Source organism: Serratia sp. TSA_7, assembly GCF_052692135.1.
Genome location: NZ_JBQZFU010000004.1, coordinates 55251 through 111183 on the forward strand (window position 1 = coordinate 55251; position 55933 = coordinate 111183).

General features: G+C 57.3%; 56 protein-coding genes and 1 pseudogene (2 of these 57 only partly in view). 26 read left to right on the forward strand and 31 right to left on the reverse strand.

The features are described from left to right. Positions 1–571: the final stretch of an NAD-dependent succinate-semialdehyde dehydrogenase gene (locus tag ACUTQW_RS15255; RefSeq protein WP_037432441.1), read on the forward strand. 803 nt of this gene lie to the left of the window's left edge; 571 of the gene's 1374 nt are visible here — the last part of the coding sequence; its start codon lies beyond the left edge, outside the window; it ends in the stop codon at positions 569–571. A 342-nt stretch (positions 572–913) separates the two neighbouring features. Next, positions 914–1765 carry a DMT family transporter gene (locus ACUTQW_RS15260; RefSeq protein WP_006324216.1) on the forward strand — a complete coding sequence of 284 codons (852 nt, stop codon included), beginning with the start codon at positions 914–916 and terminating at the stop codon, positions 1763–1765. A 55-nt stretch (positions 1766–1820) separates the two neighbouring features. On the opposite strand, the gene ACUTQW_RS15265 is transcribed toward ACUTQW_RS15260, so the two are convergent. After that, on the reverse strand, positions 1821–2411 hold the full coding sequence (locus ACUTQW_RS15265; RefSeq protein ID WP_004941995.1) for a Yip1 family protein: 591 nt from the start codon (positions 2409–2411) through the stop codon (positions 1821–1823). Between the two features lie 204 nt (positions 2412–2615). Here ACUTQW_RS15265 and ACUTQW_RS15270 point away from each other — a divergent pair, with 204 nt between their 5' ends. The 5 genes from ACUTQW_RS15270 to ACUTQW_RS15290 all read left to right on the forward strand — a co-directional run bounded on the left by ACUTQW_RS15270 (position 2616) and on the right by ACUTQW_RS15290 (position 6721). Beyond that, a complete protein-coding gene (locus tag ACUTQW_RS15270) occupies positions 2616–3086 on the forward strand; it encodes an acyltransferase (RefSeq protein ID WP_004941993.1) in 471 nt (156 codons plus the stop codon). After that, positions 3083–3625, forward strand: coding sequence for a GNAT family N-acetyltransferase (locus ACUTQW_RS15275; RefSeq protein WP_006324215.1), 543 nt, complete (start codon positions 3083–3085; stop codon positions 3623–3625). Before ACUTQW_RS15270 ends, ACUTQW_RS15275 begins: the two co-directional genes overlap by 4 nt. A 103-nt stretch (positions 3626–3728) precedes the next feature. Next, positions 3729–4571, forward strand: a complete 843-nt coding sequence (locus tag ACUTQW_RS15280) for a DUF1460 domain-containing protein (protein ID WP_020438682.1) — start codon at positions 3729–3731, stop codon at positions 4569–4571. 178 nt (positions 4572–4749) lie between these two features. Continuing rightward, the gene (locus tag ACUTQW_RS15285) at positions 4750–5562 is read left to right on the forward strand and encodes a MetQ/NlpA family lipoprotein (protein WP_013811999.1); all 813 of its coding nucleotides are present in this window, start codon (positions 4750–4752) and stop codon (positions 5560–5562) included. A gap of 133 nt (positions 5563–5695) precedes the next feature. Continuing rightward, positions 5696–6721, forward strand: a complete 1026-nt coding sequence (locus ACUTQW_RS15290; protein WP_006324212.1) for a MerR family transcriptional regulator — start codon at positions 5696–5698, stop codon at positions 6719–6721. Here ACUTQW_RS15290 and ACUTQW_RS15295 read toward each other — a convergent pair. Continuing rightward, the gene (locus ACUTQW_RS15295; RefSeq protein WP_006324211.1) at positions 6718–7596 is read right to left on the reverse strand and encodes a LysR family transcriptional regulator; all 879 of its coding nucleotides are present in this window, start codon (positions 7594–7596) and stop codon (positions 6718–6720) included. The two genes, ACUTQW_RS15290 and ACUTQW_RS15295, sit on opposite strands and share 4 nt — an antisense overlap. Positions 7597–7695: 99 nt before the next feature. Here ACUTQW_RS15295 and ACUTQW_RS15300 point away from each other — a divergent pair, with 99 nt between their 5' ends. Then, the gene (locus ACUTQW_RS15300; protein WP_020438681.1) at positions 7696–8622 is read left to right on the forward strand and encodes a DMT family transporter; all 927 of its coding nucleotides are present in this window, start codon (positions 7696–7698) and stop codon (positions 8620–8622) included. 102 nt (positions 8623–8724) lie between these two features. Then, positions 8725–9261: a GNAT family N-acetyltransferase gene (locus ACUTQW_RS15305; protein ID WP_037432440.1), complete on the forward strand. Its 537-nt coding sequence runs from the start codon at positions 8725–8727 to the stop codon at positions 9259–9261. 38 nt (positions 9262–9299) lie between these two features. On the opposite strand, the gene ACUTQW_RS15310 is transcribed toward ACUTQW_RS15305, so the two are convergent. Both ACUTQW_RS15310 and ACUTQW_RS15315 read right to left on the reverse strand, forming a co-directional pair. Beyond that, on the reverse strand, positions 9300–10217 hold the full coding sequence (locus tag ACUTQW_RS15310) for a DUF808 domain-containing protein (RefSeq protein ID WP_006324208.1): 918 nt from the start codon (positions 10215–10217) through the stop codon (positions 9300–9302). Between the two features lie 88 nt (positions 10218–10305). After that, the gene (locus tag ACUTQW_RS15315; protein WP_006324207.1) at positions 10306–10701 is read right to left on the reverse strand and encodes a VOC family protein; all 396 of its coding nucleotides are present in this window, start codon (positions 10699–10701) and stop codon (positions 10306–10308) included. Positions 10702–10781: 80 nt separating this feature from the next. Between ACUTQW_RS15315 and ACUTQW_RS15320 the strand changes: the two genes are divergently transcribed. After that, entirely contained in the window at positions 10782–11237 is a 456-nt protein-coding gene (locus tag ACUTQW_RS15320) for a GNAT family N-acetyltransferase (protein WP_004941974.1), read from the forward strand. 34 nt (positions 11238–11271) lie between these two features. On the opposite strand, the gene pbpG is transcribed toward ACUTQW_RS15320, so the two are convergent. The 3 genes from pbpG to ACUTQW_RS15335 all read right to left on the reverse strand — a co-directional run bounded on the left by pbpG (position 11272) and on the right by ACUTQW_RS15335 (position 14460). Then, positions 11272–12201 carry a D-alanyl-D-alanine endopeptidase gene (gene pbpG, locus ACUTQW_RS15325; RefSeq protein WP_006324206.1) on the reverse strand — a complete coding sequence of 310 codons (930 nt, stop codon included), beginning with the start codon at positions 12199–12201 and terminating at the stop codon, positions 11272–11274. A gap of 162 nt (positions 12202–12363) precedes the next feature. After that, positions 12364–13467 carry an adenosylhomocysteinase gene (locus tag ACUTQW_RS15330; protein ID WP_006324204.1) on the reverse strand — a complete coding sequence of 368 codons (1104 nt, stop codon included), beginning with the start codon at positions 13465–13467 and terminating at the stop codon, positions 12364–12366. Positions 13468–13515: 48 nt separating this feature from the next. Beyond that, the gene (locus ACUTQW_RS15335) at positions 13516–14460 is read right to left on the reverse strand and encodes a GlxA family transcriptional regulator (RefSeq protein WP_006324202.1); all 945 of its coding nucleotides are present in this window, start codon (positions 14458–14460) and stop codon (positions 13516–13518) included. 91 nt (positions 14461–14551) lie between these two features. On the opposite strand from ACUTQW_RS15335, the gene ACUTQW_RS15340 reads away from it, so the two are divergent. After that, a complete protein-coding gene (locus ACUTQW_RS15340) occupies positions 14552–15232 on the forward strand; it encodes a DJ-1/PfpI family protein (RefSeq protein WP_006324201.1) in 681 nt (226 codons plus the stop codon). Between the two features lie 50 nt (positions 15233–15282). Then, a complete protein-coding gene (locus ACUTQW_RS15345; protein WP_004941969.1) occupies positions 15283–15846 on the forward strand; it encodes a DedA family protein in 564 nt (187 codons plus the stop codon). Between the two features lie 2 nt (positions 15847–15848). On the opposite strand, the gene ACUTQW_RS15350 is transcribed toward ACUTQW_RS15345, so the two are convergent. Both ACUTQW_RS15350 and ACUTQW_RS15355 read right to left on the reverse strand, forming a co-directional pair. Further along, positions 15849–16472 carry a LysE family translocator gene (locus ACUTQW_RS15350; RefSeq protein ID WP_193378401.1) on the reverse strand — a complete coding sequence of 208 codons (624 nt, stop codon included), beginning with the start codon at positions 16470–16472 and terminating at the stop codon, positions 15849–15851. A 77-nt stretch (positions 16473–16549) separates the two neighbouring features. Beyond that, positions 16550–17443 (reverse strand): LysR family transcriptional regulator, encoded by an 894-nt coding sequence (locus tag ACUTQW_RS15355; protein ID WP_020438676.1) that lies wholly within the window; start codon positions 17441–17443, stop codon positions 16550–16552. Between the two features lie 112 nt (positions 17444–17555). On the opposite strand from ACUTQW_RS15355, the gene ACUTQW_RS15360 reads away from it, so the two are divergent. Continuing rightward, a complete protein-coding gene (locus ACUTQW_RS15360; protein WP_006324198.1) occupies positions 17556–17993 on the forward strand; it encodes a PACE efflux transporter in 438 nt (145 codons plus the stop codon). 436 nt (positions 17994–18429) lie between these two features. Further along, positions 18430–19893 carry an L-asparagine permease gene (gene ansP / locus ACUTQW_RS15365; protein WP_004941963.1) on the forward strand — a complete coding sequence of 488 codons (1464 nt, stop codon included), beginning with the start codon at positions 18430–18432 and terminating at the stop codon, positions 19891–19893. Between the two features lie 189 nt (positions 19894–20082). Here ansP and ACUTQW_RS15370 read toward each other — a convergent pair whose 3' ends face one another. Then, on the reverse strand, positions 20083–20862 hold the full coding sequence (locus tag ACUTQW_RS15370; RefSeq protein ID WP_004941960.1) for a HalD/BesD family halogenase: 780 nt from the start codon (positions 20860–20862) through the stop codon (positions 20083–20085). Positions 20863–20974: 112 nt separating this feature from the next. On the opposite strand from ACUTQW_RS15370, the gene ACUTQW_RS15375 reads away from it, so the two are divergent. Next, positions 20975–21886 (forward strand): LysR substrate-binding domain-containing protein, encoded by a 912-nt coding sequence (locus ACUTQW_RS15375; protein WP_020438674.1) that lies wholly within the window; start codon positions 20975–20977, stop codon positions 21884–21886. On the opposite strand, the gene ACUTQW_RS15380 is transcribed toward ACUTQW_RS15375, so the two are convergent. Next, on the reverse strand, positions 21883–22752 hold the full coding sequence (locus ACUTQW_RS15380; RefSeq protein ID WP_198640430.1) for an ATP-grasp fold amidoligase family protein: 870 nt from the start codon (positions 22750–22752) through the stop codon (positions 21883–21885). The two genes, ACUTQW_RS15375 and ACUTQW_RS15380, sit on opposite strands and share 4 nt — an antisense overlap. 155 nt (positions 22753–22907) lie before the next feature. On the opposite strand from ACUTQW_RS15380, the gene ACUTQW_RS15385 reads away from it, so the two are divergent. Together ACUTQW_RS15385 and ACUTQW_RS15390 are read left to right on the forward strand one after the other, a co-directional pair. Next, complete coding sequence (locus ACUTQW_RS15385) at positions 22908–24200, forward strand: oligosaccharide flippase family protein (RefSeq protein WP_020438672.1); 1293 nt, start codon at positions 22908–22910, stop codon at positions 24198–24200. Positions 24201–24420: 220 nt separating this feature from the next. Then, the gene (locus ACUTQW_RS15390; RefSeq protein WP_020438671.1) at positions 24421–26238 is read left to right on the forward strand and encodes a hypothetical protein; all 1818 of its coding nucleotides are present in this window, start codon (positions 24421–24423) and stop codon (positions 26236–26238) included. A 320-nt stretch (positions 26239–26558) separates the two neighbouring features. Here the strand turns inward: ACUTQW_RS15390 and ACUTQW_RS15395 are convergent, their stop codons facing one another. Both ACUTQW_RS15395 and ACUTQW_RS15400 read right to left on the reverse strand, forming a co-directional pair. Beyond that, a complete protein-coding gene (locus ACUTQW_RS15395) occupies positions 26559–27179 on the reverse strand; it encodes an HD domain-containing protein (protein WP_006324191.1) in 621 nt (206 codons plus the stop codon). A 72-nt stretch (positions 27180–27251) separates the two neighbouring features. After that, positions 27252–28100 carry a DMT family transporter gene (locus ACUTQW_RS15400; RefSeq protein ID WP_006324190.1) on the reverse strand — a complete coding sequence of 283 codons (849 nt, stop codon included), beginning with the start codon at positions 28098–28100 and terminating at the stop codon, positions 27252–27254. A gap of 93 nt (positions 28101–28193) precedes the next feature. Between ACUTQW_RS15400 and ACUTQW_RS15405 the strand changes: the two genes are divergently transcribed. Both ACUTQW_RS15405 and ACUTQW_RS15410 read left to right on the forward strand, forming a co-directional pair. Next, positions 28194–29129, forward strand: a complete 936-nt coding sequence (locus ACUTQW_RS15405) for a LysR substrate-binding domain-containing protein (RefSeq protein WP_006324189.1) — start codon at positions 28194–28196, stop codon at positions 29127–29129. A 75-nt stretch (positions 29130–29204) separates the two neighbouring features. Continuing rightward, positions 29205–29966 carry an arylamine N-acetyltransferase family protein gene (locus tag ACUTQW_RS15410; protein WP_004941944.1) on the forward strand — a complete coding sequence of 254 codons (762 nt, stop codon included), beginning with the start codon at positions 29205–29207 and terminating at the stop codon, positions 29964–29966. A gap of 180 nt (positions 29967–30146) precedes the next feature. On the opposite strand, the gene ACUTQW_RS15415 is transcribed toward ACUTQW_RS15410, so the two are convergent. The 14 genes and pseudogenes from ACUTQW_RS15415 to ACUTQW_RS15480 form a co-directional block, all read right to left on the reverse strand. Further along, on the reverse strand, positions 30147–30317 hold the full coding sequence (locus ACUTQW_RS15415; RefSeq protein ID WP_020438670.1) for a hypothetical protein: 171 nt from the start codon (positions 30315–30317) through the stop codon (positions 30147–30149). A 62-nt stretch (positions 30318–30379) separates the two neighbouring features. Further along, entirely contained in the window at positions 30380–30943 is a 564-nt protein-coding gene (locus ACUTQW_RS15420) for a transcriptional regulator (RefSeq protein ID WP_020438669.1), read from the reverse strand. A 59-nt stretch (positions 30944–31002) separates the two neighbouring features. Continuing rightward, complete coding sequence (locus ACUTQW_RS15425; RefSeq protein ID WP_020438668.1) at positions 31003–32709, reverse strand: PglL family O-oligosaccharyltransferase; 1707 nt, start codon at positions 32707–32709, stop codon at positions 31003–31005. Positions 32710–32788: 79 nt separating this feature from the next. After that, positions 32789–33742 carry a hypothetical protein gene (locus ACUTQW_RS15430; protein WP_020438667.1) on the reverse strand — a complete coding sequence of 318 codons (954 nt, stop codon included), beginning with the start codon at positions 33740–33742 and terminating at the stop codon, positions 32789–32791. Positions 33743–34269: 527 nt separating this feature from the next. After that, positions 34270–34858 (reverse strand): annotated as a pseudogene (locus ACUTQW_RS15435) (transposase); the annotation flags it as partial. 1065 nt (positions 34859–35923) lie between these two features. After that, entirely contained in the window at positions 35924–36889 is a 966-nt protein-coding gene (locus ACUTQW_RS15440) for a reverse transcriptase domain-containing protein (RefSeq protein WP_020438664.1), read from the reverse strand. Further along, positions 36882–37409 (reverse strand): fimbrial protein, encoded by a 528-nt coding sequence (locus ACUTQW_RS15445; RefSeq protein ID WP_006324182.1) that lies wholly within the window; start codon positions 37407–37409, stop codon positions 36882–36884. Before ACUTQW_RS15445 ends, ACUTQW_RS15440 begins: the two co-directional genes overlap by 8 nt. A gap of 14 nt (positions 37410–37423) precedes the next feature. After that, a complete protein-coding gene (locus ACUTQW_RS15450) occupies positions 37424–37900 on the reverse strand; it encodes a fimbrial protein (RefSeq protein WP_020438663.1) in 477 nt (158 codons plus the stop codon). Positions 37901–37914: 14 nt separating this feature from the next. Then, positions 37915–38412 (reverse strand): fimbrial protein, encoded by a 498-nt coding sequence (locus ACUTQW_RS15455; RefSeq protein ID WP_006324180.1) that lies wholly within the window; start codon positions 38410–38412, stop codon positions 37915–37917. 10 nt (positions 38413–38422) lie between these two features. Next, positions 38423–39079, reverse strand: a complete 657-nt coding sequence (locus ACUTQW_RS15460) for a fimbrial protein (RefSeq protein WP_041417548.1) — start codon at positions 39077–39079, stop codon at positions 38423–38425. A gap of 29 nt (positions 39080–39108) precedes the next feature. After that, complete coding sequence (locus ACUTQW_RS15465) at positions 39109–39858, reverse strand: fimbria/pilus periplasmic chaperone (RefSeq protein WP_006324178.1); 750 nt, start codon at positions 39856–39858, stop codon at positions 39109–39111. A 6-nt stretch (positions 39859–39864) separates the two neighbouring features. Continuing rightward, positions 39865–42411, reverse strand: a complete 2547-nt coding sequence (locus ACUTQW_RS15470; protein ID WP_037430415.1) for an outer membrane usher protein — start codon at positions 42409–42411, stop codon at positions 39865–39867. 54 nt (positions 42412–42465) lie between these two features. After that, a complete protein-coding gene (locus ACUTQW_RS15475) occupies positions 42466–43011 on the reverse strand; it encodes a fimbrial protein (protein WP_006324176.1) in 546 nt (181 codons plus the stop codon). Positions 43012–43094: 83 nt separating this feature from the next. Further along, complete coding sequence (locus ACUTQW_RS15480) at positions 43095–43619, reverse strand: fimbrial protein (RefSeq protein WP_004941923.1); 525 nt, start codon at positions 43617–43619, stop codon at positions 43095–43097. 403 nt (positions 43620–44022) lie between these two features. Here ACUTQW_RS15480 and ACUTQW_RS15485 point away from each other — a divergent pair, with 403 nt between their 5' ends. Next, positions 44023–44841 (forward strand): winged helix-turn-helix domain-containing protein, encoded by an 819-nt coding sequence (locus ACUTQW_RS15485; RefSeq protein WP_006324173.1) that lies wholly within the window; start codon positions 44023–44025, stop codon positions 44839–44841. After that, positions 44838–45302 (forward strand): hypothetical protein, encoded by a 465-nt coding sequence (locus tag ACUTQW_RS15490; protein ID WP_020438661.1) that lies wholly within the window; start codon positions 44838–44840, stop codon positions 45300–45302. Before ACUTQW_RS15485 ends, ACUTQW_RS15490 begins: the two co-directional genes overlap by 4 nt. A 65-nt stretch (positions 45303–45367) precedes the next feature. Here the strand turns inward: ACUTQW_RS15490 and dusC are convergent, their stop codons facing one another. The 3 genes from dusC to rhlE all read right to left on the reverse strand — a co-directional run bounded on the left by dusC (position 45368) and on the right by rhlE (position 48940). Beyond that, positions 45368–46297: a tRNA dihydrouridine(16) synthase DusC gene (dusC, locus tag ACUTQW_RS15495; RefSeq protein ID WP_020438660.1), complete on the reverse strand. Its 930-nt coding sequence runs from the start codon at positions 46295–46297 to the stop codon at positions 45368–45370. 206 nt (positions 46298–46503) lie between these two features. Beyond that, positions 46504–47463: a D-2-hydroxyacid dehydrogenase family protein gene (locus ACUTQW_RS15500; RefSeq protein WP_020438659.1), complete on the reverse strand. Its 960-nt coding sequence runs from the start codon at positions 47461–47463 to the stop codon at positions 46504–46506. A 118-nt stretch (positions 47464–47581) separates the two neighbouring features. Continuing rightward, complete coding sequence (rhlE, locus tag ACUTQW_RS15505; RefSeq protein ID WP_064798705.1) at positions 47582–48940, reverse strand: ATP-dependent RNA helicase RhlE; 1359 nt, start codon at positions 48938–48940, stop codon at positions 47582–47584. 302 nt (positions 48941–49242) lie between these two features. Here rhlE and cecR point away from each other — a divergent pair, with 302 nt between their 5' ends. The 5 genes from cecR to ACUTQW_RS15530 are packed head-to-tail and all read left to right on the forward strand — an operon-like array spanning position 49243 to position 54965. Next, the gene (gene cecR, locus ACUTQW_RS15510; protein WP_208904741.1) at positions 49243–49932 is read left to right on the forward strand and encodes a transcriptional regulator CecR; all 690 of its coding nucleotides are present in this window, start codon (positions 49243–49245) and stop codon (positions 49930–49932) included. Positions 49933–49950: 18 nt separating this feature from the next. Further along, a complete protein-coding gene (gene hlyD, locus ACUTQW_RS15515) occupies positions 49951–50937 on the forward strand; it encodes a secretion protein HlyD (protein ID WP_198640433.1) in 987 nt (328 codons plus the stop codon). A 10-nt stretch (positions 50938–50947) separates the two neighbouring features. Further along, complete coding sequence (locus tag ACUTQW_RS15520; protein ID WP_004941912.1) at positions 50948–52678, forward strand: ATP-binding cassette domain-containing protein; 1731 nt, start codon at positions 50948–50950, stop codon at positions 52676–52678. Further along, complete coding sequence (locus ACUTQW_RS15525; protein ID WP_241686388.1) at positions 52675–53847, forward strand: ABC transporter permease; 1173 nt, start codon at positions 52675–52677, stop codon at positions 53845–53847. Before ACUTQW_RS15520 ends, ACUTQW_RS15525 begins: the two co-directional genes overlap by 4 nt. An 11-nt stretch (positions 53848–53858) precedes the next feature. Further along, positions 53859–54965 carry an ABC transporter permease gene (locus ACUTQW_RS15530; RefSeq protein WP_004941909.1) on the forward strand — a complete coding sequence of 369 codons (1107 nt, stop codon included), beginning with the start codon at positions 53859–53861 and terminating at the stop codon, positions 54963–54965. Between the two features lie 306 nt (positions 54966–55271). Here ACUTQW_RS15530 and ACUTQW_RS15535 read toward each other — a convergent pair whose 3' ends face one another. Beyond that, positions 55272–55933, reverse strand: the 3' portion of a protein-coding gene (locus tag ACUTQW_RS15535) for a Bax inhibitor-1/YccA family protein (protein WP_004941907.1). The gene runs 49 nt beyond the window's last position; only the last 662 of its 711 coding nucleotides appear in the window; the start codon falls outside the window, past its right edge; the stop codon is at positions 55272–55274.

The window sequence follows — 55933 nt, forward strand, 5'->3', positions numbered from 1 at the left end:
TTTTATCGTGCAAGAGAAAGTGGCGGCGCCCTTCCTGCAAGCCTTTACCGAGCATTTCCGCGCGGTGAAAATCGGCGATCCGCTGGATGAAACCACCACGCTGGGGCCGCTGTCTTCCCGCGAAGCGCTGGAGGGGCTGGCCAAACAGGTCGACGCCGCGGTGCAAAACGGTGCCAAACTGCATTACGGCGGCAAGCCGATACCGCATGACGGCAATTTCTTCGAGCCGACGATCCTGACCCACATCAGCCGTGACAACCCGGCGTATTTCGAAGAGTTCTTCGGCCCGGTGGCGCAGATCTATGTGGTGAAGGATGACGACGAGATCGTCAAACTGGCCAATGACTCTCACTATGGCCTCGGTGGCGCTATTTTCAGCACGGATATCGAACGCGCCAAAAAGCTGGCCTCGCGCATCGAGACCGGCATGGTGTATATCAACTCGTTGACCGACACCGCACCCGAGCTGCCTTTTGGCGGCGTGAAGCGCTCCGGCTTCGGCCGTGAACTGTCGGATCTGGGGATCAAAGAGTTTGTGAACCAGAAACTGGTGGTGGTCAGCAAAAGCTAAACCGCCCCCTCGGCGGGAGGCGTTAATTTTATGTTGCGCCTCCCGCCGAACTTCACTATCTTTGATGCCGTAATCACTCCCTGCTTTCAGGAATATCAATGGCTCAGTTTGCGCACATCACAGACCCAACGAACACGCCGCTTCCGGCCGTCGTTCAACTGTGCGCATCTTCCGCCCCTCCAGCCGTTTTCTCTGTCGTCACTGCGGTTGCCGCTTACCCGCCACGCTCTGTGGTTGTGCGCTAAGCCAAACCGAATTTTACCTCCAGCTTTCTTTATTTGCGCTCAGGCGTAGACCGCCGCGCGTGCTGGAACTTGCCATTTTCACGACAGGTGAAACCGAATGCGATTTATCACTCAATGGGCCAATGCCGGCCTGGCTACGTTGTTCGTCCTGCTTTGGAGCAGCGGCGCAATTTTCTCCCGCTTGGGGCTGGAGCATGCCTCTGCCTTCGCCTTCCTTTTCTTCCGCTGCGCCATCGCTCTGGCGCTGCTGCTGGCAATCGGCCTGTGGCAACGGCAATGCCTGCCCGCCCGCGGCACCCGGTGGCGCGTGGCATTGATCGGGCTGCTGATGATCGGCAGTTACCAGATTAGCTATCTGCTGGCGTTGGAACAGGGTATCACGCCCGGCGTGCTGGCGACGCTGCTCGGCGTACAGCCGATACTGACCCAGTTCATTACCGAACGCCGCTGTACCGGGTTGCGCGGCCTCGGCCTGTTGCTGGCGATGGCCGGGCTGACGCTGGTGGTGTATCAAAGCCTGGCGATCGCCCACTTCTCCCTGCCCGGCATGCTGTGCGCTTTTATCGCGCTGGCCTGCATGACCGCCGGCACGCTGTTGCAAAAAGGCATGAGTCAGCCGCCGCTGGCGGTGTTGCCGTTGCAGTACGCCGTCGGGTTGCTGATGTGTGCACTGGTGTTACCCTTCGAGCCGCTGCGGGTCGAGTGGAGCATGGCGCTTGTCGTGCCGTTGCTGTGGATGGCGGTGGTGATTTCAGTGCTGGCCACCTTCTTGCTGTACCGGTTGATCCAACGCGGCAATCTGGTGCAGGTCACCAGCCTGTTTTACCTGATCCCGGCGGTCACGGCCCTGTTGGACTACCTGCTGCTCGGCCATGCGCTGGCGGCAATGAGCATGCTGGGCATGGCGGCCATCGTACTTGGCGTAATGCTGGTGTTCCGTAAGCCGTAAAAAGCAAAAGCCCCTCATGCCAAGTGGCATGAGGGGCAATATCAAAACATCGTTTTCAGAATAACCAGGAACCATACCCCCACAGCAGCACCGTTACCCCGAGCAGAAACTCGAGCAGCAAGATGCCGATGGCAAAGGTAGAACTGGAGAAGATAAAGCCTTCTTTACTGTCGATATTCAGAAAATGGGGAATACCCAGATTCAGCAGATAGCCCGAATAGCATAGGCCAATCACGCCGACAAACAGACAGAGCCACACGACGGGATAGAGCGCGACTATACCGCTCAGAAACATCGGGGTTGCGACATAGCCGGCAAACACCATACAACGGTGCAAACTCGGGCGTGCTTCATAACGCCGCGCCATCCAGTGGATCACTTTCCCCATGATCGCCACACCCGCCAGCATCAACAGGTAAAACGCCACTGCGGTATAAAATGCGGTAAACATATCGAGCCGGATCGCATGGCCTTCGCCGGAGAGCCAGCCCAACTGGGTGGTGCCGATAAAGGCGCAGACCACAGGGATCGCCGCCAGCAGCAGCACGTGATGGGTGTAAAGGTGCGAGACGCTTTCGTTCTCGCTTTTAATGTGTTCGAACTCGGTGCTTGGATGCGCCAGAAGTCCCCAAACATGATTAACCATGAGACACCTCCTCCATCGCCGTAGGTCGCGATCGGCGAACGAATTTACCCCTCCGACGGATTGTTGACCGTGCGAGGATTGCGGCCACAGGGCTCTCTCCCCTGTACTTATTATAGTCTTTCGCTGAAAAAACGTTCGGAAAACGCAGACGCAGCGGCAGTTTGTTTTATAATCCCCCGATTGAGCAAAGCCGTGAGGACTGCCATGTCATCTGCCATCACTCTTCGCCAGGTCGGCATTGTCGAGGTCGACGCCGGGCAAAATGTCACAGTGGTACAACCCAGCAACCTGTACGGTTGCCGACTCGGCGACGACGTGTTTGTCGGGCCCTTTGTCGAGATCCAAAAAAACGTCAGTATCGGCGCTCGCAGCAAAATCCAGTCGCACAGTTTTATCTGCGAATATGTCACGCTCGGCGAAGACTGTTTTGTCGGCCATAACGTGACCTTCGCCAACGATCTGTTTAAAGAGGGCGCCCCGAACGCCGATGCCGCCAGTTGGGGCCGTACGCAGATTGGCGATCGGGTTGCCATCGGCTCCGGCGCCACCGTACTGGCGGTGAACATCTGCAGCGGCGCGGTGATCGGCGCCGGAGCCGTGGTCACCAAAGACATCACCCGTAAAGGGATCTACGCAGGCAACCCGGCACGCCTGCTGAGAGAGCTGGACCCATGAGCCAGGCTATCCATATCGCCCCCGTCGCCCAGTTGCCCGACGGCTATCTGGAAAGCTGCGATTTCAGCTTCCCGGTCGCCCACTATGCCCAACCGATTTTCGATACCCCGGTCGACAGTTGGCCACTGCGGCCGGTCACGCCGTTTCGCAAGAACTATCCGCTGGCCCCCTTCCTCAATGAAGAGAGCGAAACCTTTCTGGCACGTCATCGGGGGGAAGCCGTCGGCCACGTCACGCTGAGCAAAAACTGGAACGGCTATGCGCTGATTGAAGAGATTGTCGTCAGCGCCCACGTGCGCCGCCTGGGCGTCGCCACCGCCCTGCTGGATGCCGCACGCCACTGGGCGCAGCGGCAGGAAACCCCGGGGTTGATGCTGGAAACGCAAAACAATAATCTGGTCGCCTGCCGCTGTTATCAGCGCTTCGGTTTTATTCTCGGCGGTATCGATCACCTGTTGTATCGTGCTCAGCCGGATATTGCCGACCATGAAATCGCGTTATTTTGGTATCTGCCGTTTAATAACGAGATCGGTTACTGATTATTGGCCAGCGTTTAGGCTATGTTTATTTATTAACCACCCGCCTCATGGTGAGAACTGTTATCATTTATATGGTCACGGACTGAAACCATTGGAGGGTGAAATGTACAAGGTTGTTCCATTGATGTTAGTTATAGCGATGAGCGGATGCGCAGATAAAAGTCCTCAGCGGCCAATTGATGAACCCGGTGCCGCAGCCACGCCCCCTGAGGTAGAGGTAGCGCCCATAAACCTGGACAGCGAGACGTTAAGCAAGCTCAACGACATTCTCGCCAAACAGGCTACCTGGCCGGCCGGGCAAGACAACGGCCAGACTATCAATCTGATCTCTCAGCAATTTCTGGGTACGCCTTACGTTGCCAACATGCTGATAGGCTCTCAGGACACGCCGGAAAAGCTGGTGATCGACTTCCGCGGCCTGGATTGCTTTACCTATATCGACTACGTCGATGCCCTGAGCAAATCGCACAATCAGGCTGAATTCGTTCAACGCCTGATCCAGACCCGCTACGCCCATAGCGAAATCAGCTTCCCGCAGCGCAAACATTTCTTCACCGACTGGGCGCAGGTCGCCAAAACAAACGTGACCGACATTACCGCTCAACTCAGCCCGCACGCGGTGACGCAGGTGAAAAATCTGAACCAAAAGGCCGACGGCGGCAGCTATCTGCCCGGCCTGAAAAATGTGCGGCGCAGCATCACTTATCTGCCCAGCGATTTTATTGACGATAAGGTGCTGGCCCAGTTGCGCACCGGCGATTACATCGGTATCTACACCCATCTTGCCGGGCTGGACGTCACTCACACCGGCATCTTTATCATGACCGAAAACGGCCCGATGTTGCGCAATGCCTCTTCTCGCAAGGAAAACATGAAGGTAGTGGACTCGCCCTTTATGGACTATGTGATCAACACGCCCGGCATCGTCGTGCTGCGCGCAAAATAACCGCCCCTCCGGCCCCGATGGCTTTCAGGGTGCAATCTGAAAGCCCTAGTCTCTATAAAACTTCCTGTTATTACCTATAACCCTTTGTGCTGAGCAAGCGTTTGACTTCCCTGCGGCTTCAGGCTTAGCTAACAGCACAAAACCAACTGATTTTACTGTTTTTTTCAGGGAGAACACGATGTTAAAGACCTGGCGTTTTACCGCCGTGATGGCGGCGTTTGCCGCCACGCTGGCACTGCAGGGTTGCGATAAGCCGGTAGACCAGAACCTTATCAAGGTCGGGGTTATCAACGGCGCGGAGCAGGACGTGGCGGAAGTCGCCAAACAGGTAGCGAAAGAGAAATACGGCCTGGAGGTTGAACTGGTCGGTTTCAGCGGCTCTCTGCTGCCGAACGACGCCACCGATAAAGGTGAGCTGGATGCCAACGTATTCCAGCACCGGCCGTTCCTCGAACAGCAAAATAAAGATCACGGCTACAAACTGGTGGCGGTGGGCAATACCTTCGTGTTCCCGATGGCCGGCTATTCGAAAAAAATCAAATCGCTGAAAGAGCTGCAGGACGGTGCCGTTATCGCTATTCCGTTGGATCCGACCAACCTCGGCCGCGCGTTGCTGCTGCTGGAGAAAACCGGCCTGATTACCCTGAAACCGGGCAAAGGGCTACTGCCAACCTCGCTGGATATCAGCGCCAACCCGCATAACTACAAGATTATGGAGCTGGAGGGCGCTCAATTGCCGCAAGTGCTGGATGACCCTAAAGTCACGGTAGCTATCATCAGCACCACCTACATCAACCAGACCGGGCTGACGCCAACCAAAGACGGCATCTTTATCGAAGACAAAGATTCGCCGTACACCAACATCATCGTGACGCGTGAAGACAATAAAGACGCGCTGAACGTGCAAAACTTCATCAAGGCCTACGAGTCGGATGAAGTGGCCAAAGCCGCCGAGAAAATTTTTAACGGCGGTGCGGTAAAAGGCTGGTAAGCAGGCGGTTCCCTTCCTTGCGGGTGCCATTTTCGGCGCCCGCCACTTTCCTGAAAATATCCCCTTCCGCGCTATTGACCCTCACGTCGCGTCAGGCTTTAGTATCCCTGCACGCACTGGGGAGGAGCACGTCATGTTATTAAAAGTGGGCGAACTGGCCCGCCGTTCCGGCATCACCGTCAGGACACTGCATTATTACGACAGCATTGGTTTGCTGATCCCTTCTGCGCGTTCCGACACCGGCTACCGTTTATACAACCGGGCTGACATCACCCGCTTGCACCATATTCAGGCGTTGCGCCGAATGGGGGTCCAGCTTGCGGAGGTCGGGGCACTTCTGACACGTTCCGGGGTAACGTTAACCACGGTGATTGAACAGCAGATAACCATGCTGGATCGGCAGTTGGCGCAGACCGTAGCGCTACGCGATCGTTTGCAGCATATGCATGCCCAGCTCACCGCCGGGGACGAACCGGAACTGAACGACTGGCTGACTACGTTGGAGTTAATGACCATGTACGACAAATATTTTACCGCCGACGAACTGGCGCAACTGCCCTTCTATCAGGCCGATCAGGCGCGCAATCAGGAATGGGCCGAGCTGGTGAGCAGCATACGCCAGTTGATCGACGGTGGCGTCGAAGCGCAAGCGCCGCAGGCGCAGGCCCTGGCGCGGCGTTGGATGCAGATGCTGGAACGCGATACCGCGCTTAATCCGGCGTTTCTTACCCGGCTTAACGCCATGCACGCCGACGAACCCTCAATGCGTGAACAGACCGGCATCACCCCGGCTGTGACCGATTATGTCACCCGGGCCTTTGCCGAAACCAAGCTGTCGATCTACCAAAAATACCTGTCGGCGGAAGAATACGCCTACGTGCGCCAACACTACTTTACCCGCCTGCACGAATGGCCGGCGCTGATCGCCCAGTTCCATCAGGCGCTAAGAGACGGCGTGCCGCCGGAGTCCGTCCAGGCGCAGCAACTGGCGGCCCAATGGCTGGCGCTGTTCCAGTCTTACGCCGGCACCGACCCGGCCACCCAGATGAAAATTCGCCAGGCGATGGAACAAGAGCCGACGCTGACCGAAGGTACCTGGTTGACCCCGGCGCTGCTGAGCTATCTGCAACAGGCAGTGGCGCAGCTGATGCGGGGCTAGGCAAGGTTATCCACCAGCCGGGTGATCCCCACAACGCCCGCGTAACACTCCAGTAAAAACGCCGTCACGGCGGCGATGCCCGGTGCATGGCGAATGTCGTCATGCACCGTTAGCCAGACTTCACGCCGCAGCCCAAGCGGCGGCGCCAGGCGTTCAAGCCCCAGTTCCTGCGCGACAAAATGCGGCAGCAGCGCAATGCCCGCGCCGGCCGCAGCGGCGGCAGCCTGAATCATCAGGTCGTTGCTGCGCATCACCAGCGGCCGGGGCCCGGCCTGCTCCAGCAACCATTTTTGCTGCGCCGAAGCGGCCCGTTCATCGTGATAGCCGATAAACCCCCGCTCCGCCTCCGGCGTGTCTCGCAGATAACCGGCGTTGGCGTACAGCCCGAACTCGACGGTGCCGATTTTTCTCGCCACCAGATCGCTTTCAGTGACGCGGCTGAGCCTGATGGCAATATCCGCCTCGCCACGCAGCAGCGATACGTTGGCGGTATCGGCCAGCAAAACCAGTCGCAAATCCGGATAACGGCGCTGCAACTCGGCAATACGCGGGGCAATCAGCTTCAACCCCATCACCGGCGGCACGCTCAACGTAACCTCGCCCGCGATGCCCTGTCGCCCGCTGAGGGCGGCGCGGCTGACGGCGAAAGCGTTGAGCGTCATGCTGTCCCCTTGCGCCGCGATGCGTTGCCCGTCGGCGGTGAGCAGGTAGCTGCGCGGGCGGCGATCCACCAGTTTTAACGCCAGCGATGCTTCCAGGCTGGCAATGCGGCGGGCAACGGTGGCGTGATCGACCTGCAAACTGCGGGCGGCGCCTGACAGCGACTTCTCGCGCGCAAACACCATGAAGTAGTGCAAATCTTCCCAATTGAACATGGGTATTTTCTCACATCACAAATGAATATATAGGGGATTTTACCGCAACAATCCGTGGCGCAAACTGTTTTGGTTTATTCCGCACCACAGGAAATCACCATGAAAACTTCGCTGCCGCTGGCCTATCTGGGGGTGATTATCGCCACCTTTTTCTGGGGCACCAACTTCAATGCCGGTGCCTATATCATCGCCCATCAGCCGCCGATCACCGCGTCGATTGAGCGTTTCAGCCTGGCGACGCTGGCGCTGTTGCTGCTCTTCGGTCCACGCGGGCAGTTACGCTTCAGTACGCTGAAGAGCAACTGGCCGGCCTACCTTGGGCTGGGCGTGCTCGGCTTTACGTTGTTTAACCTGTGCACCTTTTTCGGCCTGCAATCCACCACGCCGATCAACGGTGCGCTGATCCTCGCCACCACGCCGCTGTGGACAATGCTGTTCGGGGTATTTTGGGAGCATGAAAAACTGAGTGGGTCACGCGCCGCCGGCCTGCTGGCGGGTTTTATCGGCGTAACGCTGGTGATCGCCAAAGGCAGCCTGCAAACGCTGTTGCGGTTGGAAATCAACCCCGGTGACGGCATTATCCTGCTCGGCAGCCTGGCTTGGGCGCTGAATATGGTCGGTACCCGGCGGCTGGTGCATAACGCCACCGCCATCGAAACCACCAGCTATTCGATGCTGTTCGGCACGCTGGCGCTGCTGCCGCTAGGGTTTATCTTCGAAAACCCGCTGCAAAGTCTGGCTTCCGCCAGCTTCAGCGTGCATGCGGCGGTGGTTTATCTGGCGCTGTGCGGCTCGCTACTGGCCTATCTGCTGTGGTTCAACGGGCTGGAAAAAATCGGCTCGATGCGCACCGCCATTTTCTTCAATCTGGCTCCGGTGTTTACCATGCTGGTGGCCACCCTCACCGGTACCGCACCCAACGTTTGGCAATTAGTCGGGGCGGTCTGGGTTATCCTCGGCGTGCTGCTGGCCTCCGGCGCAGTAAAACGCCTGCTGCCGCGGCACCGGGCCAGCAGACAACTATAGTTTTTTTTATCACCGGCATAAAAAAGCCCAATTTACCTTGCCGTCGGACGGGGAGCATAATGCGTTTATCTTCTGATTTTTCAAGGTAAACAAAGAACTCTTATGCCCCTTTCCGCCCCGTTGATCATCACCGACGCCACGCCGGATGACCTGGCCGCCGTACAACAGATCTACGCCTACCACGTGCTTTACGGCGCGGCATCCTTTGAAGAAACGCCGCCCACGTGTGAAGAAATGCAGCAGCGGTGCAGCAAGGTACAGGAAGCCGGGCTGCCCTGGCTGGTCGCCAAACGGGAGGATCGCGTGGTGGGCTACTGTTACGCCACGCCCTATCGGCCACGCCCGGCCTACCGCTTTACCGTAGAAGACTCGGTGTATATCGCCGAAGGTCTTCAGGGTCATGGCATCGGCAAAGCGTTGCTGGCCGAGCTGATCGCCCGTTGCGAACGCGGCCCCTGGCGGCAGATGCTGGCGATCGTCGGCAATGCCGAAGACAATCAAGGCTCGCTGGCCCTGCATCGGACATTGGGCTTTACCAGCGTGGGTACGCTGAAGGCGGTAGGATTCAAACTGGGTGAATGGCGCGACACGCATATCATGCAACGCGCGCTAAGTGGCGGCGACGGCAGCCGGCCGTAACGGCAGCTACGGGGTGCGCAACACGCACCCCGCGATTATCAGGCGGTAAAGCGCGCGCGGATAGCCCCCAGAGCCGAAACCACCAGCAGCACCACGCCGCCGGCAACCAGGCCGAACACCACGTTGAGCAAAGCGGGGATCGCCCCCTGCAGAATATGGCCGAAGGTCGGTACGACGGTAGCGTACGACGCCCAGTCTTCGAACAAACGATGCACCGGAGGCAGACCGTGGGTCAGAATGCCGCCGCCGACCATAAACATGGCGACAGTACCGACGATCGACAGGGTTTTCATCAGGTAAGGTGCGGCACTGACAATGCCATTGCCGATCGAGCGCGCCAGCGCGCTGGTTTTGCGGCTCAGGTACAATCCCAAATCGTCGAGCTTGACGATGCCGGCCACGATACCGTAAACGCCGATCGTCATCACAATCGCGATGCCGCTCAACACAATCACTTGCTGGCTAAAGCTCGCACCGGCCACGGTGCCCAGAGTGATGGCGATAATCTCGGCGGACAGCACGAAATCGGTGCGAATCGCCCCTTTCACCTTGCGCTGTTCATAGGCCGCCACGTCTTCATTGGCGTCCAGTTCTTCTTTTTTCTCCTCCCCTTGCTTGCCGTGAGTCAGGCTGTGGAACACTTTTTCAAAGCCTTCGTAACACAGGTAAGCGCCGCCCACCATCAGCAGCGGCGTGATCGCCCAGGGGGCGAATGCGCTGATCAGCAACGCCAGCGGCACCAGAATCAGTTTGTTGATAAACGAACCTTTGGCCACGCCCCACACCACCGGCAGTTCGCGATCGGCCTTTACCCCGCTAACCTGTTGCGCATTCAACGCCAGATCGTCACCCAGCACCCCGGCGGTCTTCTTCGCCGCCATTTTTGTCATCAGCGAGACGTCGTCCAGCAGCGAAGCGATGTCGTCGAGTAAAGTCAGTAAGCTACTTCCGGCCAAAATGGTCATCCTTATCAAATTTCATTAAACCCTTGCCCGTTTAGCATAGCGGTAAACGCCCCTGAATGGGTATAAGAGGATGGCGCAGTTAGCCCGCCGGCACGTTCAACTGCCAGGAGAGGCCAAAGCGATCGTTCAGCCAGCCGAAACGCGCGCTGAAGCCGTAATCATCCAGCGGCATCAGCACTTCACCGCCTTCCGACAAACGGGCGAATACCCGTTCCAATTCGGCTTCGGTCGCCAAATTAACGTGGAGAGACACCGCCGGGGTAAAGCTGAAATCATGGCTGACCGGGCTGTCGCTAAACACCAGATGCTGTCGGTCAAAATCTATCGAAGCCTGTTTGATTCGCCGCTGCCCGTCGGGCGTCTCGTCGTAATGCAGCAACTGCTGAACCTTAAAACTGCCGAACAGCCCGCTGTAAAGATCGATAGCCTGCCGGGCGTTGCCCTGAAACATGATAAAGGTTGCAACCTGGCTCATAGGAATCCTCTCTCGCATACGATAGGGTATTTAGTGATCATAGCGGATGAAGCAACCGCCGCCGCCAAAAAGGAGGAAAGATGGCAATCACCTATCGCCTGGCACAGACAACGGATCTGGCCGGCCTTCAGGCGCTGTATCAGGAATTGCGCCCACAGGATCCCCCGCTGCGCCCGGATGCCGCCCTGCGCACCTTACAACGTTTGCTGGACAACCCGGCAATTCGCCTGGTGGTTACCGCCGACGGTGAACAGCCGGTCGCGACCTGCATGCTGGCGATGGTGCCGGGGTTGGTTCATCAGGCTCAGCCGTTCGGTATCATTGAACACGTGGTCACGGCACCGCCGTACCGCGGGCAAGGCATTGCCCTGGCGATGCTGGAATACACCTTGCAACTGGCGTGGCGTAAAGGGTGCTACAAAGTGATGCTGCTTTCCGGCCAACAGCGCACCGGGGCGCACCAGTTGTATCTGCGCGCCGGATTCGACGGCGATCGGGAAAGGGGTTTTGTCATCAGGCGCCCTGAGGGCCGATAGCGGCCTGCGGTGGAAACCGCAGGCCAGACCGGGATTATTCGGTTTCGTTCTTCGCCAGACGGGCGTCTTTTTGGCGGCGATAGTCGCGGGCAGCGGCCGGGATCGGCGTTACCTTGCCGGTTTCGATCCAGGTGCGCAGGCGGTTGGCGTCAGCAAAATGCGTGTACTTGCCGAACGCGTCCAGCACCACCAGCGATACCGAGCGGCTGCCGATCATGGTGCGCATCGCCAGGCAATGCCCCGCTTCGTTAGTGAAGCCGGTTTTGGTCAGTTGGATGTTCCATTTCGGGTTGTACACCAAATGGTTGGTGTTGCGGAACGGCAGCGTGTAGTTAGGATCCTTGAAGCTCGCCATGCGCTCGGTGGTGGTGCTGAGCTGGCCAATCAGCGGATATTGCTTGGTGGCGATCAGCAGCTTGGTCAGGTCACGCGCGGTCGAAACGTTATGAATCGACAACCCGGTCGGCTCCACATAATGGGTATTGGTCATGCCCAGCGCTTTCGCCTTGGCGTTCATCGCCTTGATAAAGGCACCGTAACCGCCCGGATAGTGATGCGCCAGGCTGGCGGCGGCGCGGTTTTCCGACGACATCAGCGCCAGCAGCAGCATGTCTTTGCGGGTGATTTCGCTGTTCAGACGTACGCGGGAATAAACGCCTTTCATTTCTGGCGTCTGGTGAATGTCCACCGACAGCATTTCATCCAGCGGCAGATGGGCATCCAGCGTCACCATGGCGGTCATCAGCTTGGTGATGGAGGCGATCGGCACCACTTCATCCGGATTGCGCGCATACATCACTTTGTGGGTCTGCATATCCACCACCATCGCACTGCCGGAAGCCAGTTCAGGCTGGGCGGCATGGGCGGCGGCGTTATTTTCGCTGGCCAGCGCGCGCGGCGCGATGCCTGCTCCCGCCTGCAAAGCGAGCAGGGTTAGTACCAAAACACGTATTTTCACATGCATTACTCTGTCACTGGAGAAGATGAAGGTCTGATTTGGCAGAATTATATGTGAGGGATCTCAAGTTGGCACTGGGATTATGCGCCCCCATTTGTGACAAATTCTGTCGGACAGAATATTGCGCAAACCGCGAGCGCTCTGGGGTGAGCGCCCGCAAGAGAAAAGTTACAGTGCCGGTTGCCACGCCGCCTGCGGCAACAGATACAAACCGGGAGCCTGACGGGCGCCGTCGCCGACGATATGGCCAATGCCCGCCGCCATCACCGCCAGCGTCACATCGAAGGCGTTCAGGCTGTCGCCGTAGCCCGCCGTCAGGTTGAACATCGACCCGTTGGCCAGTAAATAGACCTTTTTCTCGCCCAGTTGGTAGGCGTTCACAAACGGCATAGGCTCGCTGTGCGACAGGGTCTTCAGGAAGCCGACGTCAATTTCGGCCGCCACGTGGCCGACGTTGAGAATAAACACCCCGTCCTTCACCTGTTGCAGATGCTGCGCCGACAGCACGTTTTTCGCCCCGGTCGCCGTGGCGATCACGTCCGCCTGGGTAACCGCCGTGGCCAGATCGACCACCGCCCAGCCGTCGTAACGCGCCTGCAATGCCCGCGCCGGATCGATTTCCGCCACGACAACCTGCCCGCCGTAGGCTTTCGCCGCCGCCGCAACGCCCTGCCCAACCAGGCCATAACCAATCACCAGCACGCATTTTTCATGCAGCGTCAGATGCGTGGTCTGGAAGAAGGTGTGCCAGGCGGTGAGACCGACCATATGGCGGTTATGCAGCCCTTCTTTCACCGGCAGATCGTCCCAATTGAAGATCGGGTAGCGCGGCGCCATGCCGTTCAGCCGGCTGATGCCGGAGCCGGTCGCTTCCAGGCCGGCGATAATCTGCGGGCCTGCGGCCGACTGGTGCAGGCGGGTCGTCAGATCCGCGCCCATTTCACACAGGTGGGTCGGTTCCCAGGCCAACGCGCGATCGAAGGATGCCGACCAGTCCGCATCGCTCATGTCACGCCAGGCGTGAGCCTGCGCGCCACGCCGCTCCAGCCAGGCGACCACGTCATCCTGCACCGTGGTCGGGTTGCAGGTGGTCAGGTAAACCGCCGCGCCCTTGCCCAGCAGGCCCGCCACCAGCGGTGCCATTTTCAGATCCAGGTGCATGTTGCACGCCAACCGCACGCCGTTCAAATCCGGCAACGCCGCAACCGCCGCGCGGGTGCGCGGCATATGGCGCATCGCCCAATCCAGTTCGCTTTCAAAATCCTGATACATCTGTTGCTCCTTTTACTGCGCCACGCCACTAGGGCATAGCTTAATGAATTAACCGGCGCGGCTCAGGCGCCGCATCGCCTGCGGCGACAAACCGAAGACGCGAATGAATGCCCGCCGCATACGCTCCGGATCGCTAAAACCGACGGCACGGGCGATAGCCTCCAGCGCTTCGCCGCTCTCTTCAATCCGCACCCGCGCCGCTTCCACCCGCAGTTGCTCAATCACCTTGGCCGGCGTCTGACCGGTTTCCGCGCGAAACAATCTGCCGAACTGGCGTTCGCTCAGGCAAGCGGCATCGGCCAGATCCGTCACCCTGAGCGGCTGATGCAGATGCTCACGGGCGTAAGAAAGTGCGCTGCGGATCCGGTCTGAAGAAGGATTTAGCGCCAGCAGCAGCGAATACTGCGACTGCCCGCCAGGACGGCGGTGATACACCACCAGTTGCCGCGCCACGTTGGCCGCCGCCTCTGCGCCGAGGTCCTCTTCAATCATCGCCAGCGCCAGATCGATGCCGGCGCTGATGCCGGCCGAGGTCCAGAAGGCACCGTCGCGAATAAAAATGCGGTTGCTGTCGACGCGAATACGCGGATAGCGCTGCTGCAACCGTGCGGCGTGGAACCAATGGGTGGTGGCGCGCTTGCCTTCCAACAGCCCGGCGGCCGCCAGAATAAATGCCCCGGTACACACGCTGGCCATGCGCCGTACCTGCCGGCTCTGCTGCTGCAACATCGCGATCAACGCCGGGGACTCCGCCGCCGCCACGTTGCCGCGGCCACCGGCAATCAGCAGCGTATCAAAACGACTCTCCTCCAATGGCTGGGTCATCACCGCCACGCCGGACGAACCAATCACCATCCCGCCCGCCTGCGACACCGGCAAACAACGGTATGCCGGGGCATCGGCGAACCGATCGGCCTGCTCGAAAGCCGCCAGCGGCCCCGCAAAATCCAGCAGGTTAAAATCGGGAAAGATCACAAAACCGATGTTTTTCATTATGGCGTTTTTTGAGGGTTATATGGCATACCAGCCAAAAATAGGGCAGCTATTATTACCCAGACCAAAGGACAAAACTGAGGGGAATATCATGTCTGTACCATTAGTCATAGTTTTTCCGATCTATCAGGGCGTTACCCAGTTGGATTTCACCGGCCCGCTGCAATTTCTGCGGCGTATGCCCGATGCCGAAATTATCGTCGCCTCGATCGGCGGTGCGGACGTCAGTTCCGAGGGGTTGCACTTCTCGCGGCTGCACAGGCTGGAGGACGTCACGCACTGCGATGTCCTGTGCGTGCCGGGCGGCAGTGGCTGCACCCAGGCGCTGCTGGATGAAAACTTCATACGGCAGATCCGCCGGTTGGGAACCGACGCACGCTATCTGACCTCGGTGTGCACCGGTTCGCTGATCCTGGCCGCCGCCGGGCTGTTGCATGGCAAGCGCGCTGCCTGCCATTGGTCGATGCGTGAAAGCCTGACGCTGTTCGGCGCTGTCCCCAGCCGTGCGCGGGTGGAACGCGACGGCAACGTGATCACCGGTGGCGGCGTGACTGCAGGCATCGACTTCGCCCTGACACTGATAGCCGAGCTGCACGGCGAAGACACCGCGCAGATGATCCAGCTGTATCTGGAGTATGCCCCGGCACCGCCGTTCCTGGGGGGAACGCCAGAGCTGGCGCCTGCGGGGATCCTGGCGCGAGTAGAGGAAAAAATGGCGGACAGCCTGCAACAACGCCGGGCGCTGGTCGCGCAGATAGCCGCCCGCCGCTGACGAGCCGGGCGTATACTTAACCTTATGTGTTAAAGACATAGGGGATCACAATGGCGGATTTAGCCCACTACATTACGGATTACGGCTACTGGGCGCTGTTTATCGGCTGCCTGGCCGAGGGGGAAACCATCACGTTGCTGGGCGGCATTGCCGCGCATCAGGGGTTGCTGCATCTGCCCTGGGTAATTGCGGTGGTGGCGCTGGGCGGCACGCTGGGGGATCAATTGCTGTTCTTTCTGGGCCGCCGCTTCGGCGGGAAAGTGATTTCACGGATGAAAAGCCAGGAAAAGCGCATCGAGCGCGCCAACAAGCTGATTGCCCGCCACCCGATGCTGTTCGTGATCGGCGTGCGCTTTATGTACGGTTTTCGCATTATCGGCCCGGTGCTGATCGGCGCCAGCAAGTTGCCGCCCTCACGCTTTGTGCCGCTGAACATTCTGGGTGCCATTCTGTGGGCGACGATTTTCGTGCTGCTGGGTTATTTCGGCGGTGAAGCCATCGCCCGCTTTATCTCCGGCTTCGACAAAAGGCTGACCAGCCTGCTGTTCTGCGCGCTGGTGATCGCCGCCATCCTGCTGTTGCGCTTCTGGTGGCGGCGTCGCCACGCCGATTAAGGTTATTTATTGAGCATCAGTTTCAGGCCGAGCAAGGCCAGCACGCCGCCGCCCAAGCGATCGAACCAGGCTTTAAAACGCAGGTAAGTGCGGCGCGGGCGCGGCGATGACAGCACAAACGCCACAAAGGCGTACCACAGGACGTCGACCGTCAAGGCAATCACCGGCAACACCACGTACATCAGCGGCGAAATTTTATGGCTGAGCAGCGCGGCGAACACGCTACCGAACACGATAGCGGTGTTCGGGTTGCCGAGTTGGGTCAGCAACCCCGTGGTAAACGCCTTGCGAACCCCCAGATACCGCTCGCCGACCGCCTCCACGTTCAGCGGCCGACTGGCCCCGCGCAGCATTTTAAACGCCAAATAGACAAGATACGCGCCGCCCAGCACTTTCAGCGTGGTGTACAACCACGGCAGCGCCAGCAGCAGCGACTGCAGTCCCAGCAGTGCGATCAAGGCAAAGATAAAACAACCGACGCCCATGCCTAACGCCACCGCCATGCCATCGCGGCGCGAAGAGGCCACTGCGGTGCGCGCCACCAAAATAAAACTTTGCCCCGGGCTCATCGCCCCGAGCGTTATCGCCCCGGTAATGCTCAATACCGATAATGCCGTTTCACTCATCATGCTCGCGGTACTCCCTTAACTGTCCCCTGTTCAAAGTAGCGCAGCGACGAAAATAAAAGCAATGAATACGGAGATCATTCAACCTGAGTCGCATCGCGCATCAGCGCTACCAGCTCGCGCGCGGCCTTGTCCAGCGGCGCATTCTTCAGCCAAACCAGGTGTATCGGCAACCGCAGTTCGTTTTTGGTGTTTTTGAATTTCAGCCGGATTAACCTTCCCTGAGCCAACAGCGGCGCAGTCAGCGACAGCGGGAAATTGCCCCAGCCCAATCCGGCCTCAACCATGTTCAGCGCCATCGGCAGGCTGTCGGTGCGCCAGTAAGATTCCGCCACCCGCGGCCGCAGATCGACGATGGGCAGATCGCGGCTGGCCACCATAATCTGCCGCACGTTGACCAGATCCTCGAGAAACAGCTCGTCTGCCGCCCCTTTTAGCGCCGGGTGGCATGGCGAGAGCGTGGCGACCAGCGATTCCGTCCCCACGAAATGGAACTGCTCCTGGCTGTTGACGTTAAGCCCGCCAAACGCCAGGCAAACGCCAACCCTGCCCTGATGCAGCATATGCAGCACGTCATCTTGCGGGGCGGTCAGCACTTCGATGTTCAGCAACGGATAACGCTCCGCCAGCGTTTTGATCGCCGCCAGCAGGCCGCTGCCGTTGATGTCCGAAGCGACGCCTATCGACAGCGTACTCTCAAGCCCTTGCGACAATTCGATGGCGTGGTTTTGCAATTGTTTAAGTTGGTCGGCAATCAGCCTCGCATGCGGCGCCAGCGCCAGTGCCAACGGGGTCGGCACCGGTTCGCGGTGCGACCGGTCAAACAGCGGGAAGCCCAGTTCCGCCTCCATGTTGGCGATCCCCATACTGACCGCCGAAGGCACGCGCCGCAGCGAACGGGCGGCGGCGGAGAACGAACCCCGATCCAATACCGCCAGAAACAGCTCAATGTTATCGCTGGAAAAGTTCATTGCGTTACCTGTCAGTAAAACTGACAGCTCCTGACTTTTTCTATCAATGTGATTGACGTTATCTTAGCCGCCACGACCAGATAAACCATCAAAAATAACGCAGGAGAACATGATGCAAGGCGTTAAACGCAAACTGGTGTATGTCACCGCTTACGAAATTATCGGCATGGCGATCTCCGCTTTGGGGCTGGCGCTGCTTTCCGGCAGCGCGCCCAGCAGCACCGGGCCGCTGGCGGTGATCATCACCACCATCGCCGTAAGCTGGAATTTCATCTACAACTCGCTGTTTGAGCGGTGGGAAAGCCGCCAGACGTCACGCACCCGCACGCTAAAGCGCCGTATTGCACACGCCGTGGGGTTTCAACTGACGCTGGTGGTGTACCTGATCCCGCTGATCGCCTGGTGGATGGGGATTTCACTGCTGGAAGCGCTGCTGCTGGATATGGCGCTGATCGTCATTATCCCGTGCTACACCTTCGTGTTTAACTGGGCGTTCGACCTGCTTTTCGGTCTGCCTGCTTCGGCTCTGCCGGCCGGAGAATCTGCCTAAAAAATCGCCGTTAATCCCCTTGCCTGCGGGCTATAATCGCCGCAGGCCAAAAAAATCTTATTTCTCCCCTTTTTTCACGCCTCGAAAAATAAGCAAAACCCCCTGCAATTTGCACGGTAATTAATATTTTGTGATTTTCGTCACTTTTTATTCCTCGATATTTCCGTGTTGATAAAATCACACATCTTATTGAATAATATATTATTTTGTATATGGAATAAAAAATAAACACAATTGATCACGATTTATACGCAGGATTTTTTGCCACATTTACGGAGAAAAGGTAGCATGCCTCGCCGTTATTTAATGATGGCTGTACACACAATAAACAACAGAATGATGCCATGACCTCATTCTCATAACGATTGGCAATAGCAATCGTTTGCTCTCGTCCGAGAGCTGGGTAACCCTATAGACAGGTAAAACAGGACGGATGATGCAATCACATAAAAAAACCGATCATGACAAACACGCCGCCAGAAGACGTTGGTTAGACTCACATGAATCCGGTTATCACAAAAGCATGGGCAACCGCCAGATACAGATGATCGCCATCGGCGGTTCCATTGGCACCGGCTTGTTCCTCGGCACCGGCGGCCGGCTGGAAATGGCCGGCCCGGCACTGGCTTTGGTCTATCTGGTGTGCGGGATTTTCTCTTTCTTCATTCTCCGCGCACTGGGCGAGTTGGTGCTGCACCGCCCTTCCAGCGGCAGCTTCGTTTCTTATGCCCGCGAGTTTCTCGGCGAAAAAGCCTCTTATGTCGCCGGCTGGATGTATTTCCTCAACTGGGCGATGACCGGTATCGTCGACATCACTGCGGTCGCGCTGTACATGCACTACTGGGGCACTTTCGCCGACGTGCCGCAATGGCTGTTCGCGCTCTGCGCCCTTGGGGTGGTCGCCACCATGAACATGATCGGCGTGAAGTGGTTCGCCGAAATGGAGTTTTGGTTCGCGCTGATTAAAGTGGCCGCCATTGCCATTTTCCTGGTGGTCGGCGTGGTGTTCCTGGGTACGGGCACTCCGGTGGCGGGTAACACTACCGGCCTGCACCTGATCACCGAAAACGGCGGCATGTTCCCGCACGGCTTGCTGCCCGCGCTGGTGCTGGTGCAAGGGGTGATCTTCGCCTTCGCCGGCATTGAGCTGATCGGCACCGCCGCCGGCGAATGCAAAGATCCGGCAAAAATGCTGCCGAAGGCGATCAACAGCGTGATCTGGCGTATCGGCCTGTTCTACGTCGGCTCCGTGGTGCTGCTGGTGCTGCTGCTGCCGTGGAATGCCTATCAGGCCGGTCAAAGCCCGTTCGTCACCTTCTTCAGTAAACTGGGCGTGCCCTATATCGGCACCATCATGAACATCGTGGTGCTGACCGCCGCGCTTTCGAGCCTGAACTCCGGCCTGTACTCCACCGGCCGTATTCTGCGTTCGCTGTCGATGGGCGGCTCCGCGCCGAAATTCATGTCCAAGATGAGCAGCCAGCAAGTGCCTTACGCCGGTATTCTGGTGACCTGCGGCATCTATGTGCTCGGCGTAGTGCTGAACTATCTGGTGCCTTCGCAGGTGTTTGAGATCGTGCTGAACATCGCCTCGCTGGGCATTATCAGCTCCTGGGCATTTATCATCGTCTGCCAAATGCGCCTGCGCAAGGCCGTGCGGGAAGGCCGCGCCAAACCGGTCACCTTCAAAATGCCCGGTGCGCCGGTCACTTCCTGGTTGACGTTGGCGTTCCTGCTGGCGGTCGTGGTGATGATGGCGTTCGATTACCCGAACGGCACCTGGACCATCGCCACCATTCCGGTGCTGGTCGTGCTGCTGGTGCTGGGCTGGTTCGGCCTGCGCAAGCGCGCGCAGGAAGTGAAGCTGGAACAACAGGCTCACGAAGAAGCTCACCACTGAGTCTCTCAACTGCCCCCACCGGGGCAGTCTGACTACTGACAAAGCCCGTTATTAGGGAGAGCGTGCCGAAGGGGTCGTAGCGGCTTGCCCGCCGGAGCGCCCCTCGGTGCGCTAGGCCCGGGTATCTCGGATTCAAAGACAACTTTGTCATCAAACTCACTGCCCCCGCCGGGGCAGTTTTTTTATCCGTTACAGCCGGCCGTAAAAAGTCATGCGCGCGCTCTCCGACAGCGCGATATCCGGCTGGGCGTTATAGGCCAGCACCACCAGCATGCGGGTGGTATCGCCTTCGGTCGGCGTAACCCGGTGCATGGCATTGCGCCCGCGAAACAGCACCAAATCCCCCTCCTCCATCGCCAACGTCTTCACCGCACGCTCGCCGTCCAGCACCTGGGTTACCCCCGCGTAATTCATCTCGCCGCGATCGGCATCGCGCAGGTTTTCCACATACTCAAAGCGGCCGCCGGCCTGCGGTTTTTGGATCAGGAGCGTGATGGCGAATGAAGAGTTATCAAAATGCCAGCCCAGTTCCTGCCCGCGATGCGCGTAGTGCAGATTGATCGACGACAGCCGATCGGCGTAGGGATAGAGCTGCTGCTCTTCCAGTACCGCACAGAGGAAGTCGCGGAAAGGCTGGGCATCGTACAGCGTGCGCAGCGGCGACTGCGCCGGGATATCCTCGTCGGTAATACAGCCCTTGGACGATACCACCTGCCGGTTGCGCGCATGGTCGGCAGGCAGGCTTTCGTCCTGCGGTTTGAGGTATACGTTATGCTTGCTGGCGGCATAAAACGCCGCGTGGCTGTGTTCCGCTCCTTCGAGACGAACGGTCGCCAGCGCGGCGGCGGTCAGAAAGCCCCGCAGCACCAGCGCACCCGCCGTGTCCAGCGTCGCTTTGCAGCGGGCCTGAAAGGCGGCGTCGCCGATCGGGTTGGCGGATAAATCAACGATATGAGCGAGTTGCTGCATGAGAAGCTCCTGAAGGCTTAGCGGCCGGATACCCCACTGTAGCGAATGTCGCATTGCCGTAATAACAAAAATGCGTTAAGGATGAGGTAACCCATTCTTAACGATAGCCGCCATGAACGCACCTTCCCGCAGCCGCCTGCCCAAACTGAGCGCCATTTTGGCGTTTGAAACCGCCGCCCGTACCGGCAGCCTGGCCAGGGCGGCAGACAGCCTGGCGCTGACCGCCGCCGCCGTCAGCCAGCAAATCCGCCAGCTTGAACAGCATCTGGGCATTCAGCTGTTTACCCGCGCCAAAAGCGGCGTAACGCTGACCGAACAGGGCGCGGATTATCTGGCCTATGTGCAGGAAGCGTTCGAGACGCTGCGCGTGGCGCAGCAACATGTCGATCGCCAACGGGGCCAGGAAACCCTGACGATCTTTGCGCTACCGGCGCTGGCGTCAAAATGGCTGAACCCGGCGATTGGCGACTGGCTGGCCCGCCAGCCGCAGCTGGATATCCGCCTGCACGCCACCCATGCCGCGGTGGATTTCGCCGCCTCGGCAGCGGACTTTGCATTGTGCTTTGGCGATCAAGACTATCCGCTGCTGGAAAAAGTGCGGTTGTTTCAGGATGGCGTGCAGCCGGTGTGCAGCCCGCAACGGCAGGCCGCAGGCGACTGGGCCCGGCAGCCGCTGATTCATGTCGATTGGGGCAAAGAGAGCCAGTTCCTGCCGGGTTGGCATGAGTGGTTCACCGCCGCCGGGCTACCGCCGCCGCAGCGACGGGGCCTGACCTATAACCTGACCTCGCTGGCGATTGATGCGGCGGTGGCAGGCCACGGCATTTTGCTCGGCCAACAAAGCTTGATCCAGCGCGAACTGGCTAACGGCACGCTGGTGCCGCTGGCAGAAACGGTGCTGCCTCTCAGCAAGCCTTACTACGTGGTCTATCCACAGCGCACGCTGGACAAGCCCAAAGCGGCGGAGTTTTTGGCCTGGCTGCAAAACCTCGCACCGCCGAATGCCGGCGGACTATCGTTTTAACCGCCGCAGCGGCTACCGGATCTGGACATCATCTCGCCCAGCAGCAGGTTGGTCGCACGCGGCAGAAAAACCTCATTACCGGCGCCGGGGGTCAGCGTCAGTTCGCCAATGTAGAGCCGCTCGGGGGTGAGATAAAAATCGACGCGGCAATAGTCGAGATCCGCCGACACGGCTTTGGCTACCTGGATCATCTCACCCCAGAATGCAGGTTTCGCCCGCAACGTATTGATCTGCGGGATATCATTCTGAATAAAAAAGCAGGGATGAGCGTGCTCGTCCAAAAATTCCAGCGAAGTGGGCTCAGGCCCGCCGCGCAGCAATTCAACAAAAAGATAAGATTGATTGCCGTTAAAAACATGCACCTTGTAGTCAATCAACTCCCCGCTGCACTCGATATCCAGCAATTTCTCGACGATAACTTTTTGCGGAATAGCGGCGTAATGTTTTTCACGAAATCTTTTCCAGTAGGTTATTTCAGACCATCCACTAAGAATATTCACAATATCCAGATAGCTAATCTGACTTTTATCTTTGACTATTTTCACCTGCTGGGAGGCATTATTGGTTTTGATGACAAACGATTGTGGCAGGGAAAGGTAGTCCCGTTCGGTAAAGTCATCGGTAGTCATAATGATTGGCGTTAGGTAATTTTCCGATACCCGCTGTGAAATATACTCCCGAACAGCCACCTTATCCGCCAACAGGCTGAAATTACGCTGCGGATAACGCATACGTTGATAAATTTTCTCGGAAAATGTCTTGGGATTTTTGAAGTTCACCCAAGAGCCATGAGCAAGATAATGGCTAATTTGATAATAAATAGCATCGGGCGCGGCCCGATAGAGCCGTTTTGCGAGTTTTCTCATTTTTCTGTTTCTTCCATGAAGATAGCATACGGAGAAATGCTTTTGACATTCCGATTATTGCCGCACAATTATAAAACCTTGCGCCCCCACCGTTACAAGGGCTACGGGAATAATCGGATGATTCTTATTACAGAATGCGACAGGGAAAAGCGCTGATGCAATTGAAATTCATAGATATCAACATAGTGAAAAATGCATTCTGGATGATATCTGAAAAAATGGTCTCTATTCTGGGCGTCATTTTTATCACCGCCTATATGGCGAAATATATTGGCCCGGAAAGTTTCGGCAAGATCACCTTCGCTACCGCCATTTTCGCCATTACCCAGACGCTGGCGCTGCTGGGCTCCGACACCGTGCTGTTCAAACGCATTAGCCGCAACCCGCGCTCCGGCACCGCATTGATGTTTTCCACCAACCGGCTGCGCCAGGGCTGCTTTGTGCTATTTTCCGCAGCCATCCTGCTTTACACTGGGCTACGGGACGATTTCATTACCTTCTACTTTTGCGCCGCCACCTTTATCGCCGGCTTTTTCTCGCTCAGGGACGTGTTCACCATTTACCACGACGCCCGGCTGGAGTCGCGCTTCAACACGCTGGCTAACGTTGCCGGCTTGGGCAGCGCCCTGCTGGCGCGTTACCTGATCGTTTATTTTGATCTGCACCTGTATTTCCTGGCGATCCCCATTGTGATGGTTTATCTGATCCCTTATCTGATCCGCCACCACCTTTATCATCGCCGCCACCCGCGCTTTACCGCCCCCGCCCGCGTTCGGCGCAAGTATGTGCGCTATCTGCTCGCCAGCGGGCTGCCGCTGGCGGTCTCCAACGTTTCCATCGCCATTTACACCCGGCTGGCGCAGCTGTTCCTGATGTGGTTCGTCTCCGCCGAGGCACTGGGCATTTATTCCGTCGCCATCACGCTGGCCACCGCCTGGATGTTCGTCACCAACGCAGTGATCTCCTCATTTTTTGCCAAGATATTCGCTTACCGCCGTGACGACGCGGTGCGCGCCGCCGCCAAACTTAATGGGCTGGTGTTGGCGATCGCCGCCGCAATCGTGGCAGGCATCGTTTTGCTCGGCAAACCGGTGATCGTGCTGCTGTACGGGGAGCAATATCTGGCGGCCTATCCGGCCATGGGCGTGCTGGCGGTAGCGACGCTGCTCTCGGCACTCGGCACCCTGGCCTATAAATACATTGTGATGTTCTCGGGCTACGGCTTCCTGTCGAAGAAGATGTTCCTGGTGTTTATCATCAATATCCCGCTTTCTTATTGCCTGATCCGCCAGTACGGCATCATGGGCGCCGCCTACAGCACCCTGCTGACCGAACTGCTGTCGCTGACCCTGCTCAACTACGTCTTCCGCCGCGGCGTGGTCTTGCAAATGCATCTGCGCTCACTAAATCCACTCACTTATCTTCGCCGTGCACCGCAGGCCGGCTAACCCTCACCGCCCGTAACAGATTGCCGTTAGCCCGCTGGCAGCGGGCACAACGCTCATGGCTTAACCTGCCTTACCCCTCCTGCTAAGTTTCTCCCACAGGCCGGGAGATTTAAAAGTGCTTCGTCCTCGGCCTGCACACTTTTATTTTCAATACACCACTGTGCTACTGCAATTGTGACCTTGCAGTAACCTGCATCATCGAAAGAGTGAGGATTACACCATGATTACATTAAATGATTACGCCAACCTGCGTGCCTATACCGGCAGTGAGTCAACCGTAATGATTGAAGATCGCTATCACCACGGCGTATTCCTCCGTGACAGCGCAGACACCACCAGCCTGGACAACGGCGCGACTATTCTGATCGATACGCAAAACCGCCGCTGGAAACGCATTATCAATGACGGTGATTACTGCATTGACTGGTGGTATCAGGCTGGCGATGAGCTGGATTATTCCCTGACTATTAACCGTGCCAGCAATTTTTTACAGGTTAAAGGTGATGAGTGGTGGCAAGCGCCGATCCCCACCACGCCTGCCGGCATTACCCTGGTCGGCCCTGGCGGCGTGCGCCCATGTAAAACCACCGCAAAATTAAAATTATGGAAAAACTCCGTTGATTTTAAAGGCACCATTTTGGATTTTTCCGGCGCAACCAATATTGAATGCGTGCGGGTGCTGTATAGCCAGGGTGCACCGGCGATCTATAACCTGCGCATCGTCGGCACGCCAGGAGCAACAGCCAATCTGCGCGGCCTGTGCGTTTACAGCGATGCGGTAAATATGGATGGCATTCCAGCCAGCCAGTTGCTGGTGCAAAACGTCTGGCTGACCAACCTCTACAAAGGCATCGTTTTTGGCAACAACGCCTATATCCAGAGCTGGCACAGCATTATGGTTCGCGGCTGTTGGTGGCCGATTTGGTCCGAAAGCGCATCAAATGCCGGTGAAAAAATTGTGTTCTACAAATGCCTGTTCGGCGACAGCAACAACTATTATCAGGGCGTTCATTCGTTGGCCTTCCGCGATTGCTCGTTTGACTACAGCGGTTTTAAAAATGTCGCCGATCAACAAGCGAATACTGACTATGGGTTATTCGACCTCAAAGCCGGCACGCTGGATTTTAAAAACTGTCACTTCGAATGGGGCAATAAAAACTCCCGCAACTCCCGGCCGGTATTTACCAGTGACAACAGCGGCACGGTAAAAATCAAGGACAGCCAGTGGCACAGCGTGCAAACCAACGTTACCGATCCCGACAGCACGGTTCCCTACCAATACGTTGAGTATTTTTACTTCGACAAATCCAGCGATTTGAGCGGTAAATGCTACATAGACGGTTTCGATCTGGTGAACTCTGACATCAAGAAGGGGTGGTCAAACAACCATATTGAAATGAAGAAGATCGTCGCTCCCGGCTATATCAACATGTGGCGTCAACTCTATCTCGGCGATGGCGTTAATCACCTGCCAGAGCCGACATGGAAGGAAAGCGGCGCGCTGCAGTTGAACAATGTTTACGCCGCCAGCGGCACCCGCATCTCGCAAACCGAAACCTCCGATTTGACGGTGACGCTGCAAAACGGCGTGCTTACCGCCACCACCAAAACGGCAGCGGCGGACAAGAAAATCGAAGTTTATTTCCCGATTGAAAAAAACGATCTGGTGTTGTGGCGCGCCACGTTGGAGAACCTGCAGGGCCTGAGCAGCATGGATGTCGCCGTTAACACCTATCAGGGTAAATACGAACTTAAGGGTAACGCCGGGACCACCACCGTGCTGGAAAAAACCTGCCAGTGGGGACGAAGCGGCACCGTAACGCCGACGTCACCGGCCACCATGACTTCGGATCGTATCACCGCGCTGGATTCTGCGGAGTATCTGCCGCTGCCGGAAGGCTATGTCAATTACGCTCGAATTGTCATCGTCCTGAAAAACTTCGGCGGTAGCGCCAGCAACCCGGCTTCGGTGGACATCGCCAAACTGCTGTGTCAGAAGATTGATATTGTTTCCCGCAACCCACGTAAATCCTGGTAACGCTCAAGAGTCGCCTCATTAGAGGCGGCTCGTTCCCTCAGATTTAATAAGCTTCATTTTCATAATGCCGCAGCGGCAACCGACGGCCACACAGGTCTAACGGTAACCTCGATTAGCATCGCCGTCGCCATTCCATTGCTGAACGTTACCTCGATCGTGGTTTTGATGCGCCCGGCCGGGTATTGGCCACTATAGTGTTATTCAATACTCTGCCTTGCACAGCTTCCGCCTACATCATGGCCAAACTGCTGGGAGCGATCACCGACGGTCCGCCGGCATCATTACCATTCAAACGCCGTTGGCCGCACTGACGATCCCTTTTATCCTGTTACTGACGCAGTTTTCAGCGTCGCCAGCCTGAAATGCTCCTCGTATTGCTGCCACAGCGCGTTGAACCAACTGTCGTCGCCGCTGCGCCGGTTAATCAGTGCGACGGCGGCGTCACATTGGCTGCGGGCGATAGCCAACAGCCCGGCGTCGCCTTGCTGCAGCACGCACAGCAAGCGCGACATCTCCACCAGGTATTGGCGTGCAAAGCTCGGCTCGTAGTCGGTGATGTTTTTGCTGTTGTCGATCAGATCGCACAGCTTGATGGTTTGCGCTTCCGGGCAGGCCAAGGCACTGTGCTGCAGGTTGGCATTCTTGCGGTGCAACCGCTCACCGCCGTAACTGCGAGTTTGCACGTCGGTCAGCATCTCCACGTACCTTTCGACCTTGGGGCCGAACTCGCGGCGGATATCCGCCAGGGTCACCGGGGTGTCTTCCACCGTATCATGCAGCCAGGCGGCGGCGATCATTTCCGGCGTAGGATCCGCCTGCTGCAACAGCGCCACCACAGCGGTGGGATGAACGATATAAGGCTCGCCGGTAAACTTGCGCTTCTGCTTGCAGCTCTCGTGTGCCGCCGTGGCGAACCGCCTGGCTTTTTGCGTTAAATCCATGCTGACTCCTTATCTGAATATCCCCATTTTAACGGCGATCGTCCGGGGTAAGAGAGTCTGTTTGGTTATGAGTTATACCGGTTTCAAATGCAGCACTACAGCGCCCGCCAATACCGTTAATACGCCGAGCCACTGCAAGCCGGAAAGCCGCTCGCGCAACAAAAGCGCGCCCAACAGCGCGGCGATGCCGCCGGACAACGTGCTGAGCACGGTGACGACAGCCACCGAGCCCGCCCCGGCCCCCACGGCAAAGGCGGTAAAACCGCCCAAACTCAGCAGGCTGGCGGCCAGCAACAGCCCGCTTTGCCGCCAGGTAGGCCGTGCAACCAGCGCTCGTCGGTCTGTGTTGAGGATCAACACCGCCGCCAACCCGACCGTGTAGCCGAGCCACAGGCTGACGCGTGGCCCCAGCACCGGCAGCGTGTATTTTCCCTGCAACCAAAAACCGGTGCCGTAACAGAGCGCAGCCATCAACGAGAAAGCGACGGAGGGCCATGCCGAACCGGATTTTTCAGGCTGGCGGCCCGGCTCCAGCGCGCTGAGTATCACCCCAAGCAGACATACCGCCAGCCCGGCCAGCGTCAGTGCGCCAAGCCGTTCGCCACCGAGCCAGGATAACAGCGTGGTCACCGCGCCGTAGCTGGTGACCAAGGGTGCCACCAGCGCCGCCTTGCCGATGGCAAAAGCCTGGGACAGCGCCAGCGTTGCGCCCACCGTCAGGCCGGCGGCCAGCAGCGCCAATCCCCAAACCCTGCCCGACGCTGCAAAGGCGGGAATGGCGGTGGTCAGCAATAACGCGGTCAGAATGACAAAACCGATCGCCTGGGAGAAGAACACCGCCCTGCGCACCCCCACCGCCCGCGCGTTGATGCCGATCAAAAAATCCGTGCTGCCCCAGCACAGCGCGGCGGCTAACCCCATGAATATATCCACCCAATTCTCCCGTCCGATTCGTTGACAAAAAGTAAGAGAAAAATCGCTTGTGGAACATCGATAGATTGGCAATATGGTTGAATGAAACTCAAGCTGAACGCTCAACCACGCCTGCCGTCGCTGAAAGCCTTGCATACCTTCGAGGTGGCGGCGCGCTGCGCCAGTTTTACCGAGGCGGCGGAGCAGTTGAACGTCACGCTGGGGGCGGTCAGCCGCCAGATACGCCAGTTGGAGAATGAACTGGGCGTTGAACTGTTTCACCGCAAGGGCAATGCGGTAGCGCTCAACGACACCGGCAAACGGCTGGCTACCGACGTCACCCGTGCGCTGACGCTGCTGCAAAAAGCCAGCGATCGCGCCCGGCCGGCGCAGCAGCAAACGCTGAAACTGACCTGCACGCTGGGCATTGCCAGCCACTGGCTGGCAGCGCGTTTACCGGCGCTGCGCCACGCCGATCCTGATGTCTCGCTGGTGCTGGACGCCAACGAAAGCCTGCGCGATTTAGCCAGCGGCGAAGCGGACATCGCCATCCGTTACAGCCCCACCGCCAACCCGCCGCCGCATTCCCGCGAACTGTTGGCCGATGCCTTTGCGCCACTGGCGAGCCCCGCCTTTCTTGCCGCGCACCCTGCGTTCAGCCTCGCCGATCTCCCGCAGGCGCCCTTGATTCACTCGCCGTGGAAAGATGCCCAAGGGCTGGGCGCCGCCGGCTGGCAAGACTGGTTCGCCGCCTTTGGCGCAGGCGCGGCGGCACCGCGCGGCATCCTCACCGTTAACAGCGTCGGCCATGCGTTGCAGGAAGCGATGGAAGGCAACGGTATCGTGCTCGGCAGCCTGGCGGTGGCGCAGGATGCATTAGCCGCAGGCAAGCTGGTGCCGGTGTTTGGTGAGCACGGGCAACTGCCCTGCGCCTATCAATATCGCCTGTGCTGGGCGGACAGCGCGTTCGTTAACACCACCACCCGCCGCTGGGTGAATCTGCTGCTGCAAGCGGCAGGCAAACCCCCGGCGTTTTGACGCAGCACGTATTGCGCCCACAGCAGTGAAAAATCCAACTATTTTATAATCAATTTTTTTGCTGCGAGACAAACCGTGGACAGACAACGCTACCTGCAACATATTGGATTCGCAGGCATCCCCCAGGCTGATCTCCTGACGCTGCAACAGTTACACCGCTGCCATATGCTGAGCGTGCCCTTTGAAAACCTGAGCATTATTTATCGCCAGGGCATTCATCTGGAAGAACCGGCGCTGTTCAATAAAATTGTCGAGCGCAACCGCGGCGGCTTTTGCTATGAGCTGAACCGGCTGTTTGCCGCGCTGTTGAAGGACATCGGCTTTAACGTGCAGTTTATTTCCGGCGAGATCCGCGCCCGCGACGGCAGCTTCGGCGCGCCCTTCGACCATATGGCGCTGAAGGTGGAGCTGGATCAGCCGTATCTGGTGGACGTGGGGTTTGGCGACTCGTTCCTGACGCCGCTGAAGATCACCACCACCGAGCAGCAACCGCAGACCAGCGGCACCTTCCATTTGGAACAGGAAGGCGAGACCTATTATCTGGAACGCAGAAACGGCGATAACCGCTCGCACGCCAAAACTCTGTACCGCTTTACCTTGCAAGCCCGTGAGCCGAGTGAGTTCGACGGCATGTGCCACTACCACAGCACCTCGCCGCAGTCGCATTTTACCCAGCGGCTGGTGTGCTCGCGGCCAACCGAAAATGGCCGGGTGACCCTCAGCGAGAACAAACTGATCATCACCGAAGATCACCAGCGCCATGAATCGACGCTGCATTCCGAAGACGAACGGCGTGCAACGCTGATGCGCTATTTTGGGATTGATTTGGAAAATTGAGAATATAACCGTGGCGGATGATGCTCTTCATCCGCTAAACAGCTGCGCCTAATGGTGCTACAGGTGAAGAGCATGCAGAGCGCCGACACGCCGTGAATCCGTCCATGGAGGCTCGTATCGCGCGTCCATGCGCTCAACGGTCGACTAACCTGCATGCTCCCCACCCATCTCAAGCTCAGGTTATGCACCTGGCTTCCCGTTCTGTTCGGCTAATAAAATGCGCGCAAATACGCTTTCCATTTCACTCACTTTTTTTATAAATTCCTCCGGTGAATACACCACCCCGGCGTGTACAATATAGTGCAGCGCCATTTCGCGAGATTTTTGCATCACCCATTGATTTCTTAACATACTAATATCCTTCTATAATAAAAAATAAAACGCCATTCAAGCAGCAGGCATTCGCTATAGGGTTAATTAAATAACTTCGACAGTTTGACCAATGAATAGGGGGTATTATCTAAACCCAATTTCCTCAGCGCGTTGATTTTTTGGCTGCTGATGGTTTTGATACTTTTCCTTGTGCCACATGCAATCTTGGTAGGGCTCATGCCTAATATGATAAGTTTCAGCACATTATATTCGATAAAAGACAGCACCTCTCTATCCCCTTGAATGCCAGAAAAACCCCCTCCCCCTATGATTTCACGTTCAAACACCTCAACGCCTGCATCCTCCTCGATAAACCTAAGCGTTTTCATGGATAAATACTCCATGATGGCGATAACCCGCTTTTGCGCAATGAAGATGATATCCCGATGTCCGTAAAAATGCGCATTCCTTAACAAGGGTAAAATGGTTGGGTAGTCGTCATCGGTAACATGAATTAATACTATCGCCTGATCAACATTACCCTCACTTAAATCATCCGGTCCAATAAACGCCATTTCATAGCCTGTTTTATTTTCAAACACGGCCTTTAATGCCAGTTTCGTGAACTGGCATTGACTCATCAATAATATTTTTTTCATATCCATAAACACGCCAGAGAGTAAAAAAGATATCTGGGATAGACAGTGATTTATGCCTATAGTCGTCAGAAAATTGAGCGCACAAACCGCCTGTCATGGGGATACAATAACGCCGCCTCGCGCCGCAGTTCATCGGCCCGAACATATTGTTGCTGTTGATACAAGATAACCAACAGGTTGGCGTAAACGTTTTTATCAATGCGGTGATTCAGATAACGCTGCGCCCATTGGGCATAGGTTTCCAGCCGCTGCTCGTCACGCGTTCGGTTAAAGGCAAGCAACCCCGCCAACTGGCGATCAAACTGCAGGCGATCCTCATGCATCCAACTGGCCCAGCCCGGCAAGGCGTCCAGCTGCCGCATATCCTGCAACCCGCCGCGCTCCGCTTGGGTCAATACCCACCCGCTGTAAAACCCGGTCGCCATGACGAACAATGCCGCCAGTGACAGGGCCAGCATCGGCAGTCGCCAGCGTTTTAGCCCACAGCCGGCGCCAAGGCGCGGGCCGACCAGCCGATCGAGCATTGCCAGCAAAAGCAGGAACACCAGCCAGTGCAATGCCGACAGGTAAAACGGGTATTCGGTTTGGCTGTGCAGCGCAATCGGCAGCAGCGCTACACACAATGCCAGTGCCTCGCCCGCCGATGCTTTACCGCAGGCAAAGGTCCGCTTGTCATGCCAGCGGGCGCGGGCCACCAGCTTGAAACCCGCCCACACCAGCAGCAGCATACCCAGTAGCGCGACCACGCCCCCTTCCACCCACCACAGCAGCAATTCGTTATGTGGATGACGAGCAATTTCCGTCACCGCCGTGGGCGGCATTTGGTTAATGCGAAAATGCTGAAAACTGTACTCAAAACCGCCGTAACCCCAGCCAAGCAGCGGTTTTTCGGCGATCATCGCCAGCGTATCGCGCAGCATGGTGTAGCGCGCATGGTTGGAGCCGGCATGGCTGGCGTAGCGCAACACACCGCCCAACTCACTCCCCCACCACAGCACCAGCACGCCCACCAGGGTGCCCCCGGCAATCAGCAGTGAGGCAATGGCGACAGCCTGCGAATAACGGCGGCAAAAACACAGAACAAACAGCCCCAACACCAGGGCCCCCGCCAGCCAGCCGGTGCGGGATTGCACCCACACCAACACCATCGGCAGCAATACCAGCACCACGGCCAGGGCACGGCGACGCCAGCATTCTGCACGCGGATTCAGTAGCCGGAACCCCGGCAGCACAAATGAAGCCAGCGCCAGCGCCAAACCGGTGGCGATAAAACTCGCCAGCACGTTCGGTTGCTGGAAAATACCGAAAGCACGCAGGCTACCGGATGGGATCCAGAATTGTGCAACCGCTGGCGCAAACAGCTGCAACAGCACGATCAACGCCTGCCCCCCCGCCGCCGATAAAATCAAATACAGCACCGCATGGCGCTGGCGTGCGGTCATGCACACCTGCAGCCAGGTGAAATAGAAGGCCGCGCCGGCAAATAAGCCGGCCAGCCGCCAAACGGCGGCACTTAGCCATTCGGGCCGGGTAAAAAATACCGGCAGCACCAGCAGTAAACAGGCGGCGATTATTGCGCGACAGGTCGGTGTTATCACAACGCGGCGCAGCGGTGTTGCCCGCCAGCAAACACCCATTAATAGAGCCGCTCCGCCGTAGACCAGCAGATTAAACGGCAGCGCCAATCCAACCCCGCCGGGGTTGGGTATATATATCGCCAGCGGAATAAAAAGCAAAAATACAAATAAGAAAAAAATACGATCGAATATCATAAAAAACCTGGCAACATTAGAAAAATGGCGTTAAAAATAACGCCATTCACATTATGAAAATATCGGCTAAGCGTAAAACTTAACGATAATTGGCGTACAGCACGATGCTTTTAGCCGCCACGCCCATCTTTAATACCTCCTTCGCGCTAAGTTCGGTTTGATACGTGACAGTCTGCTGATTGCCGCTTTGCACGTTATCCCAAAACTTGACCGGCGTTTCGAAGGCGATTTTCCTTTCCTGGTCCTTAATACTGAAATAAGTGCCGTTACCCAGATCCAGAGCGGTATTACTCTCCACTAACCCGCCGCCGGGCGAAGAGAAGATCAGCGCAACGCCTAATTTACTGCCGGCATGGCAAGCCTGGTTCTTAACCGCCGTCACACTCAGGGGTTTGGCGGCGATCAATCCCGGAGCCGTAACCGATGAGATAACGCCAAAATCAATTTCAGTGGGCGCACTGATCGTAACCGAACAGGTCGAGACCTTGATGCCTGCCATACCTTGCAAGATATAGCGATAGTTTTTCCCCGGCGTACCGTTAATGCCCCCTACGCCATCCAGCTGGAACACCGCCACCCTATCATTGCCCCCTTCTTTTATTTCTCCGGTTTTCTCCAGATAAATTTGGTATTTGACCTGCCCCTTTTCCGGTTTGTTTTTCAAGCGCCACATGTCGGTTTGCACCTTGCTGCCGGCCTTAACGATACCGAGATCCGCATCGTTATAAATCAACCCCATACCAATGCCGGGGCGCACCACATCACCCACCGGGTTGCCATAGAAATAAACCCACTCTCCCTTGGTGCTGCCTTGAGCCCAACACACTACGCTGCGCGTCATAATTTTTGACGTCCATAGACGGCTACCTAACGGCAGATCTGCAGCCACGGTCAAAGCACCGATATTTTCGCTTTCTTCGGTGATGCCATTCTCACTATCAAGATGACATTCCAGCGCCAGTACACCCCGGCCGCAGGCCAATAAAACGCAGCACACCCCAAAATGAGCAATAACCTTCTTCCCTATTTTCATCACGCTATCTCCATGGTTTTATTCACATCGGCGCTTAAGCGACCGAACGTCCAAAAACCTGCGGCCCGAAATCACGAACCGCCGTTAACATGTGTTGCAGCTCGATGTGGAATTTCCGCTGACACAATGCTTACGTTAAGGCTAAATCTCAGGCCCTGGATAAAAATAAAGAAATAATGAAATCGTGCCTGTTATTGTTTTAACAATGTTTCTAACAACACGCCCTGCCAAGAGGTTATCCACAGATGAATTTGTTATAAATAAGCTGGCTAAAGGCATAACTTGTAAGTAGCCGGAAACCAATAGTACTGCGGTCAGCTATTTTTCAGACTCAAATTACGCATAAGGCGTTGATTGCAGGTATTTCCCGTTTTTACGCTTAGCCCCGATAGAGCCGGAACTCCATTTAGCGAATATCGCTCGCGTCAGGTTGCTGGAAATGCCAAATACGCGCAGGCGACCGGATGGGATCCAGTAATATGCAATCGCTGGGGCAAACAGCGGCAACAATATGAGTATCCCTCGACCAACACCGCCCAGACCCGCCGGTAGCCGTAGGTCGGAACTTCACCGGTAACAGCATGGATACGGTTCAGCACTTCCGTATCGTCGGGCTGACGTTTGCGTCGGCGATCCTGCCAGTCAGCCGGGCGGTGGGTTATCGCATGAAGCTGCGCACGTGAGACCCGCAAACAGCGACTGACGAAGCTTATTCGCCATCCTCTGGTAACAATGGTACGTGCGCTATCCACTTGTTTTGCCGGCCGATACAACGGCCTCCGCAGTAACTCAACTTCCATCGTTTTCTTACCCAACATACGCTGAACCTCTTTGATCTGCTTCATGGCTGCGGCCAGTTCCGACGCGGGAACAACCGGTTCCCGGAAGTGACGGCAGTAAGGCTGCCGTCCTGATATTGCTTACGCCAGAGGAACAACTGACTTGCAGCAACACCGTGTCGACGGGCAACCATCGACACAGTCATACCTGGTTCGAAGCTCTGCTGAACGTTAGCCATTTTTGCCTGCGGGGTACGTCGTCTGCGGCGCTCAGGGCCTAAAACGTCGATCATCCTCAACTCCATGATTAGTCTAAAACTAATATTAAGACTATCACTTATTAAGCGAGTCAAAGTGTCTGGAGATTCAAGAGGCCAGTCAACGGGCGAGGGCAGTTCATCATTCATATAGACCAATGGGCCGTTGTGAGCAAATAAACACGTCTCATGTACCGTCTGGTAACGCCGAGAGGGTCGAATTCCATCACCCGCCCGCGGTACATCTGTTAGATAAATTCCAGTAAGTACACGAAGGAAGCCTGGTAACGCCCTGGTGCAGGTTTTTTAGCGTCGACAGTCACCGTTACGTCGATGGGCATAATATCGCCGGCAGCTACAGTAAATGAGCGCGAAGGAACCTTTGTCGACACCGTCAGCCCCTTTACGGGAGTTACAATTTGTGACCCCACGACGCTGACCCGCGCGGTCGTACGCCCCGCCCCATTGCATACGATTTTGGCATTTGTGTCCGCGTCCCGCCGTCCGGTTTCCATTTCGATGCTGAGTTCCGGAATCGCCTCTATCGCACATGTCAACGGAGATGGTATCGGTTCCGATCCCCCCCCCGTTACATACACCCAGTGTTTCGCATCGCAAGTCTCTAGAACGCCAGAGATCGACCAGTAGCTTTGCGGGTCTACCGGGTTTGTATAGTCGGGTTCCGAGTCCATGGCACGCATGAGCTCGAGCGTGGCATTTGTGACGTCGGCGGGTTCCCTCGTGGGTGTGCAGACACTGGTATGGACGGCGTTCGATGAGTATGCCACGTTCTCGGAGTTAACCTGCCAGCCAATGTAACTGTCGGGGCGGTACATGCACGTGCTGCCCAAGTCACCACAGCCGTACCACATGAGGCCCGCTACCGACACGACCCGTTTGGCCGACCAGTTGGTCTTCCCCTGCAAGTTAACGATCCGAGGTTTAGCAGCCACTTCCACGTGGACGCCCGCGACGGCCGGGAGAGAGGGCGTAGACCAGACTAGGACGAGAATCAACACACGAAGGTGTGTGCGGAAAGCGAGGAAATACGCCTTTTCGGATGTGTATGACATTTGATGGTAGTCCATATTGATGCACCTGTATGCAGGCGAAATAGGTATATTCGGGCACTTTCCCTCAGCATCTTATGCTGAGTTCAACATAACGTCCGCCCATTTTCTCCACCGTGCCTCGTACGTTCGCACCCGCGATTCAGTCTCTGTCGGTGACAGCCCCTGTCGGCGAGCCTGCTCGTAAAGCCGCGCGCGTCGTGCACGGTGGTTTTCCAGCGCTCTGGGCGCTATGGTGGCCCCCGTGGGGGTAAACCATACCCCCAGCCAGTCAAAGCCATGTTCAATCCTGCCCAGTTGGGTTTTGTCCGGGTGGGTTTCAAACCCGCCCAGGTCAAAAAATTCATGCAGCCGCTTAACGCTGCGCCGCAGTTGCCAGCGGGTGCGGGTAAACAATAAAAAGTCATCCATATAGCGCGCATACCACACGCCCTCCTGCGCATTAAAATAATTATCTACGTGGTGCAACAAGCTGCCGCCAATCAGCGGGCTCAGCGCACAGCCCCGGCAGATGCCGTTGGGCGGGGTATAAAACTCACCGCCGTCTTCTACGCTGTAATGCACATATTGCTGAATCACATCAAACAACACCGGGTCGGCCACATGCCATTTCAGTTGACCGATCACCTGCTGTTTACGGATGTGCCGGTAGTAACCGCGAATGTCCGTTCGGTAGACAAAGGCGTATTCTCCGCTAGCTAGGTCTGCCTGCACTTCCGCTACCGAAACCACGCTACCGCCATGCCCGCGCAAGTGCATGCAACGAGCAGGTTTTGGCAGCAGCGGCTCCGCCAGCAGCGCAGCCCACTTCAATATCAGCGCATCCTGCGCACACCACTGCACCCAACTGCGGCTACCACGCCGCAATACCTGCATCGGTGCCAGGCGGTAATCCCCATTTTGCAGCTGTTGATAGAGGCGTTCACTCTGCTGCACCCAGTGAAAGCGCAAATGCCAAATGTCGGCATTGGGTGGCGCATGGCGGCGACGTTGGCACAGCCAGCGCCAGGCGGCTTGCCATGCCGCTGCACTGTTATTCATATTCCAGGCTAAAGGTCGCCACCGCGCTGAACGGCCCGCGTTCGATGGTTTTATGCTTCAACGCGTCCGGCTCACCCTGTACATAGGCGTGCGCCGTCAGAATGTTGGCCCCGCTCACCAATGCCTGCGCCTTGCCTGGCTGGTTAATCGGCAACGGCTCACCCTGCGGGGTTTCCATGCCGATGGCGATGCCGCTGGCCTGGCTGGCACCGTTCAGTGCCAGCAGCCCCGGCAACGCGGTACTTTCATTGCCGCTGAACGTCACCTTGACCGTTTTGCCCAGGCTCAGATCGCACTGCGCCAGATGCAGCTCAAACGGCTGACCGTGGGTGCGGGTGTTCATATACAGGTACTTGTCGATCACCGTGTCAAAATCCAGCACCACCGTTTCATCGCCCGGTGGGATCACGCAGGGTTCGGCCACCAGCGCGCCATGCAGGCGCATATTCTCCGCCGCACCGGCCGGTACACTACACAGCAGCAACGCCGCCGTTGCGCACCAGGCCACCTTGTTAACCATGGCTATTCTCCGCCTCATTGGTACACCGCCAGCAGGGTTGCCGTGGCTTCAAACGCCCCTTCTTTCAGCGCTGCGCCCGGCCGTTTGACCGGCACCGCCGCAAGCGTTGGCGGCGCGTTCAACTTGATCGGGATCGGTTGATTCAACGTAAACCGCTTGCCGTTTTGCAGCAGGCGGATAGCCAGATCGTCCACGTTGCTCTCGATCGCGGCCTCGTCGTAATCCGCCGGGGTGCCGACCACTTCCAGCGTCATGCTCCATGCCCCGGCACCGGGGCCGCAGGTGACCCGGTAGTTCACCGGTTGCAGGTAGTTAACGCCATCCACTTTGGTGACCCCAACCCGGTTGCCGAAATCGACATCTACCTCGCCACCGTCGTTGATGGTGCACGGCGGCGGTTCGATCAGGGTGCCGGAAAAACGCATGTTGTCCGCCGCCGCTGCCGGGCCGCCGAGGGCCATTAACAGAAAAATGCTGCCGTATCGCGCCATTGCCTCAGCCCCTTTCACTGGTATTCCACCTTCATGGTCGCCCCGGCGGAGAAGGCCCCGCCGCTCAACGTCGCCCCGGCCTGCTTGACCGGCACCGCCTCAAACGTTGGCATATTGGGGTAGGTAAAATTCACCCAGGTGTTGATCGGCTGCCGATTGCCGTTGCGCAACAGCGCCACCCCCAAATCATCCTTGTTGGTTTTCAGCACGTCAGTATCAAAGCCGGCGCCGGTACCCTGGATTTGCAGTTTCATCGCATTGTTCGGCGCGTTTTTACACTCCACCGAGTACACCACCGGCTGTTTCTTGTAACTGCCGTCGATGCGGGTGGTCATGACGTCGTTACCGAAATTCACTTCGATCAGGTTATTGTCGTTAATCACACAGGGCGGTGGCGCGACGATGGTCACTGTCACTTTGATCGTAGTGACCGCCTGCACCTGCTGGCCGTACAACAACACCAACGCCGCCAGCCCACAGCCGGGCAAACACTGTCTAAATTTTGCCTTCATGCCCATTCCCTTAGTCATAGCTGAGCTGGAAATCCACCACCGCCGCGTAGGCGCCTGGCAATAACCGCGCACGGGTGCGCTCCGGCGTGATGCGGTAATTCAGCGCGTTTTGCCCCACCGCCAGCGCCAGTGGCGCCCCGCGACTGCCAAGGCGGATATCCCTGCCGCGCTCATCACTAATGCGCAACGCCAGCCCGGAAGCGCCGTGCACCTTCACCAGTTCCGGGTTGTCAGCATCCGCCGGGGCGATAAAACTCACCGACACCGCCGGCTGATGGGCGCTCCACAGCAGATTGCCGGTGCGTTGATCCCGGTTGACGGCCGGGCCGCGCAGGCAGTCGCGTAGGTGCAATTGCAGGTTCACTGGCGCACCGCGATCGCCCACCTTCGCCAGCTGTGCAGTAGCCGTATTGCCCAGTTGCACCGCCTGGTACGCGGAGGCCATCTCCAGCCGGCAGGCGCTTTCGGTCAGTTCGCCGCGCACATGCAGCACGCCATGGGCCCCTTCCACCTGCCAGCTATTCGCCGCTATGGCTGACGGCATCAGCCACAGCATCACGCACAGGCACGCCGGTACCATCATCACCACTGCGGTAATCACCAGGGCATACAACCATTCATGGCGGTGGTAACCGCCGCCGTTCCATCGCCGGGATGTTCTTCGCATCGCTTATCCACCTGTTGTGTCAGTGAGCCTTATTTGCTGCCCGCTACCGCCTGGCAGCTCGCGCCGTTACAGTTAAAACTCAGTTGCGGGCGGCCGCCGTAGTCGTTGACGTAAGTCAGCACCGGCGCGTTACCCAACGCAGAGGCCGCAACCTTCAGCGGCGCACTGCCCTTGGGCGCTACCATCAGCGGTTCGAAGCCCGGTGCGCTGGCACCGTCTTTTTTGCTGCTGGCGTCAACCAGCGTCACGTAATAGGGCGTCGGGTTATTCACCTGGTAGCTGTCGCCCTGTTTAGTCAGCGTCAGTTTTTCCTGCCACGGCGCGCTGGCTTCCGGGTTGGCTACCGCAATCGCCTTCGGCCGGTAGAACAGCTTGATGCGGGTTTGCAGCGCCAGTTGCAGCGTGTTGGGTTTGTCGCTCTTCGGCGGGATCTCGCGCAGGTTGAAGTAGAACAGCGTTTCGCGGTCCTGCGGCAGCGTATTGGCGGCCGGCAACCCCTGCACTTTCACCTGGCTCTTGGCACCCGGTTCCAGGCGTTGCACCGGCGGCAATACCGCCAATGGGCTGGTGATTTTTTTGCCGTTGGCGTCTTCGATCCAGCCCTGTGCCAGGTAAGGCAGCTGCTTGTTCTCGTTGCTGATGCTCATGCTCACCGACTTGTCGCCGCCGCTGAAGATTACCCGGGTTCGGTCCAGCGCGATGGCGGCGCTCGCCTGTTGGGCGCACAGCAGGCCCGCCAGGCCGCCGGCAATTAATGTCACTAGATTATTGGTTTTCATTGCTCTCTACTCTTTAACAGTGTTTAACGCCTTGCCGTTGGCCACCGGGCCACAAGGCAGTAACAGATTGGTCAATTGGCTCGGCGACAGCGTCTGCGGCAGGGTAAAGCCGCACTGCTCCGCGCCGCCCCAGCTCACGTTCATCGCCTCCCCGGCGTTGATGCCGCTCAGGTACACTTCGCCGTTGTCATTGATAATGCCCACCTCCTGCCGCTTGCCGTTGCGCACCGTGGCGCCAAACGGCGGGGCAGAACCGTCCGCCAGCCGCACAACCGCCATCGCCTTCTCGCCGGCAATCACCTCAAAGTGCCGGTAGCCGATAGCGCCTTCGGTCAGGGTGGCCTGCGCCACGCTCTGGCTGACTTCGGCGTTTTCCGGCAACGTGTTCAGATCGATACTGAACTGGTTGCGGTAGTAACTGCCGACGTCCACCACCACCGCTTTGCCGAACGCATTTGTCAGCGTCGGTGAGCTGTAACCGCGGATCGGGATCCCCGGCACGCCGTCGGTATCCAGCAACATACGGGTACCCCCGCTCATGCTGCTGCGGTGCAACGCCGCCCCTTTCAGGGTGGCGGTCGCGCCGCCCTGCATCGACAGCCCCAGCGAGCTGTACTGCCCGGCCTGGTAGCTGGCGCTGGCGTTCACCTGGCTGAGATCGCCGCTGTGGCTGTAGTAGCCGCTGGCGGTCGCGCCGCTGCGTGCAGTACCGGCGCTCACCTGATAGGTGTCGCGCTCATTGAGCCGGTCGTAATACCCCACCTGATGGGTGTTATCGTTGCGGTTGTAACTGCCGCTGTAACTCAGCGAGCCATTGCTGCCCCACGGCAGCGACAGCGACAGGTACATGCCATCGTCGTTGGTGCCGTTATATTTGTTGCGATAGCCGGTCAGCGACAGGCTGATATTCCGGAAACGCCCCAGATCGAAATAGCGCGACAGCGTCAGGTTGTAACGGTCATTCGCCGGCCGGTCCCAGTAGGTCTGGTGGTTGTAGTTGAGATAGGCACTCAACCCCAGGTCACGGAACTGCTGGTTAAAGGTGATGGTGTACATCTCCTTGCTGCTGTTGGTTCGCGTACCGTCGCGGCGTGCATCCAGGTATTCGCCCATCGACATATAGTTGCGCTCCGAGAAGCGGTAGCCGGCAAAGGTCACCTGGCTGTCATAGTCGTCAAAGCGCTTGGAATAGCTCAGGCGGTATGAACCGCCGCTTAGGGTGCCCTGTTGCGGCAAATTGGCGCGTGACTGGGTGGCGTCGAAAGACAGTGCGCCGAACATCATCAGGTCACGCCCCACCCCCAGCGCCAGCGCGTTGTAATCGCCGCCCGCCACGCCGCCGCCGTACAGCGACCAGCCGTTGCTCACGCCCCAGGAGAACTCGCCGGTACCGAACATCGGCCCGTCGCTATGGTGCTCCCAGTCCGCCGGCCGGCCGGCCGCCAGCTTGTAACGCACCGAGCCGGGCCGGGTCAGGTACGGGATGCTGGCGGTGTCCATCTGGAACTCCTGCACGCTGCCGTCCTGCTCTTCCACCCGCACGTCCAACTGGCCACTGACCGCATCGTTGATGTCCTGAATGCGGAACGGCCCCGCCGCCACCTGGGTTTCATACAGCACGCGCCCTTGCTGGCGAATAATCACCTTGGCGTTGCTGCGCGCTACGCCGGTCACCTCAGGCGCATAGCCACGCAGGTTGGGTGGCAGCATGTTGTCGTCGGTCACCAGGCTGGCACCGGCAAAACGCACGCTGTCGAAGATGTCGGAGTTTAAATAGTCCTCGCCCATCGTCAGCCTGGCGCCCAGCTTTGGCAGTGCGCGGTAGGCGTAGTAACGGCTCCAGTCCCAACTGGTGCGAGTCGGCTCGCCCGAGCCGCCCTGGTGATCCAGCCGCGATTGCCAGTCTGCCCGCAGGCGCCAGGCCCCCAGGTTGCCGCCCAGCGTGCCGTTGCCACTGAGGTTATAGCTCTGTGTGCCCTGCTTTTGCTGGCGCTGGCTTTGCGCATTCAGGTTGTAATCGAACAGCACCCCCGGGATCCCCTCGTCCCAGCGTGAAGGTGGGTCCCAGTTTTCTGCGGTGTATTCCAGGTACGCCTGCGGAATATTCAGGTACAGTGCCGCCGCGCCTAAATCGCCACGCACTTCCATCCCCTCCAGGCTGCGGGGATCCAGACACTGGTTTTGGTGCCACCAGGTCAATTTAAGTAATGCAGACTCTTTTAACCCCAGTTGTTCAACCAACTGCGGCGTAATACAGGCTTCACTGCCTTTGGCATCGTCATCCGGCGGGTAAAACGCCACCGGCTGATCGGTTAATGTCTGTTTATTAATATGCACGGAAAACAGATAATCGCCGGGCATAATAAAATTGCCGCGAGAAAACTGCTCCAGGTCAATATTGGCGCGATCCGTCACATCCAGTACGTCGGTATTGAATTCAATATCAGCAGCTGCGACATTGGCAGCATTCCCCGCCAGAATAAAGGCGATCAACAGCCCCAAAATTCGCGGTCGTATTTTCCCTATACAGCCATATGACGGAGTAGTTGACATCCGCAGACCCTTATCAATAATTATTTAATTCGCAGTTACAGCCTTCAGGCAGGTTTAGTAGTAATCCATTTTAAAGCGCACGGTGGAGTAATAACTCCCGGCCTTCATTACCTGATTATTGCCAATCAACCGCAGGCCATAATTAAATTCCATGGTGCCGGGTTGAATTTCATTTTTTGCCATGGGCATACCGGGTGCGGCGACATTTCCACGCTTATCGGATATTTGCAGGGCAATGCCCTTCGCGTTACCGTCAATACCAAATAACCCGGCATCTTCTCTGCCGTCAAAGGTCACGGCAAAATATCGCCAGTCATCCAGTGCAGGGTTGAATTTCTCTAACGTGCAATTCACCAGCTTAATAGTAAACTCATGCAACTCGCCCTGGCCGTCACGAATAATCTGGCTGACGGGCAGCGTCGCCAGGGTTATGGTTTGGTCAAGGCTTTCGGTATCAATGGCGCAGGCGGAGGCGATAATCCTGCCATTCATGGTCACTTCGCCACGCCCCTGATTGGCCGATTGCGCCAAAGAGGAACACAGCAACAGATTAACTAACACCGCACTGTGCAATATCCTTTTGCCATGCTGTGAATGCATACCTTCTCCCCACATAACGAGTTAATAAGCAGCATGCGGGTTGCCCCGCATGCAATTAACTGTGCGAATTAATCGCCGTGGGCTTATTGGTACGCCAGGGTAAAGTCAGCAACAGAGTTGAATTCGCCCGGGGTGATGGCAGCAGAAGCACCGTCGCCCTGCAGGTGTGCGCTGAAGCGCAGAGTCGCCTGGCCGTCTTCAATTTTTTGCGCCTTGCTGGCTTTGGTCAATGGCAGCAGTTTACCGTCGAGGTCGTTGATAGCGATGCTGGCACCGCGTGCAGTACCTTTCATTGCCAACAGGCCAGGAGCCGCTTCAGACTCGGTACCGCTAAAGGTGGTGGTCACGTCTTTAGCAGTTTGCACATCACAACCTACTAGCTTGATCAGGATGTCCTGCGGTGTAGACTTGCCACCGTTTTTCAGCTGTGCAGAGGCGATATCACCCAACTTCACGGTCTGATCCAGGCTACCTGGTTCGATAGAGCACGGTGCATCAATGATAGAACCTTTAAAGGTTACGGTGCCGGAACCCTGGTTAGCGGCGTTAGCCATAGAGATAGTACCCAGAGTCATTACGGCTGCCAGCATGATTTTGTTCAGTTTCATTGTGTTAATTCCATATATACAATTAGTTTAATAAAGAAAGAGTCCTTGTGCTTACGCAGCCACCCTTTATTTGTTCACGTTCGCCAACACAGAGAATCTTGCTACCCCCCCTGTTTTGGCGATGTGAAAATGATACCCCCGCCAAAAGCAAAACAGCAAAATAAACTAAATAAGTTAAAATTTACAACATTAAAATCTGAAAAAATGATATTAATTATATTTTTATACTAAAAATTATCAAAATAATGGCAGCAACAAGATTATTACACCAGAATAAAAACAATAAATTATCGTCAATGGAAAAATCTTATGGCGGCAATAAGATTTTTCTTGAAAACCAAGTCATCTGGGTTAGGATATCGGCTAACAACAACACCTGCCAATCCACATAAAACTTATAAATATGAAATACATAATAAACAAAATCGTTGTTTTCAACTCTGAAGAATTGACATTGTTTCTGTACGAGAATAACCAGGTTGTCACCAGGCTGACTAAACCGGCAAGCCGGTTATTGTTGGAGTTAATACAGAACAACAAGAAAAACATTACCCGGGATGATCTTCTTGAAAGGGTATGGACCACTTATGGTTTCACCGCCTCTAATGCCGGCTTAAATAATTACATTAGTGAGCTGCGTAAGGCATTCGCACTTTTGGGGTTAGCGAACGAAATTATCGTGACCATTCCTAAACTGGGGTTTCGCTTTGAAGGCTATATTGATCTCATCAATCCTTACGCAGAGGAAGCAGATATAACTTCGTCCGCAGAAGAAACAGAGGAAAAGAATAGGGTTGACGAGAGTGAAAACGGTGAGGAGACAGTTAACCGCCCGATAAAATACTCTTCAAAAGCCAAAATAAAGTGGTTAATTACTGCTCTTGGATTGGCCGGTGTTTTTATATTAACAGTCACCACTCTTATTAAGTGGGAGGACAGTGACGACTCCCATCCGCATCAAAAAATATTCAAATTTAATAGCTGCGATGTCTATGGCGTGGGAAAAATAGATAGCAAAGATGACTTGAGAATGAATATTGAGGGCATTCTGAATCGAGAAGGTATTGATTGCCTACATAGCTCAGGTGATGTTTTTTACATCGAGGACAGGCTTAATAAAAAAGACGTACGGGCTAGTTTAATTTCCTTTTGTAATAAAAATAAAAACAATCATTACGACGCCTGTTTCAATATAAAAAACCAGAGAAACACTACAAAATGACGAAGTTACTAATGGTACTTAATGGGTTTCTTTTTTTGCTGTTTTTTTCATTCAGCATGCATGCAGAAGAACCCTTCAAATGCACATCTCAGTATAAAACCTTGGTAGAAAAGGATAATGACTACACACTGTTTGATGGTCGTCTCACCCTATTTCTGAAAGATGAACATGAGGGTTTTTTCAGCCTGTCCGGAAAGGTTTCAACCAAAGAAAAAAATTACCTGTTGGTCAGGAAAAGCTATTTTACCCTCGCCCAGCATGAGGTTAATCAGGTCAAGCAGGCGACGATCACCAAGGTGATAAAGCACCCTAGCGACACCACACCAGACCCTCTTTGGCTGGCCGATATTTTACCAGAGCTACCAGGGATAGATTTTCATATAGAAATATGGCGCCTAAAGGATAACCTTATGATGGTGAAGTCCATCAACACCGGGTATCTCATTTGTGCCAAGAACTGATAATTTATCTCAAAGAGAAAAATTAGCGCGGGTTATCACCAGGGTAACCCGCCGCTTTTCTCACTTCAGCGGCAAATTACCCGCGCAATGTCCTTCGAGTTGGTCAGTGCACGCACTTCGCCGAACAGGTCGGTGGCCTCGGCATACTCTTTGCGTAAATACCCCAGCCACTGCTTGATGCGCGCCACGTGATACAGGCCGGTGTCGCCCTGCTTTTCCAGCTGCACGTATTTTTGCAGCAGTTGTACCACCTGCGGCCAGGGCATGCGCGGTTCGTTGTATTTCACCACCCGGCTCAGGTTCGGCACGTTTAATGCGCCGCGCCCCAGCATCACCGCGTCGCAGCCGGTGGTTTGCAGGCAGTCTTGCGCGCTTTGGTAATCCCAGATTTCGCCGTTGGCGATCACCGGAATGGTCAGCCGCTTGCGGATCTCGCCAATCGCCGCCCAGTTAATGCGCTCGGCCTTGTAGCCATCCTCTTTGGTACGGCCATGCACCGCCAGCTCGGTGGCGCCCGCCTGTTGCACCGCGTCGGCGATTTCAAAACTGCGGCTGTCGCTGTCCCAACCCAGGCGTACCTTTACCGTTACCGGCAGATGATCCGGCACCGCCGCACGCATCGCTTTCGCGCCCTGGTAAATCAGCTCCGGGTCTTTCAGCAAGGTCGCCCCGCCGCCGCTGCCGTTAACCAGCTTGGACGGGCAACCGCAGTTGAGATCGACGCCGTAAGAGCCCAGCTCGACCGCACGGGCGGCATTTTCCCCCAGCCACTGCGGGTGCTGGCCCAGCAGTTGGATGCGCACCAGCGTGCCGGACGGCGTGCGGCTGGCGTGGTGCAGTTCGGGGCACAGGCGGTAGAAAGATTTGGCCGGCAGCAGTTGGTCAACCACGCGCAGGAATTCGGTGATGCACAGGTCGTAGTCGTTCACTTCGGTGAGCAGCTCGCGCACCAAAGAATCGAGAACGCCCTCCATCGGAGCCAATAATACGCGCATGATTACCCCTGCTTAAAAAGACGCGCAATGATACGGGGGAATACCGGTATCAGACAAGCGCACGGGGGAATAAACCCTGCATATTTGAAGCTGCATCTTTGTTGGCTTCCTGCACTTACCCCGGTCACGTACTACCTGTACGCTCCCAGGGATGCGCTTAGTTGCCGCCGCGATGCAACTCCAATTATTTTGGGATTCAAACCGCCCTAGCCCAATCTACGCAGGGGCTGCCCGGCGAGAAACGCCTCGATGTCCTCAATCGCCTCGCGGAAGTAGATACGGTAGTTGTCATCGGCCACGTAGCCCAGGTGCGGCGTCGCCAGCACGTTGGGCAGGCGGCGGAAGATATCGTCCATCGGCAAAGGTTCAACCTCGAACACGTCCAGCCCGGCGCCGGCGATCCGTTGTTGTTGCAGAGCTTCTATTAATGCCGCCTGATCGACAATCGCCGCGCGCGAAGTGTTGATCAGATAGGCGGAAGGTTTCATCGCGGCCAGTTCATCGCGCCCCACCAGCCCACGGCTGCGTTCGCTCAACACCAAATGGACGGAGACAAAATCGCTCTGCTCGAACAGCGCCAGTTTCGACTCGGCCAGCGCAACGCCCTGTTGCCCGGCTCTTTCCGCCGTCAGGTTCTGGCTCCAGGCCAGCACCCGCATGCCGAACGCCTGCGCCACCTTGGCCATCTGGCTGCCAATCTTGCCCAGCCCCAGCAGGCCCAGCGTTTTGCCTTGCAGGGTGACGCCAATCGCCTGTTGCCAGGGGCCGTTATTGCGCAGCCCGGCATTTTCCGCCACCGTGTGCTTTGCCAGCCCCAGCAGCAGCGCCCAGGTCAGCTCCATCGGCGCGGCCGAGCCGCTGGCGGTGCCGCAAACCACAATGCCGCGCTGTTCGGCGGCGGCCAGATCGATAGAGGCATTGCGCATACCGGAGGTGATCAGCAGTTTTAACTTCGGCAAACGGGCCAGCAGCGTGGCGGTGATCGGCGTGCGCTCGCGCATGATCACCAGCATGTCGCAGTCTTGCAGGTGCACCGCCAGCTCCGCCTCGTCGGTAAAATGCTGGCTCATGGCGAACACCTCAACCCGTTCGGCTATCGCCGACCAGTCCGCCATGGTGAGTGCCACCTGCTGATAATCATCAAGAATTGCGCACTTCAGTTTCATCATCGGCTCCAGAGAAATTGAGTTACCCCGTCGATCCTAGTACGAAAATTCACTTCCGCCAGACATAAAAAAAGCCACCTAAAAAGGTGGCCTGATAGCGTCTTGCTGCAGCGCGATATTATTCGCCCGGTTTGCGGCTGCGCGGACGGCGTGCCGGCGCGCCTGAACGCGGTTTGCCGTCACCCTGAGGGCGGGCACTGCCGCCGCCACGGTTTTCACGTTGGCCGCTATGGCCGCCGCCGTTACCGCTACGCTGGCCGCCACCGGAGCGTTGACCGCCGCCGTTGCCGCGCCCGCCACCCTGACGGCCGTTGATGATCGGCTCCGCCTTGATGCTTGGGTCCGGCTCGTAGCCTGGCAGGGCAATACGCGGGATTTCACGCTTCAGCAGGCGCTCGATGTCGCGCAGCAGTTTGTGTTCATCCACGCAGACCAGCGAGATCGCCTCACCGGTGCGCTCTGCACGGCCGGTACGGCCGATGCGGTGCACGTAATCTTCCGGCACGTTAGGCAGCTCGTAGTTCACCACGTGCGGCAGTTGGTCGATGTCCAGACCGCGCGCCGCGATGTCGGTTGCCACCAGCACGCGAATTTTGCCGTCTTTAAAATCGGCCAATGCACGGGTACGCGCGCCCTGGCTTTTATTGCCGTGGATCGCTGCGGCAGTGATGCCGTCTTTGTTCAGCTGCTCGGCCAGGTGGTTGGCGCCGTGCTTGGTGCGGTTGAACACCAATACTTGTTTCCAGTCGCCTTCGCCGATCATCTGCGACAGCAGTTCCCGCTTACGCTTCTTGTCGACGAAGTGCACGCTTTGTTCGATCTGCTCGGACGCGGTGTTGCGGCGCGCCACTTCCACCGATGCCGGGTTGTGCAGCAGCTTGTTCGCCAACGCTTTGATGTCGTCGGAGAAGGTGGCCGAGAACAGCAGGTTCTGACGCTTGGCAGGCAGCTTGGCCAGCACGCGGCGGATATCATGGATAAAGCCCATATCCAGCATGCGGTCAGCTTCGTCCAGCACCAGAATTTCAATTTTGGACAGATCAACCGCGTTCTGGTGTTCCAGATCCAGCAGGCGACCCGGTGTTGCCACCAGAATGTCGACGCCGCCGCGCAGTTTCATCATCTGCGGGTTGATGCTCACGCCGCCAAACACCACCAGCGAACGCAGGCGCAGGTGTTTGCTGTAAGCTTCGACGTTTTCGCCGATCTGCGCCGCCAGTTCACGGGTTGGCGTCAGGATCAGCGCACGTACCGGGCGACGGCCTTTGATCGGATGATCATGCTTACTCAGCAGCTGCAATAGCGGCAGGGTAAAGCCAGCGGTTTTACCGGTACCGGTCTGTGCGCTGGCCATCAGGTCACGACCTTCCAACACCACAGGGATAGCCTGGCGCTGAATTGGCGTAGGTTCGCGATAGCCCTGTTCTTCAACAGCGCGCAGAATTTCAGCACTTAAGCCGAGAGTTTCAAATGACATAGTAGAGAAAAGCTCCAGATCCCCCCTAACCTAAACAATGTTCGGTGCAGTTTCCTGGGAGGATGATCAGACGGGGCATTAAGCATGACCACGAGGGATTTGGCACAAACTGCAGTGCACCAGCGCGGGAGTGTAGCAGAAGTCGCACAAGAAAACGCAATTTTACTGACCGAAAGCACAATATGCCGGAAATTCAGCATATCCCGAGAATAACCTGAATTTAAAAAGGGTTTCTGATTGCATTTCACCCAATCTGGCATAAAGTTAATCATATGATTGATTAACTTTTGCGAGCACTGTCTATGCCAGGTAATCAAACTGCCGGCCGGGCGCGCGGCGAACAGGCGCGCCAGCAGCTGATCGCCGCCGCCATCGAGATGTTCGGCGAATACGGCATTCAGGGCGCGACCACCCGCGATATCGCCCAACGCGCCGGGCAGAACATCGCCGCCATTACCTATTACTTCAATTCCAAAGAAGGCCTCTATCTGGCCGTTGCGCAGTGGATTGCCGATTTTATCCAGCAGGCGTTCCGCCCGCTGGCCGAGGAAATTGACCGCTTCTGGCAACGACCTGCCGCCGAGCGCCGGCCGGAACAGTATCTCGCTTACCTGAAAAGCGGGCTGCTGGCGTTCAGCGAACTGATGACCCAACCGCATACGCTGAACCTGAGCAAAATCATGTCGCGCGAACAGCTCTCGCCTACCGATGCTTATCCGCTGATCCACCAGCAGGTGATAGCGCCGCTGCATAGCAAACTGTGCCGCCTGTTGGCGGCCTATACCGGCATCGACGAGCGCTCGACCAAAGTCGTGCTGCACACCCACGCGCTGCTCGGCGAGGTGCTGTCGTTTCGCATCGCGCGGGAAACCGTGCGTCGGCAGGCAGGCTGGCAGCAGATAGGTGCGCCCGAAGCGGCGCAGATCGGCGAGGTGCTGGCGGAACACATAGATCTTCTGGTTAATGGGCTGCGCCAGCGTTATGGCGCTTAAATTCAGGCAGGGAGTGTTATGAACAAAAAACGCAGTGCCCTCATTGTGGCGGCTATCGTGCTGATCGCCGCCGCCGGTTACGGCTTTTGGTATTACCAACAGCAGCAAGACCAGCCGCTGACGCTGTACGGCAACGTCGATATCCGCACGGTGAATCTCGGCTTCCGCGTCGACGGACGGCTGGCGTCGCTGACCGTAGACGAGGGCGACCCGCTCCAACCGGGGCAACTGCTCGGCAAGCTGGACGACGCGCCGTACATTAATGCACTGCAACAGGCGCAGGCCAACGTCGCCAGCGCCAAGGCCAAGCTGGCGCTGCTGATGGCCGGTTACCGCGCCGAAGAGATTGCCCAGGTGCGTTCGGAAGTGGCGCAACGCCTTTCCGCCTTTAGCTATGCCGACAGCTTCCTCAAACGCCAGCAAGGATTATGGGCGAAAAACGCCACCTCCGCCGACGCGCTGGAAGATGCCCGCACCTCGCGCAATCAGGCGCAGGCCAACCTGCAGGCCTCGAAAGACAAGCTGTCGCAATACCTCAGCGGCAACCGCCCGCAGGAGATAGAAGAAGCCAAAGCCAATCTGGCGCAAAATGAAGCCGCGCTGGCGCAGGCGCAGTTGAATTTGCACGATACCACTCTGGTTTCCCCTTCGGCCGGCACGGTGCTGACGCGCGCGGTCGAGCCGGGCACCATGCTCAGCGCCGGCGGCACGGTATTCACGCTTTCGCTGACCCGCCCGGTGTGGGTGCGCGCCTATGTGAACGAATCCAGCCTGGGTAAAGCGGTGCCGGGCGCCGAACTGGAGATTTATACCGATGGCCGGCCGAACAGGCCTTATCACGGCAAAATCGGCTTTGTGTCGCCGACCGCCGAATTTACGCCGAAAAGCGTCGAAACTCCGGACCTGCGCACCGATTTGGTGTACCGCCTGCGGGTGATCGTCACCGACGCCGATGACGAATTGCGCCAGGGCATGCCGGTCACCGTTCGTTTTGCCAAACCTTGAGGGGGCGGTAATGGAACAGGTCATTGAACTGGAGGCGTTGGAAAAACGTTTCCCGTCGTTGGCAAAACCCGCGGTCGCCAGCCTGACCACCCGCCTGACCAGTGGCGCGGTCACAGGGCTGGTTGGCCCGGACGGCGCCGGCAAAACCACGCTGCTGCGCATGCTGGCCGGGTTGCTGAAACCCAGCAGCGGTACGCTGCGCGTCGCCGGGTTGGATCCGATCGCACAAGATCGTCAACTGCACGCCATCCTCGGCTACATGCCGCAGAAGTTCGGCCTGTATGAAGATCTGACGGTCATGGAAAACCTGACGCTGTACGCCGATCTGCGCGGCGTCACCGGCGATCTGCGTAAACAAACCTTCGAGCGGTTGCTGACCTTCACCGATCTCACTCGCTTTACCACCCGCCTTGCGGGCAAGCTTTCCGGCGGCATGAAACAAAAACTCGGGCTGGCCTGCACGCTGGTGGGCCAACCGCAGGTGCTGCTGCTGGATGAGCCTGGGGTCGGGGTCGATCCGATCTCGCGCCGCGAGCTGTGGCGCATGGTGCATGAGCTGGCCAACGACGGCATGCTGATCCTGTGGAGCACCTCCTATCTTGACGAGGCCGAGCAGTGCCGCGAAGTGCTGCTGCTCAATGAAGGTGAATTGCTGTTCAGCGGCGCGCCTAAAGATCTGACTCAGCGCATGGCCGGGCGCACGGTATTGATTGCGCCCCCCGCCGGCAGCCACCGCGCCCTGCTGCAACGGGCTATCTGCCTGCCTTCGGTCACCGACGGGGTGATCCAGGGCAAATACCTGCGGCTGATCCTCAAGCAGGGCGAAGATCACCGCCAGATACTGCAAGCGCTGGATCTGCCGGATGCGGAAATGACGGAAGCGGATCCGCGCTTCGAGGATGCGTTTATCGATCTGCTCGGCGGCGGGCCAAACAGTAAATCGGCGCTGGCGGAGATCATGCCCACCGTCGAGGGCGAAAGCACGCAAACGGTGATTGAAGCTCAGGGGCTGACCAAGAAATTCGGCGATTTCGCCGCCACCGACCATGTGGACTTCAAGGTGCAACGCGGCGAGATTTTCGGCCTGCTCGGCCCGAACGGCGCCGGCAAATCCACCACCTTCAAAATGATGTGCGGGCTGCTGGTGCCGACTGAAGGCAAGGCGCTGGTGCTGGATATGGATCTGAAAACCAGCTCCGGCAAGGCGCGTCAGCGTCTGGGCTATATGGCGCAGAAATTCTCGCTGTACGGCAACCTGACGGTGGCGCAGAACCTGAAATTTTTCTCCGGTGTTTACGGCCTGAGCGGCAAAGCGCAGCGCGACAAAATCAACGAGATGTCGACCGCCTTCAACTTTGGGCCGATCCTCGGCCAAACGCCGGATTCGCTGCCGCTCGGCTTCAAGCAACGGCTGGCCCTGGCCTGCGCGCTGATGCACGAACCGGACATTCTGTTTCTCGACGAACCGACCTCGGGCGTAGACCCCCTGACCCGCCGCGAGTTCTGGTTGCACATCAACGGCATGGTGGATAAAGGCGTGACGGTGATGGTCACGACCCACTTTATGGACGAGGCGGAATACTGCGATCGCATCGGGCTGGTGTATCGCGGCAAGATCATCGCCGCCGGCACGCCGGACGATCTCAAACAGCAGGTAGCCTGCGACGACAACCCCAACCCTTCAATGGAGCAGGCGTTTATCGATCTGGTGCAGGGTTACGATCGGGAGGAGCAGCCGTGAGCGAAAACATAGCCGTGACCGAGAAAACAACCTCCGCCGACGCCAGCGGTTTCTCCTGGCGACGGCTGCGTGCACTGTGTCTGAAAGAGACGCGGCAGATCCTGCGCGATCCCAGCAGCGGGCTGATCGCCTTTGTGATCCCATTGATGCTGCTGTTTATCTTCGGCTACGGCATCAACCTGGATTCCAGCAAGCTGCGGCTGGGCATTTTGATGGAGCAACAAAGCGAAGACGCCCGCGATCTGGCCCACGCTTTCGCCGGCTCGCCCTACATTGAACCGACCATCAGCGATAATCGCCAACAGCTGATCCAACTGATGCAGGCCGGGCGCATCCGTGGGCTGGTGGTGATCCCCAACGACTTTGACAAACAGCTGGCGCGGCCGCACGACAGCGCGCCAATCCAGGTAATCACCGACGGCAGCGAGCCGAACACCGCCAACTTTGTCCAGGGCTATACCCAGGGCGTGTGGCAAATCTGGCAGCAGCAGCGCGCCACCGATCGCGGGCGCGAGGACAAGCCGCTGATTGACGTGCAGATGCGTTACTGGTTTAACCCGGCGGCCATCAGCCGGCACTACATCATTCCCGGTGCCATCACCATTATCATGACGGTAATTGGCGCGATCCTCACTTCGCTGGTGATCGCCCGCGAATGGGAACGCGGCACCATGGAGGCGCTGCTCTCCACCCAGGTGACGCGCAGCGAACTGTTGCTCTCCAAACTGGTGCCCTACTACTTCCTCGGCATGATCGCCATGGTGCTGTGCATGGTGGTGTCGGTATTCGTACTCGGCGTGCCCTACCGCGGTTCGCTGCTGATTTTGTTCGTGATCAGCAGCCTGTTCCTCGCCAGTACGCTCGGCATGGGGCTACTGATTTCCACCCTCACCCGCAATCAGTTCAACGCGGCGATGGTGGCGCTGAACGCCGCCTTTCTGCCTTCGATCATGCTGTCCGGCTTTATCTTCCAGATCGACAGCATGCCGGCGATCGTGCGCGCCGTGACCTATATCATCCCGGCACGCTACTTCGTCAGCACGTTGCAGACGCTGTTTCTGGCGGGCAACGTCGGCACGGTGCTGATGATTAACCTGCTGTTCCTGATCGCCTCAGCGGTGGTGTTTATCGGCCTGACGGCCTGGAAAACCCAGCGGCGGCTGGATTAAGGAGAAAGACAATGTTTTACCGTCTCTGGACGTTAATCATTAAGGAAATGCAATCGCTGCTGCGCGATCCGCAGACCCGCGCCATCCTGATTTTGCCAGTTATTCTGCAGGTGCTGCTGTTCCCGTTCGCCGCCACGCTGGAGGTGACCAACGCCACCATCGCGGTGTACAGCGAAGACAGCGGCCATGCTTCGGTAGAGCTGACCCAGCGCTTCGCCAAGGCGAAAGCCTTTTCGCACGTATTGCTGCTGCGCAACCCGCAAGAGATACAAACCACCCTCGACAACCAGCGGGCGCTGCTGCTGATCCGCTTCCCGGCGCAGTTCTCGCGCGATATCGCCAGCGGTACTACCGCCCCGCTGCAATTGCTGCTCGACGGGCGCAATTCCAACAGCGCGCAGATTGCCGCCAACTATGTGCAACAGATTGTGCAGGATTACCAAAACGAGCTGATCGGCAACCGCGCCAAACCCAACAACAGCGAGCTGGTGGTGCGTAACTGGTATAACCCGAATCTGGATTACAAATGGTTCGTGGTGCCTTCGCTGATCGCCATGATCACCACCATCGGCGTGCTGATTGTCACCTCGCTGTCGGTGGCGCGCGAGCGTGAACAGGGCACGCTGGAGCAGTTGCTGGTATCGCCGCTGACCACCTGGCAGATTTTTATCGGCAAGGCGGTGCCGGCGCTGATTGTCGCCACCTTCCAGGCCAGTATCGTGCTGCTGATTGGCATCTTTATGTACCAGATCCCGTTCGCCGGCTCGCTACTGCTGTTCTACGGCACCATGCTGGTTTACGGGCTGTCGTTGGTGGGGTTCGGTCTGCTGATTTCTTCGCTGTGCGCCACGCAGCAGCAGGCGTTTATCGGCGTGTTCGTGTTTATGATGCCGGCGATCCTGCTTTCCGGTTATGTCTCGCCGGTGGAGAACATGCCGGTGTGGCTGCAGGATCTCACCTGGGTTAACCCGATTCGCCACTTTACCGATATCACCAAACAGATCTATTTGAAGGACGCCAGCTTCGGCATTATCTGGCACAGCCTGTGGCCGCTGCTGGTGATCACCGCCACCACCGGCAGCGCCGCCTACGCCATGTTCCGCCGCAAAATGGCATAAAAAATGTCGAGTTTGATGACAAAGTTGTCTTTAAACCCGAGATACCCGGGCCTAGCGCACCGAGGGGCGCTCCGGCGGGCAAGCCGCTACGACCCCTTCGCCACGCTCTCCCTAATAACGGGCTTTGTCAGTAGTCTGGGGCTTAACATGTTAAGCCCCTACGGAAGACGCTGATTTTAGCGGCGGCGAGACCAAGCAATGGTGCGACGCCCGCAGCGCAGAAAGCGCAGTTGACATAGGTCAATGAGCATTTCGAGCAGCGTACGGTGCAGTAGTGCGCTGTGTCGCAGCCCCGATAAAACGGATTTAGCGGCGGTTGCCGAAAATGCGCAGTAACATCAGGAACAGGTTGATGAAATCAAGATACAGCGTCAGCGCGCCGACGATGGCGTATTTGCGGAAGCTGTCTTTGTCATCGGCGTTCAGCTGTTCGCCCATAGCTTTCAGTTTCTGGGTGTCGTACGCCGTCAGGCCAACGAACACCAGCACCCCGATATAGGTAATCGCCCACATCAAGGCGGTGCTTTTCAGCCAGATATTCACCAGCGAAGCCAGCACGATACCGATCAGCGCCATAAACAACATGCTGCCGAAACCGCTCAAGTCACGCTTGGTGGTGTAGCCGTACAGGCTCATGGCCCCGAACATGCCGGCGGTCACCACAAAGGTGCTGGCGATCGAGCTGTAGGTATAAGCGATGAAAATGCTGGAAAGCGTCAGCCCGGTCAGCGCCGAATAAAGCATAAACAGTGACGTAGCCACAGTGCCACTCAGGCGGTTGACCATGCCGGAAATCACGAACACCAACGCCAGCTGCGCGATAATCAGGCCGAAGAAGGTGATCTGGCTGGAGAAAATAAAGTTGAGGATCGCGGGCGTGTTGGCCGCGTACCAGGAAACGAATGCCGTCAACAGCAGGCCACAGGTCATCCAGCCATAAACCTGCGCCATATAAGCCTGAATGCCGC

Coding starts and splice junctions, on each gene's coding strand:
- ACUTQW_RS15295 (WP_006324211.1), bottom strand. CDS start 7,596: ATGTTCAATTGGGAAGATTTGCACTACTTCATGGTGTTTGCGCGCGAG.
- rhlE (WP_064798705.1), bottom strand. CDS start 48,940: ATGTCATTTGAAACTCTCGGCTTAAGTGCTGAAATTCTGCGCGCTGTT.
- ACUTQW_RS15500 (WP_020438659.1), bottom strand. CDS start 47,463: ATGAAACTGAAGTGCGCAATTCTTGATGATTATCAGCAGGTGGCACTC.
- ACUTQW_RS15300 (WP_020438681.1), top strand. CDS start 7,696: ATGAAAACTTCGCTGCCGCTGGCCTATCTGGGGGTGATTATCGCCACC.
- ansP (WP_004941963.1), top strand. CDS start 18,430: ATGCAATCACATAAAAAAACCGATCATGACAAACACGCCGCCAGAAGA.
- ACUTQW_RS15455 (WP_006324180.1), bottom strand. CDS start 38,412: ATGAAGGCAAAATTTAGACAGTGTTTGCCCGGCTGTGGGCTGGCGGCG.
- ACUTQW_RS15265 (WP_004941995.1), bottom strand. CDS start 2,411: ATGGTTAATCATGTTTGGGGACTTCTGGCGCATCCAAGCACCGAGTTC.
- ACUTQW_RS15290 (WP_006324212.1), top strand. CDS start 5,696: ATGTTATTAAAAGTGGGCGAACTGGCCCGCCGTTCCGGCATCACCGTC.
- ACUTQW_RS15405 (WP_006324189.1), top strand. CDS start 28,194: ATGAAACTCAAGCTGAACGCTCAACCACGCCTGCCGTCGCTGAAAGCC.
- ACUTQW_RS15280 (WP_020438682.1), top strand. CDS start 3,729: ATGTACAAGGTTGTTCCATTGATGTTAGTTATAGCGATGAGCGGATGC.
- ACUTQW_RS15430 (WP_020438667.1), bottom strand. CDS start 33,742: ATGAAAATAGGGAAGAAGGTTATTGCTCATTTTGGGGTGTGCTGCGTT.
- ACUTQW_RS15475 (WP_006324176.1), bottom strand. CDS start 43,011: ATGCATTCACAGCATGGCAAAAGGATATTGCACAGTGCGGTGTTAGTT.
- ACUTQW_RS15315 (WP_006324207.1), bottom strand. CDS start 10,701: ATGAGCCAGGTTGCAACCTTTATCATGTTTCAGGGCAACGCCCGGCAG.
- ACUTQW_RS15520 (WP_004941912.1), top strand. CDS start 50,948: ATGGAACAGGTCATTGAACTGGAGGCGTTGGAAAAACGTTTCCCGTCG.
- ACUTQW_RS15305 (WP_037432440.1), top strand. CDS start 8,725: ATGCCCCTTTCCGCCCCGTTGATCATCACCGACGCCACGCCGGATGAC.
- dusC (WP_020438660.1), bottom strand. CDS start 46,297: ATGCGCGTATTATTGGCTCCGATGGAGGGCGTTCTCGATTCTTTGGTG.
- ACUTQW_RS15340 (WP_006324201.1), top strand. CDS start 14,552: ATGTCTGTACCATTAGTCATAGTTTTTCCGATCTATCAGGGCGTTACC.
- ACUTQW_RS15485 (WP_006324173.1), top strand. CDS start 44,023: ATGAAATACATAATAAACAAAATCGTTGTTTTCAACTCTGAAGAATTG.
- ACUTQW_RS15275 (WP_006324215.1), top strand. CDS start 3,083: ATGAGCCAGGCTATCCATATCGCCCCCGTCGCCCAGTTGCCCGACGGC.
- ACUTQW_RS15350 (WP_193378401.1), bottom strand. CDS start 16,472: ATGAGTGAAACGGCATTATCGGTATTGAGCATTACCGGGGCGATAACG.
- ACUTQW_RS15320 (WP_004941974.1), top strand. CDS start 10,782: ATGGCAATCACCTATCGCCTGGCACAGACAACGGATCTGGCCGGCCTT.
- ACUTQW_RS15385 (WP_020438672.1), top strand. CDS start 22,908: ATGCAATTGAAATTCATAGATATCAACATAGTGAAAAATGCATTCTGG.
- ACUTQW_RS15270 (WP_004941993.1), top strand. CDS start 2,616: ATGTCATCTGCCATCACTCTTCGCCAGGTCGGCATTGTCGAGGTCGAC.
- ACUTQW_RS15285 (WP_013811999.1), top strand. CDS start 4,750: ATGTTAAAGACCTGGCGTTTTACCGCCGTGATGGCGGCGTTTGCCGCC.
- ACUTQW_RS15375 (WP_020438674.1), top strand. CDS start 20,975: ATGAACGCACCTTCCCGCAGCCGCCTGCCCAAACTGAGCGCCATTTTG.
- ACUTQW_RS15490 (WP_020438661.1), top strand. CDS start 44,838: ATGACGAAGTTACTAATGGTACTTAATGGGTTTCTTTTTTTGCTGTTT.
- ACUTQW_RS15260 (WP_006324216.1), top strand. CDS start 914: ATGCGATTTATCACTCAATGGGCCAATGCCGGCCTGGCTACGTTGTTC.
- ACUTQW_RS15330 (WP_006324204.1), bottom strand. CDS start 13,467: ATGTATCAGGATTTTGAAAGCGAACTGGATTGGGCGATGCGCCATATG.
- ACUTQW_RS15345 (WP_004941969.1), top strand. CDS start 15,283: ATGGCGGATTTAGCCCACTACATTACGGATTACGGCTACTGGGCGCTG.
- ACUTQW_RS15390 (WP_020438671.1), top strand. CDS start 24,421: ATGATTACATTAAATGATTACGCCAACCTGCGTGCCTATACCGGCAGT.
- ACUTQW_RS15445 (WP_006324182.1), bottom strand. CDS start 37,409: ATGGTTAACAAGGTGGCCTGGTGCGCAACGGCGGCGTTGCTGCTGTGT.
- ACUTQW_RS15420 (WP_020438669.1), bottom strand. CDS start 30,943: ATGGATATGAAAAAAATATTATTGATGAGTCAATGCCAGTTCACGAAA.
- ACUTQW_RS15450 (WP_020438663.1), bottom strand. CDS start 37,900: ATGGCGCGATACGGCAGCATTTTTCTGTTAATGGCCCTCGGCGGCCCG.
- ACUTQW_RS15480 (WP_004941923.1), bottom strand. CDS start 43,619: ATGAAACTGAACAAAATCATGCTGGCAGCCGTAATGACTCTGGGTACT.
- pbpG (WP_006324206.1), bottom strand. CDS start 12,201: ATGCATGTGAAAATACGTGTTTTGGTACTAACCCTGCTCGCTTTGCAG.
- ACUTQW_RS15370 (WP_004941960.1), bottom strand. CDS start 20,862: ATGCAGCAACTCGCTCATATCGTTGATTTATCCGCCAACCCGATCGGC.
- ACUTQW_RS15460 (WP_041417548.1), bottom strand. CDS start 39,079: ATGCGAAGAACATCCCGGCGATGGAACGGCGGCGGTTACCACCGCCAT.
- ACUTQW_RS15530 (WP_004941909.1), top strand. CDS start 53,859: ATGTTTTACCGTCTCTGGACGTTAATCATTAAGGAAATGCAATCGCTG.
- ACUTQW_RS15425 (WP_020438668.1), bottom strand. CDS start 32,709: ATGATATTCGATCGTATTTTTTTCTTATTTGTATTTTTGCTTTTTATT.
- ACUTQW_RS15335 (WP_006324202.1), bottom strand. CDS start 14,460: ATGAAAAACATCGGTTTTGTGATCTTTCCCGATTTTAACCTGCTGGAT.
- ACUTQW_RS15465 (WP_006324178.1), bottom strand. CDS start 39,858: ATGAAAACCAATAATCTAGTGACATTAATTGCCGGCGGCCTGGCGGGC.
- ACUTQW_RS15360 (WP_006324198.1), top strand. CDS start 17,556: ATGCAAGGCGTTAAACGCAAACTGGTGTATGTCACCGCTTACGAAATT.
- ACUTQW_RS15395 (WP_006324191.1), bottom strand. CDS start 27,179: ATGGATTTAACGCAAAAAGCCAGGCGGTTCGCCACGGCGGCACACGAG.
- ACUTQW_RS15470 (WP_037430415.1), bottom strand. CDS start 42,411: ATGTCAACTACTCCGTCATATGGCTGTATAGGGAAAATACGACCGCGA.
- ACUTQW_RS15355 (WP_020438676.1), bottom strand. CDS start 17,443: ATGAACTTTTCCAGCGATAACATTGAGCTGTTTCTGGCGGTATTGGAT.
- ACUTQW_RS15400 (WP_006324190.1), bottom strand. CDS start 28,100: ATGGGGTTAGCCGCCGCGCTGTGCTGGGGCAGCACGGATTTTTTGATC.
- ACUTQW_RS15415 (WP_020438670.1), bottom strand. CDS start 30,317: ATGTTAAGAAATCAATGGGTGATGCAAAAATCTCGCGAAATGGCGCTG.
- hlyD (WP_198640433.1), top strand. CDS start 49,951: ATGAACAAAAAACGCAGTGCCCTCATTGTGGCGGCTATCGTGCTGATC.
- cecR (WP_208904741.1), top strand. CDS start 49,243: ATGCCAGGTAATCAAACTGCCGGCCGGGCGCGCGGCGAACAGGCGCGC.
- ACUTQW_RS15380 (WP_198640430.1), bottom strand. CDS start 22,752: ATGAGAAAACTCGCAAAACGGCTCTATCGGGCCGCGCCCGATGCTATT.
- ACUTQW_RS15440 (WP_020438664.1), bottom strand. CDS start 36,889: ATGAATAACAGTGCAGCGGCATGGCAAGCCGCCTGGCGCTGGCTGTGC.